The sequence below is a fragment of the Streptomyces hawaiiensis genome (assembly GCF_004803895.1).
In the GTDB taxonomy this organism is placed as follows: Bacteria; Actinomycetota; Actinomycetes; order Streptomycetales; family Streptomycetaceae; genus Streptomyces; species Streptomyces hawaiiensis.
Genome location: NZ_CP021978.1, coordinates 5224253 through 5279311, shown reverse-complemented (window position 1 = coordinate 5279311; position 55059 = coordinate 5224253). Strand labels below are relative to the sequence as shown.

General features: G+C 67.8%; 64 protein-coding genes, 1 tRNA gene and 1 pseudogene (2 of these 66 only partly in view). 10 read left to right on the top strand and 56 right to left on the bottom strand.

Going from position 1 to position 55059, the window contains the following annotated elements; all coding sequences use genetic code 11:
* Together CEB94_RS24530 and CEB94_RS24525 are read right to left on the bottom strand one after the other, a co-directional pair.
* A protein-coding gene (locus CEB94_RS24530; RefSeq protein WP_175434244.1) for a L,D-transpeptidase crosses the window boundary here: on the bottom strand, window positions 1-78 show its 5' end (the start). Its footprint begins 810 nt before the window's first position; the window shows 78 of its 888 coding nt (coding positions 1-78); the start codon lies at window positions 76-78; the stop codon falls past the left edge of the window.
* Between the two features lie 308 nt (window positions 79-386).
* Window positions 387-1817: an NAD(P)H-hydrate dehydratase gene (locus CEB94_RS24525; RefSeq protein WP_175434243.1), complete on the bottom strand. Its 1431-nt coding sequence runs from the start codon at window positions 1815-1817 to the stop codon at window positions 387-389.
* A 176-nt stretch (window positions 1818-1993) separates the two neighbouring features.
* Between CEB94_RS24525 and CEB94_RS24520 the strand changes: the two genes are divergently transcribed.
* The gene (locus tag CEB94_RS24520; RefSeq protein ID WP_175434242.1) at window positions 1994-3148 is read left to right on the top strand and encodes a right-handed parallel beta-helix repeat-containing protein; all 1155 of its coding nucleotides are present in this window, start codon (window positions 1994-1996) and stop codon (window positions 3146-3148) included.
* Between the two features lie 106 nt (window positions 3149-3254).
* Here CEB94_RS24520 and CEB94_RS24515 read toward each other — a convergent pair whose 3' ends face one another.
* Complete coding sequence (locus CEB94_RS24515) at window positions 3255-3626, bottom strand: holo-ACP synthase (RefSeq protein ID WP_175434241.1); 372 nt, start codon at window positions 3624-3626, stop codon at window positions 3255-3257.
* 156 nt (window positions 3627-3782) lie between these two features.
* Here CEB94_RS24515 and CEB94_RS24510 point away from each other — a divergent pair, with 156 nt between their 5' ends.
* On the top strand, window positions 3783-4142 hold the full coding sequence (locus CEB94_RS24510) for a hypothetical protein (RefSeq protein WP_175434240.1): 360 nt from the start codon (window positions 3783-3785) through the stop codon (window positions 4140-4142).
* 134 nt (window positions 4143-4276) lie between these two features.
* Here the strand turns inward: CEB94_RS24510 and glmS are convergent, their stop codons facing one another.
* Window positions 4277-6124: a glutamine--fructose-6-phosphate transaminase (isomerizing) gene (gene glmS, locus CEB94_RS24505; RefSeq protein ID WP_175434239.1), complete on the bottom strand. Its 1848-nt coding sequence runs from the start codon at window positions 6122-6124 to the stop codon at window positions 4277-4279.
* A gap of 210 nt (window positions 6125-6334) precedes the next feature.
* On the opposite strand from glmS, the gene coaA reads away from it, so the two are divergent.
* A complete protein-coding gene (gene coaA / locus CEB94_RS24500) occupies window positions 6335-7303 on the top strand; it encodes a type I pantothenate kinase (protein ID WP_175437140.1) in 969 nt (322 codons plus the stop codon).
* Window positions 7304-7335: 32 nt separating this feature from the next.
* Window positions 7336-8268 (top strand): DUF389 domain-containing protein, encoded by a 933-nt coding sequence (locus tag CEB94_RS24495; RefSeq protein ID WP_175434238.1) that lies wholly within the window; start codon window positions 7336-7338, stop codon window positions 8266-8268.
* Between the two features lie 95 nt (window positions 8269-8363).
* On the opposite strand, the gene glmM is transcribed toward CEB94_RS24495, so the two are convergent.
* From glmM to CEB94_RS24475, 4 genes are all read right to left on the bottom strand, one after another.
* Window positions 8364-9722: a phosphoglucosamine mutase gene (glmM, locus tag CEB94_RS24490; protein WP_175434237.1), complete on the bottom strand. Its 1359-nt coding sequence runs from the start codon at window positions 9720-9722 to the stop codon at window positions 8364-8366.
* Between the two features lie 166 nt (window positions 9723-9888).
* Window positions 9889-10401 carry a 30S ribosomal protein S9 gene (gene rpsI / locus CEB94_RS24485; RefSeq protein WP_175434236.1) on the bottom strand — a complete coding sequence of 171 codons (513 nt, stop codon included), beginning with the start codon at window positions 10399-10401 and terminating at the stop codon, window positions 9889-9891.
* 43 nt (window positions 10402-10444) lie between these two features.
* Window positions 10445-10888 (bottom strand): 50S ribosomal protein L13, encoded by a 444-nt coding sequence (gene rplM, locus CEB94_RS24480; protein ID WP_175434235.1) that lies wholly within the window; start codon window positions 10886-10888, stop codon window positions 10445-10447.
* 217 nt (window positions 10889-11105) lie between these two features.
* A complete protein-coding gene (locus CEB94_RS24475) occupies window positions 11106-11417 on the bottom strand; it encodes a hypothetical protein (protein ID WP_175434234.1) in 312 nt (103 codons plus the stop codon).
* 74 nt (window positions 11418-11491) lie between these two features.
* Between CEB94_RS24475 and CEB94_RS24470 the strand changes: the two genes are divergently transcribed.
* Complete coding sequence (locus CEB94_RS24470) at window positions 11492-12361, top strand: hypothetical protein (RefSeq protein ID WP_175434233.1); 870 nt, start codon at window positions 11492-11494, stop codon at window positions 12359-12361.
* Window positions 12362-12368: 7 nt separating this feature from the next.
* Here CEB94_RS24470 and truA read toward each other — a convergent pair whose 3' ends face one another.
* From truA to rpsJ, 31 genes are all read right to left on the bottom strand, one after another.
* Window positions 12369-13223: a tRNA pseudouridine(38-40) synthase TruA gene (gene truA / locus CEB94_RS24465; protein WP_175434232.1), complete on the bottom strand. Its 855-nt coding sequence runs from the start codon at window positions 13221-13223 to the stop codon at window positions 12369-12371.
* Between the two features lie 142 nt (window positions 13224-13365).
* Entirely contained in the window at window positions 13366-13851 is a 486-nt protein-coding gene (rplQ, locus tag CEB94_RS24460; protein ID WP_175434231.1) for a 50S ribosomal protein L17, read from the bottom strand.
* Window positions 13852-14032: 181 nt separating this feature from the next.
* Entirely contained in the window at window positions 14033-15055 is a 1023-nt protein-coding gene (locus CEB94_RS24455) for a DNA-directed RNA polymerase subunit alpha (RefSeq protein WP_003966937.1), read from the bottom strand.
* Between the two features lie 161 nt (window positions 15056-15216).
* A complete protein-coding gene (gene rpsK / locus CEB94_RS24450; protein WP_003956432.1) occupies window positions 15217-15621 on the bottom strand; it encodes a 30S ribosomal protein S11 in 405 nt (134 codons plus the stop codon).
* Window positions 15622-15685: 64 nt separating this feature from the next.
* The gene (rpsM, locus tag CEB94_RS24445; protein WP_003974244.1) at window positions 15686-16066 is read right to left on the bottom strand and encodes a 30S ribosomal protein S13; all 381 of its coding nucleotides are present in this window, start codon (window positions 16064-16066) and stop codon (window positions 15686-15688) included.
* A 187-nt stretch (window positions 16067-16253) separates the two neighbouring features.
* Window positions 16254-16367 carry a 50S ribosomal protein L36 gene (gene rpmJ, locus CEB94_RS24440; RefSeq protein WP_003974245.1) on the bottom strand — a complete coding sequence of 38 codons (114 nt, stop codon included), beginning with the start codon at window positions 16365-16367 and terminating at the stop codon, window positions 16254-16256.
* A gap of 56 nt (window positions 16368-16423) precedes the next feature.
* Entirely contained in the window at window positions 16424-16645 is a 222-nt protein-coding gene (infA, locus tag CEB94_RS24435; RefSeq protein WP_003948620.1) for a translation initiation factor IF-1, read from the bottom strand.
* A gap of 211 nt (window positions 16646-16856) precedes the next feature.
* On the bottom strand, window positions 16857-17693 hold the full coding sequence (gene map / locus CEB94_RS24430) for a type I methionyl aminopeptidase (protein WP_175434230.1): 837 nt from the start codon (window positions 17691-17693) through the stop codon (window positions 16857-16859).
* 132 nt (window positions 17694-17825) lie between these two features.
* A complete protein-coding gene (locus CEB94_RS24425; protein WP_175434229.1) occupies window positions 17826-18488 on the bottom strand; it encodes an adenylate kinase in 663 nt (220 codons plus the stop codon).
* Complete coding sequence (gene secY / locus CEB94_RS24420; RefSeq protein WP_175434228.1) at window positions 18488-19801, bottom strand: preprotein translocase subunit SecY; 1314 nt, start codon at window positions 19799-19801, stop codon at window positions 18488-18490. The genes CEB94_RS24425 and secY overlap by 1 nt, the downstream gene beginning before the upstream one ends.
* Before the next feature lie 233 nt (window positions 19802-20034).
* A complete protein-coding gene (gene rplO, locus CEB94_RS24415; protein WP_175434227.1) occupies window positions 20035-20490 on the bottom strand; it encodes a 50S ribosomal protein L15 in 456 nt (151 codons plus the stop codon).
* Window positions 20491-20492: 2 nt separating this feature from the next.
* Window positions 20493-20675 carry a 50S ribosomal protein L30 gene (rpmD, locus tag CEB94_RS24410; RefSeq protein ID WP_003974250.1) on the bottom strand — a complete coding sequence of 61 codons (183 nt, stop codon included), beginning with the start codon at window positions 20673-20675 and terminating at the stop codon, window positions 20493-20495.
* A 2-nt stretch (window positions 20676-20677) separates the two neighbouring features.
* Window positions 20678-21283, bottom strand: coding sequence for a 30S ribosomal protein S5 (rpsE, locus tag CEB94_RS24405; RefSeq protein WP_175434226.1), 606 nt, complete (start codon window positions 21281-21283; stop codon window positions 20678-20680).
* 41 nt (window positions 21284-21324) lie between these two features.
* A complete protein-coding gene (rplR, locus tag CEB94_RS24400) occupies window positions 21325-21708 on the bottom strand; it encodes a 50S ribosomal protein L18 (RefSeq protein WP_007494754.1) in 384 nt (127 codons plus the stop codon).
* Window positions 21709-21711: 3 nt separating this feature from the next.
* Entirely contained in the window at window positions 21712-22251 is a 540-nt protein-coding gene (gene rplF, locus CEB94_RS24395; protein ID WP_033308964.1) for a 50S ribosomal protein L6, read from the bottom strand.
* 23 nt (window positions 22252-22274) lie between these two features.
* Window positions 22275-22673, bottom strand: a complete 399-nt coding sequence (rpsH, locus tag CEB94_RS24390; RefSeq protein ID WP_030839654.1) for a 30S ribosomal protein S8 — start codon at window positions 22671-22673, stop codon at window positions 22275-22277.
* Between the two features lie 213 nt (window positions 22674-22886).
* Entirely contained in the window at window positions 22887-23072 is a 186-nt protein-coding gene (locus tag CEB94_RS24385) for a type Z 30S ribosomal protein S14 (RefSeq protein WP_003948630.1), read from the bottom strand.
* Between the two features lie 5 nt (window positions 23073-23077).
* A complete protein-coding gene (rplE, locus tag CEB94_RS24380; RefSeq protein ID WP_030839657.1) occupies window positions 23078-23635 on the bottom strand; it encodes a 50S ribosomal protein L5 in 558 nt (185 codons plus the stop codon).
* Window positions 23635-23958, bottom strand: coding sequence for a 50S ribosomal protein L24 (gene rplX, locus CEB94_RS24375; protein WP_052839850.1), 324 nt, complete (start codon window positions 23956-23958; stop codon window positions 23635-23637). Before rplX ends, rplE begins: the two co-directional genes overlap by 1 nt.
* Window positions 23959-23960: 2 nt before the next feature.
* Entirely contained in the window at window positions 23961-24329 is a 369-nt protein-coding gene (gene rplN, locus CEB94_RS24370; RefSeq protein ID WP_003992364.1) for a 50S ribosomal protein L14, read from the bottom strand.
* 99 nt (window positions 24330-24428) lie between these two features.
* Entirely contained in the window at window positions 24429-24716 is a 288-nt protein-coding gene (gene rpsQ / locus CEB94_RS24365) for a 30S ribosomal protein S17 (protein WP_010036717.1), read from the bottom strand.
* Complete coding sequence (gene rpmC / locus CEB94_RS24360; protein WP_010036720.1) at window positions 24716-24940, bottom strand: 50S ribosomal protein L29; 225 nt, start codon at window positions 24938-24940, stop codon at window positions 24716-24718. Before rpmC ends, rpsQ begins: the two co-directional genes overlap by 1 nt.
* Complete coding sequence (rplP, locus tag CEB94_RS24355; RefSeq protein ID WP_030839663.1) at window positions 24940-25359, bottom strand: 50S ribosomal protein L16; 420 nt, start codon at window positions 25357-25359, stop codon at window positions 24940-24942. The genes rpmC and rplP overlap by 1 nt, the downstream gene beginning before the upstream one ends.
* A gap of 5 nt (window positions 25360-25364) precedes the next feature.
* The gene (gene rpsC, locus CEB94_RS24350; RefSeq protein ID WP_030860973.1) at window positions 25365-26192 is read right to left on the bottom strand and encodes a 30S ribosomal protein S3; all 828 of its coding nucleotides are present in this window, start codon (window positions 26190-26192) and stop codon (window positions 25365-25367) included.
* A complete protein-coding gene (gene rplV, locus CEB94_RS24345; RefSeq protein WP_175434225.1) occupies window positions 26192-26539 on the bottom strand; it encodes a 50S ribosomal protein L22 in 348 nt (115 codons plus the stop codon). Before rplV ends, rpsC begins: the two co-directional genes overlap by 1 nt.
* 41 nt (window positions 26540-26580) lie before the next feature.
* Window positions 26581-26862 (bottom strand): 30S ribosomal protein S19, encoded by a 282-nt coding sequence (rpsS, locus tag CEB94_RS24340; protein WP_003992359.1) that lies wholly within the window; start codon window positions 26860-26862, stop codon window positions 26581-26583.
* Between the two features lie 12 nt (window positions 26863-26874).
* A complete protein-coding gene (gene rplB, locus CEB94_RS24335) occupies window positions 26875-27711 on the bottom strand; it encodes a 50S ribosomal protein L2 (protein ID WP_031141294.1) in 837 nt (278 codons plus the stop codon).
* Window positions 27712-27749: 38 nt separating this feature from the next.
* The gene (rplW, locus tag CEB94_RS24330) at window positions 27750-28169 is read right to left on the bottom strand and encodes a 50S ribosomal protein L23 (protein WP_031141292.1); all 420 of its coding nucleotides are present in this window, start codon (window positions 28167-28169) and stop codon (window positions 27750-27752) included.
* A complete protein-coding gene (rplD, locus tag CEB94_RS24325; RefSeq protein ID WP_175434224.1) occupies window positions 28169-28825 on the bottom strand; it encodes a 50S ribosomal protein L4 in 657 nt (218 codons plus the stop codon). Before rplD ends, rplW begins: the two co-directional genes overlap by 1 nt.
* Window positions 28826-28830: 5 nt before the next feature.
* Complete coding sequence (gene rplC / locus CEB94_RS24320) at window positions 28831-29475, bottom strand: 50S ribosomal protein L3 (protein WP_102909540.1); 645 nt, start codon at window positions 29473-29475, stop codon at window positions 28831-28833.
* A 17-nt stretch (window positions 29476-29492) separates the two neighbouring features.
* A complete protein-coding gene (rpsJ, locus tag CEB94_RS24315) occupies window positions 29493-29801 on the bottom strand; it encodes a 30S ribosomal protein S10 (RefSeq protein WP_003948644.1) in 309 nt (102 codons plus the stop codon).
* A 600-nt stretch (window positions 29802-30401) separates the two neighbouring features.
* Here rpsJ and CEB94_RS24310 point away from each other — a divergent pair.
* The gene (locus tag CEB94_RS24310) at window positions 30402-30596 is read left to right on the top strand and encodes a hypothetical protein (protein ID WP_246111903.1); all 195 of its coding nucleotides are present in this window, start codon (window positions 30402-30404) and stop codon (window positions 30594-30596) included.
* 40 nt (window positions 30597-30636) lie between these two features.
* Here the strand turns inward: CEB94_RS24310 and CEB94_RS24305 are convergent, their stop codons facing one another.
* The gene (locus CEB94_RS24305; RefSeq protein ID WP_175434223.1) at window positions 30637-31020 is read right to left on the bottom strand and encodes a VOC family protein; all 384 of its coding nucleotides are present in this window, start codon (window positions 31018-31020) and stop codon (window positions 30637-30639) included.
* Window positions 31021-31316: 296 nt separating this feature from the next.
* Here CEB94_RS24305 and CEB94_RS24300 point away from each other — a divergent pair.
* Both CEB94_RS24300 and CEB94_RS24295 read left to right on the top strand, forming a co-directional pair.
* Window positions 31317-32113, top strand: a pseudogene (locus CEB94_RS24300) (S41 family peptidase).
* A gap of 36 nt (window positions 32114-32149) precedes the next feature.
* Window positions 32150-33166: a hypothetical protein gene (locus CEB94_RS24295; protein WP_175434222.1), complete on the top strand. Its 1017-nt coding sequence runs from the start codon at window positions 32150-32152 to the stop codon at window positions 33164-33166.
* Between the two features lie 96 nt (window positions 33167-33262).
* Here CEB94_RS24295 and tuf read toward each other — a convergent pair whose 3' ends face one another.
* The 16 genes from tuf to CEB94_RS24215 form a co-directional block, all read right to left on the bottom strand.
* Window positions 33263-34456 (bottom strand): elongation factor Tu, encoded by a 1194-nt coding sequence (gene tuf / locus CEB94_RS24290; RefSeq protein ID WP_030839706.1) that lies wholly within the window; start codon window positions 34454-34456, stop codon window positions 33263-33265.
* Window positions 34457-34612: 156 nt separating this feature from the next.
* Window positions 34613-36739: an elongation factor G gene (gene fusA / locus CEB94_RS24285; RefSeq protein WP_175434221.1), complete on the bottom strand. Its 2127-nt coding sequence runs from the start codon at window positions 36737-36739 to the stop codon at window positions 34613-34615.
* A 39-nt stretch (window positions 36740-36778) separates the two neighbouring features.
* A complete protein-coding gene (gene rpsG / locus CEB94_RS24280; protein ID WP_003992340.1) occupies window positions 36779-37249 on the bottom strand; it encodes a 30S ribosomal protein S7 in 471 nt (156 codons plus the stop codon).
* A 2-nt stretch (window positions 37250-37251) separates the two neighbouring features.
* Entirely contained in the window at window positions 37252-37623 is a 372-nt protein-coding gene (gene rpsL, locus CEB94_RS24275; RefSeq protein ID WP_003948652.1) for a 30S ribosomal protein S12, read from the bottom strand.
* A 320-nt stretch (window positions 37624-37943) separates the two neighbouring features.
* Window positions 37944-38462: a DUF1707 and DUF4190 domain-containing protein gene (locus tag CEB94_RS24270; protein WP_246111902.1), complete on the bottom strand. Its 519-nt coding sequence runs from the start codon at window positions 38460-38462 to the stop codon at window positions 37944-37946.
* Between the two features lie 189 nt (window positions 38463-38651).
* A complete protein-coding gene (locus tag CEB94_RS24265) occupies window positions 38652-42551 on the bottom strand; it encodes a DNA-directed RNA polymerase subunit beta' (RefSeq protein ID WP_175434220.1) in 3900 nt (1299 codons plus the stop codon).
* 94 nt (window positions 42552-42645) lie between these two features.
* Window positions 42646-46131 (bottom strand): DNA-directed RNA polymerase subunit beta, encoded by a 3486-nt coding sequence (gene rpoB / locus CEB94_RS24260; protein ID WP_175434219.1) that lies wholly within the window; start codon window positions 46129-46131, stop codon window positions 42646-42648.
* 570 nt (window positions 46132-46701) lie between these two features.
* Window positions 46702-47085 (bottom strand): 50S ribosomal protein L7/L12, encoded by a 384-nt coding sequence (gene rplL / locus CEB94_RS24255; RefSeq protein ID WP_175434218.1) that lies wholly within the window; start codon window positions 47083-47085, stop codon window positions 46702-46704.
* A 114-nt stretch (window positions 47086-47199) separates the two neighbouring features.
* Window positions 47200-47730, bottom strand: coding sequence for a 50S ribosomal protein L10 (gene rplJ / locus CEB94_RS24250; protein WP_175434217.1), 531 nt, complete (start codon window positions 47728-47730; stop codon window positions 47200-47202).
* Window positions 47731-48038: 308 nt separating this feature from the next.
* Complete coding sequence (locus CEB94_RS24245; RefSeq protein ID WP_175434216.1) at window positions 48039-48866, bottom strand: SCO4651 family lipoprotein; 828 nt, start codon at window positions 48864-48866, stop codon at window positions 48039-48041.
* Window positions 48867-48960: 94 nt separating this feature from the next.
* Window positions 48961-49818, bottom strand: a complete 858-nt coding sequence (locus CEB94_RS24240; RefSeq protein ID WP_175434215.1) for an SCO4651 family lipoprotein — start codon at window positions 49816-49818, stop codon at window positions 48961-48963.
* 128 nt (window positions 49819-49946) lie between these two features.
* Complete coding sequence (gene rplA / locus CEB94_RS24235) at window positions 49947-50672, bottom strand: 50S ribosomal protein L1 (protein ID WP_175434214.1); 726 nt, start codon at window positions 50670-50672, stop codon at window positions 49947-49949.
* A 77-nt stretch (window positions 50673-50749) separates the two neighbouring features.
* Window positions 50750-51184 carry a 50S ribosomal protein L11 gene (gene rplK, locus CEB94_RS24230; RefSeq protein WP_003992325.1) on the bottom strand — a complete coding sequence of 145 codons (435 nt, stop codon included), beginning with the start codon at window positions 51182-51184 and terminating at the stop codon, window positions 50750-50752.
* A gap of 166 nt (window positions 51185-51350) precedes the next feature.
* Window positions 51351-52175: a transcription termination/antitermination protein NusG gene (nusG, locus tag CEB94_RS24225; protein WP_175434213.1), complete on the bottom strand. Its 825-nt coding sequence runs from the start codon at window positions 52173-52175 to the stop codon at window positions 51351-51353.
* A gap of 80 nt (window positions 52176-52255) precedes the next feature.
* Window positions 52256-52540, bottom strand: coding sequence for a preprotein translocase subunit SecE (secE, locus tag CEB94_RS24220; RefSeq protein WP_030233953.1), 285 nt, complete (start codon window positions 52538-52540; stop codon window positions 52256-52258).
* Between the two features lie 108 nt (window positions 52541-52648).
* Window positions 52649-52721, bottom strand: a tRNA-Trp gene (locus tag CEB94_RS24215).
* A gap of 306 nt (window positions 52722-53027) precedes the next feature.
* On the opposite strand from CEB94_RS24215, the gene CEB94_RS24210 reads away from it, so the two are divergent.
* Together CEB94_RS24210 and CEB94_RS24205 are read left to right on the top strand one after the other, a co-directional pair.
* Window positions 53028-54254 (top strand): pyridoxal phosphate-dependent aminotransferase, encoded by a 1227-nt coding sequence (locus CEB94_RS24210; protein ID WP_175434212.1) that lies wholly within the window; start codon window positions 53028-53030, stop codon window positions 54252-54254.
* Window positions 54255-54385: 131 nt separating this feature from the next.
* On the top strand, window positions 54386-55059 hold the 5' portion of the coding sequence (locus tag CEB94_RS24205) for an adenosine deaminase (RefSeq protein WP_175434211.1). 358 nt of this gene lie beyond the right edge of the window; 674 of the gene's 1032 nt are visible here — the first part of the coding sequence; it begins with the start codon at window positions 54386-54388; the stop codon falls past the right edge of the window.

Below are 55059 nucleotides of genomic sequence, written 5' to 3'. Positions count from 1 at the left end.
GGCGACACCCAGGGGCACGGCGGCGACAACGGCGAGCAGAAGGGCGAGGACCCGCCCGGCGGTACGTCTGCGGCTCATGCGCCCAGACAAGCCCGGGGCACGGGCCGGCCCCGGGTTGCCGCGCGGCGGGGGTCACCCGGAGGCATCAGCCACACCGGCGCACCCGACGACACCGCTCAGCCACCCACCAGCCCTACGGGCGCACCCGACGACACCGCTCAGCCACCTATCAGCCCGTCCGGCGTTCGAGGACGAGGCCGTTCAGGCCGAAGCGGGGGCCCGGGGGCGGCAGCCCCCGGACTCGGGACGGGAAGGGGCGGAGGGGGCGACCCACTCCCCCAGCAACCCCCACCGGACCGCACCCGCCATCAGCCCCGCCCCGCCCCTCACCCCAGAACATTCCGCCAAGCATCCGGAACCGCGTCGGCCACGTCATGCGCCCCCACCGGCGCCCCCTCCGCCGCCAACCGCCCGGCCAGCCCATGCACATACGCCCCCACACTCCCCGCATCCACCGCGGACAGCCCCGCCGCCAGCAACGACCCGCCCAGCCCGGACAGCACGTCCCCGCTCCCGGCCGTGGCCAGCCACCCCGTCCCCGTCGGATTCACCCGCACCGCCCCGCCCCCCGAGTCGGCCACCAGCGTCGTGGACCCCTTCAGCAGCACGGTCGCCCCGTACCGCCGCGCCAGCTCCCGCACCGCGGTCAGCCGGCCCCCTTCGACCTCTCCCCGCTCCACACCCAGCAGCGCCGCCGCCTCCCCCGCATGCGGCGTCATCAGCGTCGGCGCCCGCCGCCCCCGCACGACCTCCGCGTCCGCCAGCCGCAGCCCGTCCGCGTCGATCAGCACCGGCACGTCCGCCGCCAGCACCTCCCCCACCGTCGCCGCGTCGTCCCCGGCCCCCGGCCCGACGACCCACGCCTGCACCCGCCCGGCATGCTTCGGCCCCTGATCCGACACGAGCGTCTCGGGAAACCGCGCGATGACCGCGTCCCCGGCCGGCCCGACGTACCGCACGGCCCCGGCCCCGCCCCGCAGCGCCCCCGAGACGGCGAGCACGGCGGCCCCGGGATACCGCGCCGACCCGGCGGCGATCCCGACCACGCCCCGCCGGTACTTGTCGCTCTCCGCCCGCGGCACCGGCAGCATCCGAGCCACATCGTGGTGCTGCAACGCCTCCAGCTCCGGCTCGACCGGCAGCTCCAGTCCGATGTCGACCAGCCGCACCGACCCGGCGTACTCCCGCGCGGGATCGATCAGAAGCCCGGGCTTGTGCGTCCCGAACGTCACGGTCAGATCGGCCCGCACGGCGACCCCGCGCACCTCCCCGGTGTCGGCGTCGACACCGCTCGGCAGATCGACGGCGACGACGGCCCCCCGCGACCGCCCGGCGGCAGCGGCCAGCGGCACCGCCTCCGGCCGCAGCCCGCCCTTCCCGCCGATCCCGACGATCCCGTCGACGACAAGGTCCGCGCCCTCGGCCGACGCCTCGCCCTCACCGGCCCGCGCGACCCGCCCCCCGGCCCGCCGCAGCGCCGCGAGCCCGGCCGCGTGCGCCCGCTCCGGCGCGAGCAGCACCGCCGTGACCCCGGCCCCGCGCCGGGCCAGCCGGGCCCCGGCGTACAGGGCGTCACCGCCGTTGTCGCCGCTGCCGACCAGCAGTACGACCCTGCTCCCGTACACCCTCCCCAGCAGGTCGGCGCAGGCCGCGGCGAGCCCCGCCGCGGCGCGTTGCATCAGCGCCCCCTCCGGCAGCCGCGCCATCAGCTCCCGTTCGGCGTTCCGGACCGTCTCCACGCTGTACGCAGTACGCATGCGGTCGAGTTTCCCGTAGGAGCGCCGGGCCACTCCCCTTCACACGCACCTCCCACATCGCCCTCATCCGCGAACCGTGTCGCATCCATTGACGCTTTGCCGTCCCTTTGCCAGACTCCCGGCCGCGCAGAAAGCGCTTGCACACTCCCCCACGTTCGACGAAACCGAGGCCCCCCATGGGACGCAGAGCCGCACTACTGGCCGCCGCCGGTGCCACTGCCCTCCTCACCGCCGCCGGCACCCTGACCGCCACCGCCACGGCCGCCCCCACGCGAGCACTGGCCTGCGGAGACGGCTCCTACCAGGCCGAGGCCGTGCAGAGCGGCGGCAACTGGACCGCCCGGCGCGGCGGCAGCACGGTGTACACCGGCACCGACATGCGCGCGGCCGTCCAGGCGGCCGTCAACAGTCTCTCCTCCGGGCGCACATCGAAGGAACGGGTCGTGGTCCGCGGCTCGGGTTCGGTGTCGGCGGGCTCCCGCATCTCGCTGCCGAGCTACACCGTCCTCGATATCTGCGGCACGATCAACGTCACCGGCAGCGGCTCGGGCGACCAGGCGCCGGTCTACTCGCGCGGCACCCGCGACGTCGAGGTGCAGAACCTCAAGCTCACCGGCACCCCGCTGTACGGCATCTTCCTGCGCAACGTCCAGAACGTGGTGCTCGGCCAGATCGACATGCGCCTCTCCCGCGGCCTGGGCGTCCGCATCGACAACCGCGGCGACACCAGCCAGTGGACGCGCAACGTCCGCATCGACAACGTCTACGTCTCCGGCGCGTCCAGCCACGCGGTCGAGACCTACGGCGTCGACGGCCTCACCATCGGCACGGTGACGGCCCGCAACGTCGGCGAGTCGGGCCTGCTGCTCAACCAGACCATCAACGCCCGGGTCACCAAGGTGGACGCCGAGAACGCCGGCACGGGCACCGGCTACGCCGCCTTCCGCATGGCCAACCGCAACGGCCGGGTCGGCAGCGGCTACCCCACCAACATCCGCGTCGGCGAGGTCATCGCGCGCGGCGGCGGACGCGGCGTGTTCTGCGTCTCGGAGAGCGGCGGGGCCGTCATCGACAAGGTGACGCTGTCCAGCACCGGCAACAACTCGGTCCTGATCGAGAACTGCTACAACGTCAATCTCGCGGCCCAGAGCGGCACGATCACGGGCGGCGGCGAACTGCGCCTTGCCGCGCGCTCGGAGTTCCCCAACAACAAGGACATCACCATCCAGAACCTGACGGTCACCAACTCCGCCATCAGGGAAAGCCCGTGCGGCGAGAACACCACGTTCCGCAACATCACGCGGGTGAACAGCAGCCAGTCGATCTGCTGACCGCAACCCCCGAGACCCCACGCTCCGAAGCCTCCGGCCCCCGGCCGGGGGCTTCGGGGTTCCGCCCTCGGGCCCGGCGCCCGGGGCGCGTCCGCAGGGGCGCTCCTCACCCCTCCGCGATCACCACGGCCGAGGCCACTCCCGCGTCATGGCTCAGGGACACATGCCACGTCCGCACCCCGAGCTCGGCGGCCCGCGCGGCCACCGTCCCGGTCACCCGCAGCCGGGGCCGCCCACTGCCCTCGACACACACCTCGGCGTCGGTCCACAGCAGCCCGGGCGGCGCACCGAGCGCCTTGGCCAGCGCCTCCTTGGCCGCGAACCGCGCGGCGAGCGAGGCGACCCCCCGCCGCTCCCCGCTGGGCAGCAGCAGCTCCCGCTCCACGAACAGCCGACCGGCCAGCGCGGGCGTACGCTCCAGCGAAGCCGCGAACCGCTCGATCTCGGCAACGTCGATGCCGACCCCGATGATGCTCATGGGCAGCACCCTACGGTGACGGGCGGGATCCGGCGGCAACGGCGTCCGATGCGCCGCCCGAGCGACCCCGTGATCCTCAACTCCACCTCCCCGCTATAGAGTTCGCGCTGACCGCGATGAGCAAACGGCATCGCACCATACGGGAGGACACCGACCATGAAGTTCAAGTCGCTGGGGACCGCGGCCACCGCCATAGCCGTCTTCGCCACGGCCCTCACCGGCACCGTCGCCACCGCCGGCACCGCCGCCGCGGCGTCGAAGCCGGACTGCAGCAGCGCGCTGGTCAACGTGAAGCCGAAGGCGACCGTCAACCTCCGCAGCTCGCCCAAGTCGAGCTCCACGGCTCTCGGCACCTGGGGCAAGGGCCAGAAGGGCGGTGTCTGCTTCGGTGACGGCAAGCCCGCCACGGGCGGCAGCTACACGGCCTGCGGCAAGACGAGCAACAAGTGGTACTTCGGCGGCCCGAACAGCACCAGCAAGGAAGGCTGGGTCCCGGCGACCTGCCTGCCCATCTGAGCCTGAGCATCGGACGGCCTGCCGGCTGACCTGCTGACCGGCCGGCAAGGGGCGAACGGAACACAGCCGTTCGCCCCTTCTCACGCGCCCGGGCAACGCGGCCCGCTCGATCCCCCACCCTCACTTCGCCGCCCTCACTCCACCGTCACCGACTTGGCCAGGTTCCGGGGCTGGTCCACCTCGTTGCCCCGAGCCGTGGCCAGCTCGCACGCGAACACCTGAAGCGGCACCGTCGCGACGAGCGGCTGCAGCAAGGTAGGTGTGGCGGGAATCCGGATGAGGTGATCGGCGTACGGCACGACCGCCTCGTCGCCCTCCTCCGCGATCACGATCGTCCGGGCACCCCGCGCCCGGATCTCCTGGATGTTGGACACGATCTTGTCGTGCAGCACCGACCGCCCACGCGGTGACGGCACCACCACGACCACCGGCAGGTCCTCCTCGATCAGGGCGATCGGCCCGTGCTTCAGCTCCCCGGCCGCGAAACCCTCCGCGTGCATGTAGGCGAGTTCCTTGAGCTTCAGCGCACCTTCCAGCGCCACCGGATACCCCACGTGCCGCCCCAGGAACAGCACCGTCTTCTTCGAGGCCAGCGTGCGTGCCAGCTCCCGCACCGGCTCCATCGTGCCCAGCACCCGGTCCACCGCACCGGCGATCGAGGACAGGTCGCGGATCACCGCCCGGATCTCGTCGCCCCACTTGGTGCCGCGCACCTGGCCGAGGTACAGGGCGACCAGGTAGCACGCCACGAGCTGCGTCAGGAACGCCTTGGTCGAGGCGACGGCCACCTCCGGCCCGGCGTGCGTGTACAGCACCGCGTCCGACTCGCGGGGAATCGTCGAGCCGTTGGTGTTGCAGATCGCCAGCACCCTGGAGCCCTGCTCGCGGGCGTGCCGCAGCGCCATCAGCGTGTCCATGGTCTCGCCGGACTGGGAGATGGCGATGACGAGCGTCTGCGCGTCGAGGATCGGGTCCCGGTAGCGGAACTCGCTCGCCAGCTCCACCTCGCACGGCAGCCGCGTCCAGTGCTCGATCGCGTACTTGGCGATCATCCCGGCGTGGAAGGCCGTGCCGCAGGCGACGATGACGACCTTGTCGATCTCCCGCAGCACCCCCGGAGGGATCCGCACCTCGTCCAGCGTCAGCGAACCGGAACCGTCGATCCGGCCCAGCAGCGTGTCGGCGACCGCCTTGGGCTGCTCGGCGATCTCCTTGAGCATGAAGTAGTCGTAGCCGCCCTTCTCGGCGGCCGACGCGTCCCAGTCGACGTGGTAGGGCCGCACGTCGGCCGGGCGGCCGTCGAAGCCCGTCACCGTCACGCCGTCCCGGCGCAGCTCCACCACCTGGTCCTGCCCGAGCTCGATCGCCGAGCGCGTGTGGGCGATGAACGCGGCGACGTCCGAGGCGAGGAAGGCCTCGCCCTCGCCGACGCCGACCACCAGCGGCGAGTTCCGCCGCGCGCCCACCACCACGTCCGGCTCGTCGGCGTGCACCGCGACCAGCGTGAACGCGCCCTCCAGTCGCCGGCACGCCAGCCGCATCGCCTCGGCGAGATCCGCGCAGGAGGAGAACTCCTCGGCGAGCAGGTGCGCGACGACCTCGGTGTCCGTCTCGGAGGCCAGCTCGTGGCCGCGCTCCGCCAGCTCGGCCCGCAGCAGGGCGAAGTTCTCGATGATGCCGTTGTGCACCACCGCGACCCGTCCCGCGTTGTCGATGTGCGGGTGGGCGTTGGTGTCCGTCGGCCCGCCGTGAGTGGCCCAGCGGGTGTGCCCGATGCCCGTCGCGCCGGCCGGCAGCGGCCTGCCGTCCAGCTCCTTCTCCAGGTTGAGGAGCTTGCCGGCCTTCTTCGCCGTCGCCAGCCCCCCGTCGGCCAGGACGGCGACGCCCGCCGAGTCGTAGCCCCGGTACTCCAGCCGCTTCAGCCCGGCCATCACGACCTCGAGCGCGGACTGCGGCCCCACGTATCCCACGATTCCACACATGAGCGGCAGCTTAGGGTCGATTCCCGCGCCGAACCGGCCGAAGCGTGCCCGGAATCGGAAATTCCCACCGGGATACGAACCCCGGAGGCCGCGAGGTGTTTGGCCGGTTTCCCCCTCCATGGGGCGAGTAAAGAGCCCGCGTGACGGATCCCACCCCACCATCCGTTCGTACGCCCGTAACAATGGACTGTGATCTCTCCGGTCTCCTCGATGCCCCGGAGCGCCCACCGGCCCCGCCCGGAGGCGACTCCCTATCTCGACCTCACCCGAGCCGAGTGGAGCGCGCTGCGCGACAAGACGCCGCTGCCGCTGACGGCCGAGGAGGTCGAGAAGCTGCGCGGTCTCGGCGACGTGATCGACCTCGACGAGGTGCGGGACATCTATCTCCCGCTGTCCCGGCTTCTCAACCTCTACGTCGGCGCCACCGACGGCCTCCGAGGCGCGCTGAACACGTTCCTGGGCGAACAGGGCTCCCAGTCGGGCACCCCGTTCGTCATAGGCGTGGCCGGCTCGGTCGCCGTCGGCAAGTCGACGGTCGCCCGCCTCCTCCAGGCGCTGCTCTCGCGCTGGCCCGAGCACCCGCGTGTCGAGCTGGTCACCACCGACGGCTTCCTGCTCCCCACCCAGGAACTCCAGGCACGCGGCCTGATGTCCCGCAAGGGCTTCCCGGAGTCCTACGACCGCCGTGCCCTGACGCGCTTCGTCGCCGACATCAAGGCCGGCAAGGACGAGGTCACCGCGCCCGTCTACTCCCACCTGATCTACGACATCGTCCCCGACCAGAGGCTGACGGTCCGCCGCCCCGACATCCTGATCGTCGAGGGCCTGAACGTCCTCCAGCCGGCCCTGCCCGGCAAGGACGGCCGCACCCGCGTCGGTCTCGCCGACTACTTCGACTTCAGCGTCTACGTCGACGCCCGCGTCGAGGACATCGAGACCTGGTACCTCAACCGCTTCCGCAAGCTGCGCGCGACCGCCTTCCAGAACCCGTCCTCGTACTTCCGCAAGTACACGCAGGTCTCGGAGGAGGAGGCCCTCGACTACGCCCGGACGATGTGGCGCACGATCAACCGGCCCAACCTGGTCGAGAACATCGCCCCCACCCGCGGCCGCGCCACCCTGGTCGTGCGCAAGGGCCCGGACCACAAGGTGCAGCGGCTCAGTCTGCGCAAGCTGTGACGCCCGGGGGAAGGGCGGGTTAGATGGGCGCCATGCTCCATCTGCGTCTGATCACACCGTCCGACCGGACCGACGAGGTCGTCCTGCTGATCGGGAAGACGGTCGGCACGACCCACCTCGTCGTGCTGCCGGACACCGCCCGCGATCCCGCCGGGGACGTGGTGATGTGCGACGTGGCCCGCGAGGCGGGCGACGAACTGCTCGCCGGGCTGCGGGAACTGGGCATCGACACCACCGGTTCCATCGCCGTCGAGTCCATCGACCTGTCCCTGTCGGAGCGGGCCGACAAGGCCGAGGCGGACGCCCCGGGCGAGGGCGCGGACGCGGTCCTGTGGGAGCAGCTGACCGAGGCGACGCACGAGGAGTCGACCCTCTCCGTCACGTTCCTGGCCTTCATCACGCTCGCCACGATGATCGCGGCCTGCGGTGTGGTCCTGGACAACGCGATCCTGATCGTGGGCGCCATGGCGGTGGGCCCGGAGTTCGGCCCTCTCGCCGGCCTCAGCACCGCGATCGTCCGCCGCCGCCCCCGCCTCGCCCTGCGCTCGCTGATCGCCCTGCTGGTGGGCTTCGCGGCGGCGATGGCGATGACGGTCGCCTTCAGCCTCTTCATGGACGCCGTCGACCTGTTCAGCGAGCAGCAGCTCAGCGCCGACCGCCCGAACACCGGCTTCATCTACGCCCCCGACTGGTTCTCCTTCGTCGTGGCGGTCCTGGCCGGCATCGCCGGCACCCTCTCCCTGACCTCGGCCAAGTCGGGCGCCCTGGTCGGCGTGGCCATCTCGGTCACCACGATCCCGGCCGCCGCGAACGCGGCAGTGGCCCTGAGCTACGGCGACACGAAACAGACCTGGGGCTCCTCGGAACAGCTCCTGCTGAACCTCCTGGGCATCATCGTCGCCGGGACGGCAACACTCGCGGCCCAGAAGTGGCTCTGGTCCAGACAGCCCAAGAACACGCCCTAGGGGCAGCGCCTCCAGGGGTGCGGGGAACTGCGCGACCAGCCACGACGAACCCGCAGCCCGGCCCCCACAGCACCCGCCACCCCCTACCCGGTTCCCTAACCGAGCGCGGACTTCACCGCATCAGCCAGCCGCCCCGCGACAGACCGGGCCTGCTCGATATCGGCGGCCTCCACCATCACCCGGACCAGCGGCTCGGTCCCGGAGGGCCGCAGCAGCACTCGCCCGGTCGCCCCGAGCTCCCGCTCCGCATCCGCAACGGCCGTCGAAAGCTCCGCGGACGTCCCCACCCGCGTCCTGTCGACATCCGGGACGTTGATCAGCACCTGCGGCAACCGCTCCATGACGGCGGCGAGCTCGCGCAGCGTACGCCCGCTCTGAGCCACCCGAGCCGCCAGCAGCAGCCCGGTCAGCGTCCCGTCCCCGGTCGTCGCGTGGTCGAGGATGATCACGTGTCCGGACTGCTCGCCCCCGAGGGCGAACCCGTGCTCCTTCATCTCCTCGAGCACGTACCGGTCACCGACAGCGGTCTGCACCAGGCGGATGCCCTCGCGTTCCATGGCGAGCTTGAACCCGAGGTTCGACATCACCGTGGCCACGACCGTCTCGGACCGCAGCGCGGAACGCTCCCGCATCGCCAGCGCGAGCACCGCGAGGATCTGGTCCCCGTCCACCTCCGCGCCGGTGTGGTCGACGGCGAGGCACCGGTCGGCGTCACCGTCGTGCGCGATGCCGAGATCGGCCCCGTGCTCGACGACCGCGGCCTTGATCTTGTCCAGGTGCGTCGAACCGCACCCGTCGTTGATGTTGAGCCCGTCCGGCTCGGCCCCGATCGTGACGACCTCGGCACCGGCCCGCTGGAACGCCTCGGGCGAGACCCGGGCGGCGGCGCCGTGCGCCTCGTCGAGGACGACCTTCAGCCCGTCGAGCCGGTTCGGCAGGGCACTCAGCAGGTGCGCGACGTACCGGTCGAAGCCCTCTTCGTACGCGCGTACGCGGCCCACCCCGGACCCGGTCGGCCGGTCCCACGGGGCGCCGGTGCGGTGCTCCTCGTAGACGGACTCGATCCGGTCCTCCAGCTCGTCGGCGAGCTTGTGCCCACCGCGGGCGAAGAACTTGATGCCGTTGTCGGGCATGGCGTTGTGGCTCGCGGAGAGCATCACACCGAGGTCGGCGCCGAGCTCTCCGGTGAGGTACGCCACGGCCGGCGTCGGCAGGACGCCGACCAGCAGGACGTCCACGCCCGCGCTGGCCAGGCCGGCGACCACGGCGGCTTCCAGGAACTCCCCGGACGCACGGGGGTCACGCCCGACCACGGCCCTCGGCCGGTGTCCTTCGAACGTGCCCGCCTCGGCCAGTACGTGTGCCGCGGCCACGGAGAGGCCCAGGGCCATCTCCGCCGTCAGATCCGCGTTGGCGACACCGCGCACGCCGTCCGTGCCGAAGAGTCGTCCCACAGTGGTGTCCTCCGAATTGCTGAAGAGAATGCGGCTCACATCCCCGAGCACACCCCCTGAGAGTGTCCGGGAGCTGTAGGGGTTGTGTAAACGAACCGCCCCGGCAGCACAGTCCGTGCCGCCGGGGCGATCGTTGCGAAGCCAGTCGCAAGGACAGGCGACGCGATTAGCGCTTGCTGTACTGCGGAGCCTTGCGGGCCTTCTTCAGACCGGCCTTCTTGCGCTCGACCGCACGGTCGTCGCGCTTGAGGAAGCCGGCCTTCTTCAGCGGGCCGCGGTTGTTGTCGACGTCCGCCTCGTTCAGCGCACGGGCGACACCGAGACGGAGCGCACCGGCCTGACCGGAGACGCCGCCACCGGAGATGCGGGCGATGACGTCGTAGCGGTCGTCGAGCTCGAGCACCTTGAAGGGCTCGTTGACTTCCTGCTGGTGCACCTTGTTCGGGAAGTAGTCCTCGAGGGTGCGACCGTTGATCTTCCACTTGCCGGTGCCCGGGACGATCCGGACGCGGGCGATGGCGTTCTTGCGACGGCCCAGGCCGGCGGCCGGCTGGGGCTCACCGAAGCGGGAGGCCATGGACTCCGAGGTGTACTCACCCTCGACGGGGACCTCGGACTCGGTGGTGTAGCTGTCGATGTCAAGCTCTTCGAGCGGCTGCTCGGCAGTGGTCTCGGCCACGATTCTCCTCAGATTCTGTTCGGTCTAGGGGTGGTGGCCGGACTTACTGCGCGACCTGGGTGATCTCGTACGGCTGCGGCTGCTGCGCGCCGTGCGGGTGCTGGTCACCCTTGTAGACCTTCAGCTTCGAGAGCATCTGACGGCCCAGAGTGTTCTTGGGGAGCATGCCCTTGATGGCCTTCTCGACGGCCTTCTCCGGGTTCTTGTCCAGCAGCTCGTCGTAGCGGACCGAGCGCAGACCGCCCGGGTAACCGGAGTGGCGGTACGCCATCTTCTGGGTCCGCTTGTTGCCGGAGAGGTGCACCTTGTCGGCGTTGATGATGATGACGAAGTCACCAGCGTCGACGTGCGGCGCGTAGATCGGCTTGTGCTTGCCCCGGAGGAGCGTCGCGGCAGTGGTGGCGAGACGGCCCAGGACAACGTCCTGAGCGTCGATGACGTGCCACTGGCGCGTCACATCGCCGGGCTTGGGGCTGTACGTACGCACGGTTCGTAGCCTTCGCTTCGAGTGAATGGTCCTGAACAGGTCACCGAAACGATCACGACAGCCTGGACCGCACTGCGGCGACGCATACCGCGTACGTGGGGTCGCTGGTCATCGGCCCGGTGGACCGGTGTAAGGGCCCGTCCCGTGAGAATGAGCAAGCCAATACACAACGAACAAGCAGAATACCGGGGTACACCACAAGGGTCAAAACGCGGTATCACCGCAGCCGCTCGGTCACCGATACGTACAGGACGGCACAGAGTGTGACGGCCCTCCGCAGCACCCGCCGCCGCAGCGTGCGCGCATACGGAAACACCGACGAGAGAGCCACGTCGACGGCGACCGCGGCGCACCACCGCACCACCGACCGGCCACCGCGCGGACGACGGCACGCCCCCAGCGCCCCCACCACGACCGACGGCCACACCCCGGCCGGGAGGGCCGGCCACGACAGCAGGCACCCCAGCAGGACCACCGCCGGCAGCAGTCGCCCCAACCACCCGGAGATGTCGCCTTTGCCCGTGCGCATGGGAGGAACGCTAGGGGCTGGAGAGCCGATCCGGGCGGACCAGCACGCCCCTTGTCCCGTCTAAGATGCGGCCCATGAGCTTTGGGCAGCAGGGGGGACCTCAGTCCCAGTGGGATCCCTGGAAACCGCAGTCGCAGCAGCCCTGGAACAGCGGGGGCGGCCAGTCCCCGGACTGGGCAGCGCTCGCTGAAGCCTCCGAGGCCCGCAACAAGCGACGCCGGCTGCTGCTGATCGGCGGCGGCGCGTTCGCCACCGTCGCGATCGGCACCGCCGTCGCGGTGGCCGTCGTCTCGGCGGGCGGCGACAGCCAGGGCAACCCGACCTCCCTGCCGTCGGCCGACATCCCGAGCCAGTCCGCCTCGGCCCCGTCGTTCGCCCCGACCAGCGCCCCTCCGCCGCTGGACCCGAAGGACTTCATCGCCAGCGCCAAGAAGGACAAGGCCCCGCTCAGTCCGGCCACCTTCTTCCCCGGCACCCAGCTGACCGAGGCCGGGACGCTGTACAAGAAGGGCCCCACCGCCGACACCCGCAACTGCGCCTCGGCGGTCGGCGGCACGCTCCCCAAGATCCTCACGGCGAACGACTGCACGCGCCTGATACGCGCCACCTACGTCAGGGACGGCATCGCGGTGACGGTCGGCGTGGCCGTGTTCGACACCGAGGCACAGGCCGTCAAGGCCAAGGGCCAGAGCACCAAGAAGAGCTTCGTGAAGTCGCTCTCCGGCGGCGGTGTGAAGCCCTTCTGCGAATCCGGGTTCTGCCGCACGACCAGCAACTCCTACGGCCGCTACGCCTACTTCACCAACGCCGGCTTCACCAACGGCAAGGACGTGACGCCCAAGGACATCCCGGTCTACAAGACCGGGGACGACCTGGCCCAGTTCACGTTCGACCAGATCCGCCGCCGCGGCGAGGTCCAGGCATCGGCCGCGGCCAACGAATGACCGGACGTCAGCAGCAGCCCGCCGACGGCAACGACCGCTTGTTCCGCGCCTCCTTGCTGCGCGCGGCGAGCAGTTCGTCGGCCGGGTAGCCGACCTCCTCCAGCGTCAGCCCGTGCGGCCGTACGACGTGCACGGCCGAGTCCCGTACGCCGGCCGCCAGCACCTTCCCCGGCCAGTCGGCGGGCCGGTGCCCGTCCCCGACGAACAGCAGCGCCCCGATGAGCGAGCGCACCATGTTGTGGCAGAAGGCGTCGGCCCGCACGGCGGCGGTGATGATCCCGTCGTCCCCCCGCACCAGGCTCAGCTCCTGGAGCGTGCGGATGGTGGTCGCGCCCTCCCGCTTCTTGCAGTAGGCGGCGAAGTCGTGCTCGCCCAGCAGCCCCCGGGCAGCCTCGTTCATGGCGTCCACGTCCAAGGGCCAGTCGTGCCACAGCACATGGCTGCGCAGCAGCGGATCGACGCCCCCCGGGTTGTCGGTGACCCGGTACGCGTACCGCCTCCAGACCGCCGAGAAACGGGCGTTGAAGCCACTGGGCGCCTCCCTCAGGGCCCAGACCCGTACGTCCCGGGACAGCCGCCCTGCGAGCCTCTTGAGCAGCTTCTGGTGGTGCTCGGCCCACACCTCGCGCGGCAGATCGACATGAGCGACCTGCCCTCGGGCGTGCACGCCCGCATCGGTACGCCCCGCGACGGTCAGCTCATAGGTGTCCCGCGACCGCGTCACGGTCCGCAGGGCGTCCTCGATCTCCCCCTGCACGGTCCGCCGCCCCCCGGCCTGCTTGGCCCACCCGGAGAACTCGCTCCCGTCGTACGACAGATCGAGCCGGACCCGGACGTGGCCGGCCTCTACTTCGTCACTCACCCCAGGATCCTCTCACCCACACAAAGGCGGGCCCGCTCCCCGCAAAGGGAACGGGCCCGCCAACGCCCTCAGGGGCGCGGGGAACTGCACGACAAGCCACAACCAACCCGCAGCCGCAAACGCACAGCCCCCGGCAGAGCGCTTACGCGTCCTTGGACTCCTCGGCGTCCTCGGCCTTGGTCGTGTCGACCTGAGCCTCGGCAGGCTCGGCGTCCTTCGCGGCACGCTTGGTCGCGGCCTCGGCCTCGCCCGTCGCCTCCTGCGCCACCGTCAGCGCCTCGACCAGCTCGATGACAGCCATGGGCGCGTTGTCGCCACGGCGGTTACCGATCTTGGTGATACGGGTGTAGCCACCCGGACGGTTCTCGTAGCGCGGGCCGATCTCGGTGAAGAGCGTGTGCACGATGCTCTTGTCCGTGATGACCTGGAGCACCTGACGGCGGTTGTGAAGGTCGCCCTTCTTCGCCTTGGTGACCAGACGCTCGGCGTACGGCCGCAGCTTGCGGGCCTTCGCCTCGGTGGTGGTGATACGACCGTGCTCGAAGAGCGACTTCGCGAGGTTCGCGAGGAGCAGCTTCTCGTGCGCGGCGCTGCCGCCCATACGGGCACCCTTGGTGGGCTTCGGCATGGTGTTTCTCCTAGGTGTCTGCCCCGGCCGTATCAGGTACCGGGGTCAGTATCCGAGCGGGCGGTCGCCCGTCGGAGATCCGGACAAGGCCCCGAAGGGGCCTGTCCGGAAGGGGCGCGGGGAACTGCGCGATCAAGCACAGCGCTCCCGCACCCAAGAACGGACCGGATGGCCCGAGCTCTTAGTACTGCTCGGTCTCCACAAAGCCCGCGTCCGCGTCGTCGTCCGCGCCGAACGCGTCCGCGGCGGCGGTCGGGTCGAACCCGGGAGGCGAGTCCTTCAGCGCAAGCCCCATACCCGCGAGCTTGGCCTTGACCTCGTCAATGGACTTCGCACCGAAGTTGCGAATGTCGAGCAGGTCCGCCTCGGAACGCGCGACGAGCTCACCCACGGAGTGGATGCCCTCACGCTTGAGGCAGTTGTACGACCGAACGGTGAGCTCGAGCTCCTCGATCGGCAGCGCCAGATCGGCGGCCAGGGCGGCGTCCGTGGGGGACGGGCCCATGTCGATGCCCTCGGCGTCGATGTTGAGCTCGCGGGCCAGACCGAACAGCTCGACCAGGGTCTTACCGGCCGACGCCATGGCGTCACGCGGACGCATGGCCTGCTTGGTCTCGACGTCGACGATCAGCTTGTCGAAGTCGGTCCGCTGCTCGACACGCGTGGCCTCGACCTTGTACGTGACCTTGAGCACCGGCGAGTAGATCGAGTCGACCGGGATCCGGCCGATCTCCTGGCCGACCTGCTTGTTCTGCACGGCGGAGACGTAACCGCGGCCACGCTCGACCGTCAGCTCCATCTCCAGCTTGCCCTTGCCGTTGAGCGTGGCGAGGACGAGGTCGGGGTTGTGCACCTCGACACCGGCCGGGGGCGCGATGTCGGCGGCGGTGACCAGACCCGGGCCCTGCTTGCGCAGGTACATCACGACCGGCTCGTCGTGCTCCGAGGAGACGACCAGCTGCTTGATGTTGAGGATGAGGTCGGTGACGTCCTCCTTGACGCCCGGCACGGTGGTGAACTCGTGCAGCACGCCGTCGATGCGGATGGACGTGACCGCCGCACCCGGGATCGAGGAGAGGAGGGTCCGGCGCAGGGAGTTGCCGAGGGTGTAACCGAAGCCCGGCTCCAGCGGCTCGATCACGAACCGGGAGCGGAATTCGTCGACGACCTCTTCGGTCAACGAGGGACGCTGAGCGATCAGCATGTGTGGATCAGATCCTTCAGTCGTGGGCGCCCGCTATTTGACGCCCGACTTGATCCGTCCCCGGCACAGAAGGGACGGGTACTGCAAGGGTACGGGCGATACGGCCCTTTTACGGAGCCGTACCGCCCGAAAAACCTCGGTCTGCGCGAAGCAGCCTCGCGTCAGACGCGGCGGCGCTTCGGCGGACGGCAGCCGTTGTGCGGGGTCGGGGTGACGTCCTGGATGGAGCCGACCTCGAGGCCCGTGGCCTGCAGGGAGCGGATCGCGGTCTCACGACCGGAACCCGGGCCCTTCACGAACACGTCGACCTTGCGCATGCCGTGCTCCTGAGCGCGGCGGGCAGCCGACTCGGCGGCCATCTGCGCGGCGAACGGCGTGGACTTCCGGGAGCCCTTGAAGCCGACGTGGCCGGCGGAGGCCCAGGAGATCACGTTGCCGGACGGGTCCGTGATCGAGACGATCGTGTTGTTGAACGTGCTCTTGATGTGCGCGTGGCCGTGAGCGACGTTCTTCTTTTCCTTGCGGCGCACCTTCTTGGCAGCGCCCTGACGACCCTTGGGGGGCATCTATAACTCCTACGGGAGGTGGTCGGTCCTACAGCGAAGACCGTGGACAGGCGTCCGCTGTGGACTACTTCTTGCCCGGCTTCTTCTTGCCGGCGATGGCGCGACGCGGGCCCTTGCGGGTACGGGCGTTCGTGCTGGTGCGCTGACCGCGGACGGGCAGGCCGCGACGGTGACGCAGGCCCTGGTAGGTACCGATCTCGACCTTGCGGCGGATGTCGGCCTGGACCTCGCGACGGAGGTCACCCTCGGTCTTGATGTTGTTGTCGACGTACTCGCGGATCGCGACGAGCTGCTCCTCGGAGAGGTCGCGAACGCGGGTGTTCGGGTCGACGCCGGTGGCGGCCAGCGTCTGCTGCGAGAGGGTCCGGCCGATGCCGAACACATAGGTGAGGGCGATCTCCACGCGCTTTTCGCGCGGGATGTCAACACCGGAAACGCGTGCCATTCAATGGCTCCAGTTACTTGACGGAGGTCTTCCACAGAACCGACTCCCAGTCGCCGTACCAGGTACGAACTGGGTCCCCGGCCTCCGACCGGGGGTGTCAGACCCGGGGGTCTGGGTCCTGCGTATGAACATATTCAGCTTGCGTCGCGCGAATCCCTGCGAGGAATGCAGAGGGATCGGTCGTGCGTCAGCCCTGGCGCTGCTTGTGGCGCGGGTTGTCGCAGATGACCATGACCCGGCCGTGACGGCGGATCACCCTGCACTTGTCGCAGATCTTCTTGACGCTCGGCTTGACCTTCATGGGTGAGGTTCTCCGGGTCAGTGCCACCACCCCGGAAGCCGGGGCGCGGGCAAGATCTACTTGTAGCGGTAGACGATCCGGCCACGCGTCAGGTCGTACGGAGACAGCTCCACCACGACCCGGTCGTCAGGGAGGATGCGGATGTAGTGCATGCGCATCTTGCCGCTGATGTGTGCCAGGACCTGGTGGCCGTTCTGGAGCTCGACCTTGAACATGGCGTTCGGAAGAGACTCGACGACAGTGCCCTCGATCTCGATGGCACCTTGCTTCTTGGCCACGCTTCGCCCTTCGAATCGACTACCTTGATCGACTCTGTGCGAGCGCATGCAGGCATGCGGGTACACAAGAGCCGACGAGTCAGTCTACGACAGGGCCCTCGGAAACACGAATCGAGGGATCCTGCCCCGGCGGGCAGCGCTTTAAGCGCCCCCGAAGGGGCACGGGGAACCGCGCGAACAACCCCCACCGACCGACAGCCGCAGACGGCGCTCAGCCCAGCGGATCCGGCGCGGCCACGATCCCCAGCTCGGCGAGCTTCGCCTTCCCCCCGTCGGGAGACGTCAGCACCAGCGGGCCCTCCTCCGTCAGCGCCACCGAGTGCTCCCAGTGGGACGACCACGTACCGTCCGTCGTGATGACGGTCCAGTCGTCCTGGAGAACCTCCGTCTTCGGCGTCCCCAGGGACACCATCGGCTCGATCGCGAGGCAGAACCCGGGCACCAGCTTCGGGCCCTTGCCGCGCCGCCGGTCGACGTAGTTCAGCAGGTGCGGGTCCATGTGCATCTCGGTGCCGATGCCGTGGCCGCCGTAGTCCTCGATGATCCCGTACTTGCCGCCGCCGGGCTTGGGCTGGCGGCGGATGTACGTCTCGATGGCCCGGGAGACGTCGACCAGGCGGTTGCCCTGCTTCATGGCCGCGATGCCGGCCCACATCGACTCCTCGGTCACCCGGGAGAGCTCGACCAGCTCCGGGGCGTGACCGGAGCCCACGAAGGCCGTGAAGGCGGCGTCGCCGTGCCAGCCGTCGATGATCGCGCCGCAGTCGATGGAGATGACGTCCCCGTCCTTGAGGACGACGTCGTCGGACGGGATGCCGTGGACGACGACCTCGTTCACCGACGTGCAGATCGTCGCCGGGAAGCCGCCGTAGCCGAGGAAGTTCGGCTTGGCGTTGTGCTCGGCGAGGACCTTGCGGGCGACCTCGTCCAGATCCTTCGTCGTGGCCCCGGGTACGGCGGCCTCACGGGTCGCCGCGTGAATGGCGGCGACGACCAGCCCTGCCTCACGCATCTTGGCGATCTGCTCGGGGCTCTTGATCTGCACCATGGGGGCTACGGCCTTTCTGGACCTTCGGCGACAACGAACGTCTTCAACGATACGGGGCCGCACGCCCGACCCCGCCCACACAGCAGCCGCGGCTCCCCGAGGGGAACCGCGGCCGTAGCTGCGTACGGACGACTACTTGTCGCCCTCGCCACGCTTCAGCGCCTCCATGGCGCGCGTCGTGACGTCCTCCACCTTGCCGAGCGCCGAGATCGTGACCACCAGGCCCTGGGCCTTGTAGTAGTCGATGATCGGCTCGGTCTGCGTGTGGTAGACCTCCAACCGCGTGCGGACCGTCTCCTCGGAGTCGTCGTCCCGCTGGTACAGCTCGCCGCCGCAGACGTCGCAGACGCCGTCCTTGGCCGGCTGCTTGTACGTCACGTGGAAGACGTGCGAGGAGTCGTTGCGGCAGATGCGGCGGCCGGCGATGCGCTTGACCACCTCGTCCTCGGGGACCTCCAGGTCCAGCACCGCGTCGAGCTGCATACTCTCGGTCTCGAGCAGCTCGTCGAGCGCCTCGGCCTGCGACACGTTGCGGGGGAAGCCGTCCAGCAGGAAACCGTTCTCGGCGTCCGGCTGCTCCATGCGGTCCTTCGCCATCGCGATCGTGACCTCGTCGGGCACCAGGTTGCCCGCGTCCATGTAGGACTTCGCCAGTTTGCCGAGTTCCGTCTGCCGGCTGATGTTGGCCCGGAACAGGTCGCCCGTGGAGATGTGCGGGATCGACAGGTTCTTGGCCAGGAACGCGGCCTGCGTTCCCTTACCGGCGCCCGGCGGCCCGACGAGGACGATACGCATCAGCGGAGGAACCCTTCGTAATTGCGCTGCTGGAGCTGGCTCTCGATCTGCTTCACCGTCTCGAGACCGACACCCACGATGATCAGGATGCTCGTCCCACCGAACGGGAAGTTCTGATTTGCCCCGAAACCAACCAACGCCATCGTCGGTACGAGAGCGATCAGACCCAGATACAGCGAACCCGGCCAGGTGATCCGGTTGAGCACGTACGACAGGTACTCAGCGGTCGGCCGGCCAGCCCGGATGCCCGGGATGAAGCCACCATACTTCTTCATGTTGTCGGCGACTTCCTCGGGGTTGAACGAGATCGCCACGTAGAAGAACGCGAAGAAAACGATCAGCAGGAAGTACGTGGCGATGTAATACGGGTGGTCGCCCTTGACGAAGTGTTGCTCGATCCAGGTCTTCCAGCCCGAGGTGCCTCCGGCGAACTGAGCGATCAGCGCCGGGATGTAGAGCAGCGACGAGGCGAAGATGACGGGGATCACACCCGCCTGGTTCACCTTCAACGGGATGTACGTGGACGTACCGCCGTACGAGCGGCGGCCGATCATGCGCTTGGCGTACTGCACCGGGACGCGGCGCTGGGCCTGCTCGACGAAGACCACCAGGCCGACCATGACAAGGCCGACCAGGATGACCGTGCCGAACTCGATCCAGCCGCCGGCCAGGGAGCCCTGCGTCTTGATGGCCCACAGGGCGGACGGGAAGGTGGCGGCGATCGAGATGAACATCAGGATCGACATGCCGTTGCCGATGCCGCGGTCGGTGATGAGCTCACCGAGCCACATCACGGCAGCCGTACCGGCGGTCATGGTGATGACCATGGTGATGGTGACGAAGATCGACTGGTCCGGGACGATCTGGCTGGCCACCGGGCAGCCCTGGAAGAGAGCGCCGCTGCGGGCGGTGGCGACGAGGCCGGTGCCCTGAAGGATGGCGAGGGCGATCGTCAGGTAACGGGTGTACTGCGTGATCTTCGCCGTACCGGCCTGGCCCTCCTTCTTCAGGGCTTCCAGACGCGGGATCACCACAGTCAGCAGCTGCAGAATGATGCTCGCCGTGATGTACGGCATGATGCCCAGCGCGAAGATCGTGATCTGCAGCAGCGCGCCACCGCTGAACATGTTGACCAGGCCGAAGATTCCCTGGTTGGCCTGGGCGTTGTCGATACAGGTCTGGACGTTCCGGTAATCGACGCCTGGGATCGGTACGTGCGTACCGACCCGGTAGACCACGATGATGCCGAGCGTGAAGAGCAGCTTCTTGCGCAGGTCGGGCGTCTTGAACGCCCGGGCGAACGCGGTGAGCACGGTGCCTCCTGCGACCCCCGCGCAACTGCGTCAAGGGTGACGGTCTTGAGGTTCGACGAATAGGTAACGGTCAACTGCCGCTCAGAGTGCCCGAAGTGAAGCACCCAGTGAAAAGTGGGCAGTGCAGGCCACCTTACCGGCGAGCTGCCGCCCTAGGAACGACCAACCGGGGATACCCCATTTGTGGGGTATCCCCGGTCGGGATCGCTCAGGTCATCGAGACGCCTGTGGGTTCAGACGAGCTCGGTGACGGAACCGCCGGCGGCGGTGATCTTCTCCTTGGCGGAGCCGGAGACGGCGTCAACCGTCACCTGCAGCGCCACGGTGATCTCGCCCTGGCCGAGGACCTTGACGAGGCTGTTCTTGCGAACGGCCCCCTTGGCCACCAGACCCTCGACGGTGACCTCGCCACCCTCGGGGTAGAGCGCGGCCAGCTTGTCGAGGTTCACGACCTGGAACTCGGTCTTGAACGGGTTCTTGAAGCCCTTCAGCTTCGGGAGGCGCATGTGGAGGGGCATCTGCCCGCCCTCGAAGCGCTCCGGAACCTGGTAACGGGCCTTCGTGCCCTTGGTACCACGACCGGCCGTCTTACCCTTCGACGCCTCACCACGACCGACACGGGTCTTGGCGGTCTTGGCGCCCGGGGCGGGACGGAGGTTGTGGATCTTGAGCGGGTTGTTCTCCGCCATGATCAGTCGACCTCCTCGACCGTCACGAGGTGGCGGACGGTGTGCACCATGCCGCGGAACTCGGGGCGGTCCTCCTTGACGACCTGCGTGTTGATGCCCTTGAGACCAAGGGAACGCAGGGTGTCACGGTGGTTCTGCTTGCTGCCGATGTAGGACTTGACCTGCGTAATCTTGAGCTGCGCCATGATTACGCACCCGCCCCGGCACGCGCACGGAGAAGAGCCGCGGGGGCGACGTCCTCGAGCGGCAGACCACGGCGGGCCGCGACCTCCTCGGGACGCTGCAGGCCCTTGAGGGCCGCCACGGTCGCGTGCACGATGTTGATCGCATTGTCGGAGCCGAGCGACTTCGACAGGATGTCGTGGATACCGGCGCACTCGAGCACGGCACGCACCGGACCACCGGCGATAACACCGGTACCCGGAGACGCGGGCTTGAGCAGCACGACGCCGGCAGCCTTCTCACCCTGGATGGGGTGCGGGATGGTGCCCTGGATGCGGGGGACCTTGAAGAAGTGCTTCTTGGCCTCCTCAACACCCTTGGCGATGGCGGCCGGCACCTCCTTGGCCTTGCCGTATCCGACACCCACGGTGCCGTCACCATCGCCTACCACGACCAGCGCGGTGAAGCTGAAGCGACGACCACCCTTCACAACCTTGGCGACGCGGTTGATCGCGACGACGCGCTCAACGTACGCGGTCTTCTCGGCGGCGGCGTTGCCACCGTCGCGACCCTTCCGGTCCCGCCGCTCGCCGCCACCGGCACCGCCACCGCGGCGCTGGGGTCCAGCCATTGGAATTACCTCTCTCTGTTTCCGCTAGCTACGGAACCGACTCAGAACTTGAGTCCGGCCTCGCGGGCGGCGTCCGCCAGGGCGGCGATGCGCCCCGCGTACTGGTTTCCACCACGGTCGAACACGACGGCCTCGACACCGGCGGCCTTGGCACGCTCGGCGACCAGGGCGCCGACCTGCTTGGCCTGCGCGGACTTGTCGCCCTCGCCACCGCGGATCGAGGTGTCCAGGGTGGACGCCGACGCCAGGGTGTGACCCTTGATGTCGTCGATCACCTGGGCCACGATGTGGCGGTTCGAGCGGGTAACGACCAGACGCGGACGCTCCGCCGTACCGTTGATGTGCTTACGGATCCGGATGTGGCGGCGCTTGATCGCGGCGCGCTTGTAGGCGTCGCCCTTAAGGATCTTCTGTCCGTATGCCATGGCTTACTTACCCGCCTTTCCGACCTTGCGGCGGATGACTTCGCCCTCGTACTTGACGCCCTTGGCCTTGTACGGGTCGGGCTTGCGCAGCTTGCGGATGTTGGCCGCAACCTCGCCGACCTTCTGCTTGTCGATGCCCTCGACCGAGAAACGGGTCGGGGACTCCACCTTGAAGGTGATGCCCGCGGGGGCCTCGACCAGGATCGGGTGGCTGTAGCCCAGGGAGAACTCCAGGTTGGAGCCCTTGGCCACGACGCGGTAACCGACACCGCTGATTTCGAGCTTCTTGACGTATCCCTGGGTCACACCGGTGATCATGTTCGCCACCAGCGTGCGGGACAGGCCGTGCAGGGCCTTGCTCTGCCGCTCGTCGTTGGGCCGGAGCACCTGAAGGGTGCCGTCCTCGGCCTTCGCGATGTCGATCGGCGCGATGACGGTGTGGGTCAGTTCGCCCTTGGGGCCCTTGACCGCGACCGTACGGCCGTCGATGGTGACGTCCACGCCGGCGGGAACCGGGATGGGGAGCTTGCCGATACGCGACATTGTGTCTCTCCTCCGTTCCCGAATTACCAGACGTAGGCGAGGACTTCCCCACCCACGCCCTTCTTCTGCGCCTGCTTGTCGGTCAGGAGACCGTGGGACGTGGAGATGATCGCCACGCCCAGGCCGCCCAGAACCTTCGGCAGGTTGGTGGACTTCGCGTACACCCGGAGACCGGGCTTGGAGATCCGCTTGATGCCCGCGATGGAGCGCTCACGGTTGGGGCCGAACTTCAGCTCCAGGACGAGGTTCTTGCCGACCTCGGCGTCCTCGACCTTCCAGCCCGTGATGAAGCCCTCCTGCTGGAGGATCTCCGCGATGTGCGACTTGATCTTCGATGCCGGCATCGTCACGGAGTCGTGGTATGCCGAGTTCGCGTTCCGCAGACGCGTAAGCATGTCTGCGATCGGATCAGTCATGGTCATGAATTGGCCTTCGGCCTCTCTCGCCGGGGTTTCCTGGTGCGCCATCCCTCTCCCCGATCCGAGACGGGACGGGTGCGGCGCGGTGGACCTACGGCGTAGTAAGTCGTAAGGGCGGCGGCAGACGCCCAACCCCACAAGCCTAAGGCATGTGAGCTGGACGTCCTGCCGCCCCAGATGCTTACCGAGAGCCCTGCGAATCCCCTATTTGGGGGATTACCAGGAGCTCTTGGTCACGCCCGGCAGCTCGCCACGGTGAGCCATCTCACGAAGGCACACGCGGCAGAGGCCGAACTTGCGGTACACGGAGTGCGGGCGGCCACAGCGCTGGCAGCGGGTGTAGCCACGCACACCGAACTTGGGCTTGCGAGCAGCCTTAGCGATCAGAGCCTTCTTCGCCATCTCGCTCACGCCTCCTTGAAGGGGAAGCCGAGGTGACGAAGGAGCGCGCGGCCCTCAGCGTCGTTGGTCGCCGTGGTCACCACGGTGATGTCCATACCCCGGGTGCGGTCGATCTTGTCCTGGTCGATCTCGTGGAACATGACCTGCTCCGTGAGACCGAAGGTGTAGTTGCCACGGCCGTCGAACTGCTTGGGGGACAGGCCGCGGAAGTCGCGGATGCGCGGCAGCGCGAGCGACAGGGTGCGGTCCAGGAACTCCCACATGCGGTCGCCACGGAGCGTGACGTGGGCACCGATCGGCTGGCCCTCACGCAGCTTGAACTGCGCGATGGACTTGCGGGCCTTGGTGACGGCCGGCTTCTGACCGGTGATCGTGGTGAGGTCGCGGATGGCGCCCTCGATCAGCTTGGAGTCGCGGGCGGCGTCGCCCACACCCATGTTGACCACGATCTTGACGAGACCGGGGATCTGCATGACGTTCTCGTACTTGAACTCGTCACGCAGCTTGCCCGTGATCTCCTCACGGTACTTCTGCTTCAGACGCGGGCTGGTGGTGGTCGTCATCAGATGTCCTCACCCGTCCGCTTGGCAACGCGGATCTTGTTGCCTTCGTCGTCGAAGCGGTAACCGACGCGGGTCACGACCTTGTTGCCGTCCTTCTCCACGACCAGCTGGACGTTGGAGACGTGGACCGGCGCCTCGGTGGTGACGATGCCGCCGGCCTGCGAACCGCGAGCCGTCGGACCGGCCTTGGTGTGCTTCTTGACCCGGTTGACACCCTCGACCAGGACACGGTCCTCGCGGGGGAAGGCCGCGATGACCTTGCCCTGCTTGCCCTTGTCCTTACCGGTGATGACCTGGACCAGGTCGCCCTTCTTGATCTTCATGCTTACAGCACCTCCGGCGCGAGCGAGATGATCTTCATGAACTTCTTCTCGCGCAGCTCCCGGCCCACCGGGCCGAAGATACGGGTGCCACGAGGGTCGCCGTCGTTCTTGAGAATGACAGCGGCGTTCTCGTCGAAGCGGATGTACGAGCCGTCCGGACGGCGGCGCTCCTTGACGGTGCGAACGATGACCGCCTTGATGACGTCACCCTTCTTCACGTTGCCGCCGGGGATCGCGTCCTTGACGGTGGCGACGATGACGTCACCGATACCCGCGTAGCGGCGACCGGAGCCACCGAGCACACGGATGCAAAGGATCTCCTTCGCACCAGTGTTGTCGGCGACACGCAGTCGCGACTCCTGCTGGATCACGTCTATCTCCTGAATGTCTGCCGGTTCCCGGGGCGGGTGCGCTCACACACCCGCCCCGAGCCTGGCGGAACGATGCCTAGGGGGTCCCCCTAGGCGGGATTACTTGGCCTTCTCGAGGATCTCGACGACGCGCCAGCGCTTCGTCGCGGACAGCGGCCGGGTCTCCATGAGGAGGACACGGTCGCCGACACCCGCGGCGTTCTGCTCGTCGTGCGCCTTGAGCTTGTTCGTACGGCGGATGACCTTGCCGTACAGCGCGTGCTTGACGCGGTCCTCGACGGCGACGACGACGGTCTTGTCCATCTTGTCGCTGACGACCAGACCCTCACGGGTCTTGCGGAAACCGCGGTCCGTCTTGGTCTCTTCAGTCACGTTGCTCTCGCTCATCAGGCGCTCTCCACCGTCTCGATGCCCAGCTCGCGCTCACGCATCAGGGTGTAGATCCGCGCGATGTCCTTGCGGACGGCCTTGAGCCGACCGTGGTTCTCGAGCTGCCCAGTCGCCGCCTGGAAGCGGAGGTTGAACAGCTCTTCCTTGGCCTCGCGGAGCTTGTTGAGGAGCTCCTCGTTGCCCAGCTCGCGCAGCTCGGACGCCTTGGTACCGGCCGACATCACGCTTCACCTGCCTCGCGCTTGACGATCTTGCACTTCATCGGCAGCTTGTGGGCCGCACGGGTCAGGGCCTCGCGCGCGATCTTCTCGTTGGGGTACGACAGCTCGAACATCACACGTCCGGGCTTGACGTTGGCGATCCACCACTCAGGAGAACCCTTACCGGAACCCATGCGGGTCTCGGCGGGCTTCTTGGTGAGGGGGCGGTCCGGGTAGATGTTGATCCAGACCTTGCCGCCACGCTTGATGTGGCGGGTCATGGCGATACGAGCGGCCTCGATCTGACGGTTCGTCACATACGCCGGGGTCAGCGCCTGGATGCCGTACTCGCCGAACGCGACCTCAGTGCCACCCTTGGCCATACCGCTGCGCTTGGGGTGGTGCTGCTTGCGGTGCTTGACCCTACGGGGGATCAGCATTTCGGTCAGGCCTCCGTTCCGGTGCTCTCAGCCGGAGCGGCGGCGGGAGCGTCGGCCTTGGGGGCCTCGGCAGCCGGAGCCTGCTGCGGCTTACGACCGCGCCCGCCACGCTCGCCACCACGGCCACCACGGGCCGGGCGGTCAGCGCCACCACGGGCCGGGCGGTTACCCGCGCGGGCGGCGGCGTTCTCGGCGCGGACCTCGGCGATGTTCTTGACGTCGCCCTTGTAGATCCAGACCTTCACACCGATGCGGCCGAAGGTCGTCTTGGCCTCGAAGAAGCCGTAGTCCACGTTCGCGCGGAGCGTGTGCAGGGGCACACGGCCCTCGCGGTAGAACTCCGAGCGGGACATCTCGGCACCACCGAGGCGGCCACCGCACTGGATCTTGATGCCCTTGGCGCCGGCCTTCATCGTGCCCTGCATGCTCTTACGCATGGCGCGACGGAAGGAGACGCGGGAGGAGAGCTGCTCGGCGACGGCCTGAGCAACCAGCTGAGCGTCCGTCTCGGGGCTCTTGACCTCGAGGATGTTCAGCTGGACCTGCTTGCCCGTGAGCTTCTCGAGGTCACCGCGGATGCGGTCGGCCTCGGCGCCGCGGCGGCCGATGACGATGCCCGGACGAGCGGTGTGGATGTCCACACGCACGCGGTCACGGGTGCGCTCGATCTCGACCTTGGAGATGCCGGCGCGCTCCATGCCGGACGTCATCATCCGACGGATGGCGACGTCTTCCTTGACGTAGTCCTTGTACAGCTTGTCGGCGTACCAACGCGACTTGAAGTCGGTCGTGACACCGAGCCGGAACCCGTGCGGGTTTACCTTCTGGCCCATTACCGGGTTCCTTCCTTGCTGCTGACGACCACGGTGATGTGGCTGGTCCGCTTGCGGATCCGGTAGGCACGGCCCTGGGCGCGCGGACGGAACCGCTTCAGGGTCGGGCCCTCGTCGACGTAGGCCTCGGAGATGAAGAGGCTGTCGACATCGGTGTGGTCGTAGTTGTGCGCGGCGTTGGCGATGGCGCTGTCCAGCACCTTGCCGACCGGCTGACTCGCGGCCTGCGGGGCGAAACGCAGGACCGCCTGAGCCTCCGTGGCGTCCATGCCACGGATGAGGTCCACCACTCGGCGGGCCTTCATGGGCGTGACGCGGATGTACCGCGCCTGGGCCCTGGCTTCCATGGTTGTCCTTCCAGTGTCTGTCATGGTCATTCCACCCCGCGTTAGCGGCGCTTCGACTTCCGGTCGTCCTTGACGTGACCCCGGAAGGTGCGCGTCGGCGAGAACTCGCCGAGCTTGTGGCCGACCATCGACTCGGTGACGAACACCGGAATGTGGGTCTTGCCGTTGTGCACCGCGAGCGTGTGGCCGAGCATGGCCGGCACGATCATCGAGCGACGGGACCAGGTCTTGATGACGTTCTTGGTGCCGGCTTCGTTCTGGGCGTCCACCTTCTTGATCAGGTGGTCGTCGACGAAGGGCCCCTTCTTCAAGCTACGAGGCATCTCAACCCGTCCTTAGCGCTTCTTGTTCGTCTTGCGGCGGCGGACGATGTACTTGTTCGACGCCTTCTTGGGCGAACGAGTACGGCCTTCCTTCTTGCCCCACGGGGACACCGGGTGGCGACCACCCGAGGTACGGCCTTCGCCACCACCGTGCGGGTGGTCCACCGGGTTCATGACCACACCACGCACGGTCGGGCGGACGCCCAGCCAGCGCTTACGGCCCGCCTTACCCCAGTTGATGTTGCTCTGCTCGGCGTTGCCCACCTCGCCGACCGTGGCGCGGCAGCGCTGGTCGACCAGGCGGATCTCACCGGACGGCATGCGCAGGTGGGCCATGGAGCCCTCCTTCGCGAGCAGCTGCACCGAGGCGCCGGCGGAGCGGGCGAACTTCGCGCCGCCGCCCGGACGCAGCTCGATGGCGTGCAGCGTGGTACCGACCGGGATGTTGCGCAGGGCAAGGTTGTTGCCCGGCTTGATGTCGGCCCCGGGACCGTTCTCGACGCGGTCGCCCTGGCTCAGGCCACGCGGCGCGAGGATGTAGCGCTTCTCGCCGTCCGCGTAGTGCAGGAGCGCGATGCGCGCGGTGCGGTTGGGGTCGTACTCGATGTGCGCGACCTTCGCCGGCACGCCGTCCTTGTCGTGACGACGGAAGTCGATCACGCGGTAGGCGCGCTTGTGGCCACCACCCTGGTGGCGGACGGTCACACGACCGGAGTTGTTACGGCCACCCTTGCTGTGCAGGGGGCGGACCAACGACTTCTCCGGCGTGGACCGCGTGACCTCGACGAAGTCGGCGACGCTGGAGCCACGACGGCCCGGCGTAGTCGGCTTGTACTTGCGGATTCCCATTTCTCAGTCCTCGTCCGATATCGGACGATCCGACCCGCTTACGCGGTCGGACCGCCGAAGATGTCGATACGGTCGCCCTCAGCGAGGGTCACGATCGCGCGCTTGGTGGACGCGCGCTGGCCGAAGCCGGTGCGGGTCCGCTTGCGCTTGCCCTGGCGGTTGATCGTGTTGACCCCGGTGACCTTGACCGAGAAGACCGACTGAACGGCCTGCTTGATCTGGGTCTTGTTGGCGCTCGGGGCGACGATGAACGTGTACTTGCCCTCGTCGAGGAGCGCGTAGCTCTTCTCGGAGACGACCGGCTTGAGCAGCACGTCACGGGGGTCCGTGAAGGACTTGCTCAGCGGGGTCTCGACGGTGTTCTTGCCCTCGGCGGCGTGGCGGCGCGCCTTGGCGACGCGCGCGGCCTTGGCCTTCTTCGCCGCCTTGGAGGCGATTGCGGGGTGACGGATGGCCATCAGACCTCGCTCCCTTCGGTGTCATTGGCCTTCGGGCCGGACACGAAGGACTCGAAGGCGGCCTTGGTGAAGACCACGTCGTCCGAGACGAGAACGTCGTACGTGTTCAGCTGGCCCGGCTCCAGGATGTGGACCTGGGGCAGGTTGCGGGCGGACAGCCACGCGGCCTCGTCGGCACGGTCGATGACGAGCAGCAGGTTCTTGCGCTCGCTGATCTTGCCGAAGAGGGTCTTCGCGGCCTTCGTCGAGGGGCTCTCGCCCTCGATGACGCCGGAGACGACGTGGATGCGGTTGTTGCGGGCCCGGTCGGTGAGGGCGTGGCGCAGGGCCGCGGCCTTCATCTTCTTCGGGGTCCGCTGCGAGTAGTCACGCGGCGTGGGGCCGTGGACGACGCCACCGCCGGCGAACTGCGGCGCACGGGTCGAACCCTGACGGGCGCGGCCGGTGCCCTTCTGGCGGTACGGCTTCTTACCGCCACCGCGGACCTCGCCACGACGCTTGACCTTGTGCGTGCCCTGACGGGCGGCGGCCAGCTGTGCGACGACGACCTGGTGAAGCAGCGGGATGCTGATCTTCTCTACGTCGAAGATCTCGGCCGGGAGCTCAACGGTCCCGGCGTTGTCGCCGGAGGGCGACAGAATGTCAATGGTGCTCATAGTCCTCAGGCCCCCTTGGCCGCGGTGCGGACCAGGACGAGGCCGCCGTTCGGACCAGGTACCGCGCCCTTGATGAGGAGCAGGCCCTTCTCCGCGTCAACGGCGTGAACGGTCAGGTTCTGGGTGGTGACCCGCTCGTTGCCCATGCGACCCGCCATGCGGAGGCCCTTGAACACACGGCCCGGGGTGGCACAGCCACCGATGGAGCCGGGAGAGCGGTGCTTGCGCTGGGTGCCGTGTCCGGCGCCGAGGCCCTTGAAGTTGTGACGCTTCATGACACCGGCGAAACCCTTGCCCTTGCTCTTGCCGGTCACGTCGACCTTGATGCCGGCCTCGAACACCTCAGCGGTGATCTCCTGGCCGAGGGTGTACTCGCTGGCGTCAGCGGTACGGATCTCGACGAGGTGGCGGCGGGGAGTGACGTCGGCCTTGGCGAAGTGGCCCTTGAGGGGCTTGTTCACCTTGCGCGGGTCGATCTCGCCGAACGCGATCTGGACGGACTCGTATCCGTCGGTGTCGTTCGTACGGACCTGGGTGACGACATTGGGGCCGGCCTTGACGACGGTGACCGGAACAACACGGTTGTTCGCGTCCCACACCTGCGTCATGCCGAGCTTCTCGCCCAGGATGCCCTTGATCTGCTTAGCCATTCTCAGATCACCGGCCTTCAGAGCTTGATCTCGATGTCGACACCGGCCGGGAGGTCGAGTCGCATCAGAGAGTCAACGGTCTTGGGGGTCGGGTCGAGGATGTCGATCAGGCGCTTGTGCGTGCGCATCTCGAAGTGCTCGCGCGAGTCCTTGTACTTGTGCGGCGACTTGATGACGCAGTACACGTTCTTCTCAGTGGGCAGCGGCACCGGGCCCGCGACCGACGCACCAGTACGCGTCACCGTCTCGACGATCTTCTTCGCCGAGGAGTCGATGACCTCGTGGTCGTAGGCCTTGAGCCGGATGCGGATCTTCTGTCCCGCCATGGCTACTCAGTAGTCCTGTCTCTCGTAACGCTCTGGAACCCGGTGTTCACTTCGTTCTCTCCGACCCACGCGGTCGGGCGTGTCGCACTCTCGCTGACATGGATGTCCCTTGTCCGAACATCCCTGCGGGATTGCACACGGCCCTTCCGGAACCGCAGGCCAGGGGCGGCTGCATCAATTCACTGACACGCGCCCACCGGGTGCCTGGCCGGTGCCGCACTAACGCTTCCCGAAAGATTCCCGTACGTCCGCCCCAGCGCTACCGTGGTGGCAGTTAGGGCGACGAGTACTGTGGGACTCGCTTCCGGTCCTCCCGGCGGGAGGCGCGCAGCATCAACACTCGACCGAGCAACTCGGACAGTCTGCCATATGGGGCAGGCCCGACGCCAATCGAGCCGAGGAGAATACCCCGAGGGTGACGCAGGTCAAACACAAGCCCGGACGGGCCAGGGCCCGTCCTCCTCGACCAGCCGCTCCAGCCCTGCGTCGTAGGCCCGCTGTCCGGCCTTCCCTCAGTCGGGTGTGTCGGAGGCCGGCCGCCCGTGGCGCGAGCTGCGGAGGCCGCGTCAGGGGCTTGGCTGCACCTGGCCGTCGAACAGGTTGAATCCCCGCAAGGTCGGCTCTCGCGGTGGCCGCCCGCCGACGTTCGACAAGACCGACTACCGCGAGCGCCACGCAGTCGAACGCGGCATCAATCACCTCACCAGGCATCGGGCAGTGGCCACCCGGTACGACGAGCTCGCCGTCCGCTACGAAGCGACCGTTCCGGTCTCGGCGATCAACGAGTGGCTGTGACCAGGTGTCATCCGAACCCGGCCAGGGCGGCGCCTGAGCGTCAGGAATTCATGGTGGCCCGGTCGGACTCGCTGCGCAGAACACAGAATTCGTTGCCTTCGGGATCAGCAAGAATTGCCCAGCCTGAACCGTCGGGATTCCGGTGATCGGCGACAACGGCGGCACCGAGGCCCACCAGCCGTTCCACCTCCTGATCGCGCGAGGTCTCAGGGCGCAGACACAAATGGATCCGGTTCTTGATCGTCTTGGCCTCGGGTACCTGGTTGGAGTGCAGCACTGGGCCCTCCGCCGGCAGCACCTGAGTCTCCCGGTCACCGGGCCTGTCCTCCGGATGCAGCGGACGGCCGGTCACACTGTTCCAGAACCGAGCCAGCTCGTAGGCATTCGCACAGTCAATCGCGACGTTCTGCAATACCGAGACCATGGGCGCGAGCCCTCCTGATCTCCACGCCGGACGCCACCGAGTTGCGCTCATGCTTCGCGCACCAAGATCAGGGCAGCGTGCGGGCTGTCATACGTCTCCTACGTCCAGTACGCGCCCCGTACGTCGCCGTTGGTCCTGGCAACCGCCTCCGCGCGGGAGACGCACCCCCCGGCGGCATGCCCGTGTCCGGGGGCTGCCCCCACTCCGGCCCACCAGCTCACCGGATGGTCCCCCGCCACTCCCCCAGGCACCGTTGGGGCACGCACACGACCGACCACATGACCGGGGGATCCACCATGCGCACCGCCACCGCCCTCACCCTGGCCCTCGCCGCAGCAGCCACAGCGCCCGCCACGGCCGCCTCCACCCCCGGCAAGCCCCCTACCGACGGCCTGTGGCGCATGGACGGCTACGGCACCGTCCTCTCCCTCGACGGCGACACCCTGCAGGAGTTCCAGACGACGTCCGTCAGCTGCCTCAAGGGCGACACGGCCCGCCGGACCGCCCCGGCACGTACGCGACCACCGACGGCACCACACTGGCCGTCCGCCCCGGCCCCGGCCGGAACCGCGCCACCCTCGGCGCCGACGCCTCGGTCGGACACCGCTCACTACGCCGGATCCAGGAACTGCCGGCCGACTGCACCCGCCCCACCCCGGAAGACCCCCGCACCGCCTTCGACGTCTTCTGGCACTCCTTCGCCGAGAACGACCCCTTCTTCGCCCGGGTCGTACCGGCGGACGGGCCCCGCTACACCGGGCCCATCGCCGTACTGACCGGGGGCACGACCGTCAGCGCGGGTGAGACCTTCACGCAGGCCCTGATCGACCGGCCGGGCGGCACCGTCCGCATAGGCCAGGCCACGCAGGGCGTCTTCTCGGACGTCATGGTGCGCAGCCTGCCGGGCGGCATGACGGCGTTCCTCCCGAACGAGGAGTTCCTGAACCGCTCGGGCCGGACCTACGACGGCTCCGGCATCCCGCCCCACCTGACCGAGCCGGTGTTCACCCAGGAGGAGTTCGAGAAGAAGAGGGACTCGGCGTTCGACCGGGCTGTCGGTGTTCTGCGGGGTGGGACCAACGCCGGGCGTTGACGTCGGCACAGTCGGGCCGCCCTAGGCTGCCTGCCCATGGCCCGAACTACCCCGCCCCGCCCTGTCGACGTCACAGCGCTCTTCCCTGAGCTCGCACCCCTGGCCCGGTCCACGGTTCGGCTCCACCCCCGCGCCGGTGAGCCCACGACCGCCGACAGTTCGATCGGCGGGCCCCTGCTCTGGCCGGCCGACGAGCCGTGGCCGAGCTGCCCCGAGCACACCGGCCCCTGGCACCGCGGTCTCGCCCCGGACGACGTCCGGCTCCGGCGGCGCATCCTCGCGGAGGCATGGGCACGTCCCCGGGCGGACGGGGAGGAGTTGCTGACCGACGAGCAGCGGGTGATCGTCGACCGGGCGACGAAGAAGACCCGCATACCGCAGGACGGCCCGGTCCCGTTGGTGCCCGTGGCCCAGCTCTACGCCTCCGACATCCCGGGCCTGCCCTGCCCGGACGGTGCCGATCTGCTGCAGGTGCTGTGGTGTCCGTTCGACCACGCCCCGGGCTACCTGCCGTTCACGCAGCTGCGCTGGCGCACCGCCGCTGACGTGGCCTCGGCTCTCGCCGGCGCCCCGCAGCCGTCCGTCATCGGCAACGACGACTACCTTCCCGAGCCGTGCGTGCTGCATCCCGAGCCGGTCACCGAGTACCCGGCACCGCACGAGCTGCCCGAAGAACTCGCCGAGCGGATCAGCGCCTGGGAGGAGCAGAAGGAGGAGGCCGAAGACGGGGAAGCCGACGTCTACTACCAGTACGACCTCGCGGTCGCCCCCGGCAGCAAGGTCGGCGGCCACGCCCCCTGGAGCTTCTCCGACCCCTTCCCGATGGCCTGTGGCGAGTGCGGCTCGGGCGTCCGCCCGCTGCTCACCGTCGACGGCGTCGAATGGGACGGCGGCAGTGGAAGCTGGCGCCCGCTGGAGGACGCCGGCCACACCGGCCACCACACCGACGGTCCCGCCTGCGCCACGTACCTCAACATCGGACGCGGCTACTGCATGCAGCTGTACGTCTGCACCACCTCGTACGACCACCCGCATGTGCAGAACATGCAGTGACCCACCCCGGGTACGGCAAAGGGGCCCGCACGACCGAAGTCGTACGGGCCCCTTCGAGCCACTCAGGTCAGCAGACCCTCAAGCCAGTCCGAAGACTCACTTGTTGATCTTGGTGACCTGGCCGGCGCCCACGGTCCGGCCACCCTCACGGATGGCGAACTTCAGGCCCTCCTCCATGGCGACGGGCTGGATGAGCTCCACCTTCATCTCGGTGTTGTCACCCGGCATGACCATCTCGGTGCCCTCGGGGAGGGTCACCACGCCGGTCACGTCCGTCGTACGGAAGTAGAACTGCGGGCGGTAGTTGTTGAAGAACGGCGTGTGGCGGCCACCCTCGTCCTTGGACAGGATGTAGGCCTGCGCCTCGAACTCGGTGTGCGGGGTGACCGAGCCCGGCTTGATGATGACCTGGCCGCGCTCGACGTCCTCGCGCTTGATGCCACGAAGCAGCAGACCGACGTTCTCACCGGCCTGGCCCTCGTCGAGGAGCTTCCGGAACATCTCGATGCCGGTGACCGTGGTGGTGGTCTTCTCCTGCTTGATGCCCACGATGTCAACGGTCTCGTTGACCTTGAGGACACCACGCTCGATACGGCCGGTGACGACCGTACCGCGACCGGTGATCGTGAAGACGTCCTCGATCGGCATGAGGAACGGCTTGTCGACGTCACGCTCGGGCTGCGGGATGTTCTCGTCCACGGCCTTCATGAGCTCGAGGACGGAGTTGCCCCACTCCTTGTCGCCCTCGAGGGCCTTGAGCGCCGAGACCTTGACGACCGGCAGGTCGTCGCCCGGGAACTCGTACTCGGAGAGGAGCTCACGGACCTCGAGCTCGACGAGCTCCAGGATCTCCTCGTCGTCCACCATGTCGGCCTTGTTCAGCGCGACGACGATGTACGGAACGCCGACCTGGCGGGCCAGGAGCACGTGCTCCTTGGTCTGCGGCATCGGGCCGTCCGTGGCGGCGACCACGAGGATGGCGCCGTCCATCTGCGCCGCACCCGTGATCATGTTCTTGATGTAGTCCGCGTGACCGGGGCAGTCGACGTGGGCGTAGTGACGCGTCTCGGTCTGGTACTCGACGTGCGCGATGGAGATGGTGATACCGCGCTGGCGCTCTTCAGGAGCCTTGTCGATCTGGTCGAAGGCCGAGGCCTCGTTCAGGTCCGGGTACGCGTCGTGCAGCACCTTGGTAATGGCGGCCGTGAGGGTCGTCTTACCGTGGTCGATGTGACCGATGGTGCCGATGTTGACGTGCGGCTTAGTCCGCTCGAACTTCGCCTTCGCCACTGGGGTCCTCCTGGGGAGTGGTTCTGGTACGCCTTACTCATCGGCGCCAGGTGATCTTTGCTGGAAAGCCCGGGCCCCGGGGCACTCTCACCGCGATTGCGGCGGAATGCCCCTCAAGGCTCCGGAGTCAAGCCTACGGCGTGTAGACGCGGTGCGTTACTCGCCCTTGGCCTTCGCGATGATCTCCTCGGCGACGTTCCGCGGAACCTCGGCGTAGGAGTCGAACTGCATGGAGTAGCTCGCACGGCCGGACGTCTTGCTGCGCAGGTCGCCGACGTAGCCGAACATCTCCGAGAGGGGCACGAGGCCCTTCACGACGCGGGCACCGGCCCGCTCCTCCATGGCCTGGATCTGGCCACGGCGGGAGTTGATGTCACCGATGACCTCGCCCATGTAGTCCTCGGGCGTGGTGACCTCGACGGCCATCATCGGCTCGAGCAGCACGGGGCTGGCCTTGCGTGCGGCCTCCTTGAAGGCCTGCGAACCGGCGATCTTGAACGCGAGCTCGGAGGAGTCGACCTCGTGGTAGCCACCGTCGATCAGGGTGACACGCACGCCGGTCATCTCGTAGCCGGCGAGGATGCCGAACTGCATGGCCTCCTGCGCACCGGCGTCCACCGAAGGGATGTACTCCTTCGGGATACGGCCACCGGTCACCTTGTTCACGAACTCGTACGAGGCGTCGCCGCCCTCGATCGGCTCGATCGCGATCTGCACCTTGGCGAACTGGCCGGTACCACCAGTCTGCTTCTTGTGCGTGTAGTCGACCCGCTCGACCGCCTTGCGGATGGTCTCGCGGTACGCGACCTGCGGCTTGCCGACGTTGGCCTCGACCTTGAACTCACGGCGCATACGGTCGACCAGCACCTCGAGGTGCAGCTCGCCCATACCGCCGATGATGGTCTGGCCGGTCTCCTCGTCCGAGTGGACCTGGAAGGACGGGTCCTCCTCGGCCAGGCGCTGGATCGCGACGCCCAGCTTCTCCTGGTCGCCCTTCGACTTGGGCTCGATGGCGACCTGGATGACCGGCGCCGGGAAGTCCATGGACTCCAGGATGACCGGGTTCTTGTCGTCGGACAGCGTCTCACCGGTGGTGGTCTGCTTCAGGCCCATCACGGCGACGATGTCGCCGGCGCCCACCGCGTCGATCTCCTCACGCTTGTTCGCGTGCATGCGGTAGATCTTGCCGATGCGCTCCTTCTTGCCCTTGACGGAGTTCAGCACCGCGGTGCCGGACTCCAGGCGGCCCGAGTAAACCCGGACGAAGGTGAGCTTGCCGAGGTGCGGGTCGCTCATGATCTTGAACGCGAGCGCGGCGAGGGGCTCGTCCTCCGACGGCTTGCGCACGACGACCTGCTCCGGGTCCTTGACGTCGTGGCCCTCGATGGCCTCGACGTCAAGCGGGGTGGGCAGGTAGCGCACGACCGCGTCGAGCAGGGGCTGAACGCCCTTGTTCTTGAACGCGGTGCCGCAGAACACGGGGGTGACGGTGGTGCCGCCGCTCTTGCCGGACGCGATCGTGATACGGCGGATCGCGGCGTAGAGCTGCTCCACGGTGGGCTCGGTGCCCTCCAGGTACAGCTCCATCAGCTCTTCGTCGTTCTCGGCGACGGCCTCGAGCAGCTTGCCGCGGTACTCCTCGGCAGCCTCGGCGTGGGTGTCCGGGATGTCGACGGTGTCGTACATCTCGCCCTTGGTCGCCTCGGCCGACCAGACCAGGGCCTTCATCGTCACGAGGTCGATGACGCCCTTGAAGTCCGCCTCGGCACCGATCGGCAGCTGCATGACCAGCGGCTGCGCGCCCAGGCGGTCCGAGATCATGTCCACGCAGCGGTGGAACTCGGCGCCGGTACGGTCCAGCTTGTTGACGAAGCAGATACGCGGCACGCCGTAACGGTCGGCCTGACGCCACACCGTCTCGGACTGCGGCTCGACACCGGCGACACCGTCGAACACCGTCACGGCACCGTCGAGCACGCGCAGGGAGCGCTCCACCTCGACGGTGAAGTCGACGTGACCCGGGGTGTCGATGATGTTGATGGTGTAGTCGTTGTCCTCGAGCGGCCAGTGACAGGTGGTCGCAGCAGACGTGATCGTGATGCCACGCTCCTGCTCCTGCTCCATCCAGTCCATGGTGGCAGCGCCGTCGTGGACCTCACCGATCTTGTACGACACGCCGGTGTAGAACAGAATCCGCTCGGTGGTGGTCGTCTTGCCCGCGTCGATGTGGGCCATGATCCCGATGTTGCGGACCTTGGCCAGGTCAAGTGAAGTGGTAGCCATAAGGCTTCAGTCTTCTCTCGGTCTCGATGTGGGTAGCGACTACCAGCGGTAGTGCGCGAAGGCCTTGTTGGACTCGGCCATCTTGTGGGTGTCCTCGCGCTTCTTCACAGCGGCACCGAGGCCGTTGGAGGCGTCGAGAAGCTCGTTGAGCAGACGCTCGGTCATGGTCTTCTCGCGACGGGCGCGGGAGTAACCGACCAGCCAGCGCAGCGCGAGCGTGTTGGCACGACCGGGCTTGACCTCGATCGGAACCTGGTACGTCGCACCACCGACACGGCGGGACTTGACCTCGAGGGTCGGCTTGATGTTCTCCAGCGCGCGCTTCAGCGTGATGATCGGGTCGTTGCCCGTCTTCTCACGCAGACCCTCCATGGCGCCGTAGACGATGCGCTCGGCGGTGGAGCGCTTGCCGTTCAGCAGCACCTTGTTGATGAGGGAGGTCACCAGAGGAGAACCGTAGACCGGGTCGATGATGACCGGGCGCTTCGGGGCGGGGCCCTTACGAGGCATTCTTACTTCTCCTTCTTGGCGCCGTAGCGGCTGCGGGCCTGCTTGCGGTTCTTGACACCCTGGGTGTCGAGCGAGCCGCGGATGATCTTGTAGCGAACACCCGGCAGGTCCTTCACACGGCCGCCGCGCACGAGCACGATGGAGTGCTCCTGCAGGTTGTGTCCCTCACCCGGAATGTAAGCGGTGACCTCGATCCCGCTGGTCAGACGCACACGCGCGACCTTACGCAGGGCCGAGTTCGGCTTCTTCGGGGTGGTCGTGAACACGCGCGTGCAGACGCCGCGTCGCTGGGGCGAACCCTCGAGTGCGGGCGTCTTGTTCTTCTCGACCTTGTCCTGCCGGCCCTTCCGGACCAGCTGCTGGATCGTAGGCACTACTTCTCCGGTTTCTGTGTGCCGAATGGTGAAGCTAACCTGGAACATCTCCGACCCACGCGGTCGGGTGTGTCGAATCCGCGGAATCCCGCCGCCAGGCAGAAACGAGCGCGGATCACGGTGGCCGACATCAGCTCGCCGTGCGGTTCATGGCACACACGCGAGCCAGGGCACACCCCAGGCACAAGGTCTGAGCGTACCTACCGCATTCGCTGCGGTCAAAACAAATGGGCATCGCCCGCATCGCCATGGGGGACATGTCAAGCCCCCGAGCCGTTGTCGATCTTCAATTCGGTGGCGAGTGTCCGATATGCACTCCTTCAGGATGCTACGACGGACACCACCGTGAGCAACACCAGAACGAGTGCCCAGCCTGCCGTGGACAACCACCCGAGCACGAGCCCGGTCAGCGCGAGCCCGTCCCCCAGCTCTCCCCGGCTGCGGATCTCGGCCCGGGCCACATGCCCCAGCACGACCGCCGGAATCCCCGTCAGCCCCATCGTCGGCACGCACAGCAGCCCGCACACCCCGGCCGCGACGGCCTTCCCGTTGGTCCGGGGCCGCGGCACGGGCATGAACGTCGCCGGAACGGGCACGACCGAGGCCGACTGCGGCAGCGGCCCTTGCGGCAGATCCGCGACGAGCAGTGCCAGCTCTCCCACGGTCCGCGCCGCGTACGCCCGCCCTACCCGCCTCTCGAACTCGTCCTGCTCCATCCGCCCCTCGCCGTACCCGGCTCTGAGCACGTCCACGGCCCGCTCCCGGTCCGCATGCGACGCGAGCATCGACGGGGCCCCGGAGCCCTGCCAGGGCTGCCAGGACCGATAGGGCTGCGACACGGAGCACCTCCCCGAGGGCCGGAGTCCTTCCATCATGCGCCGAAGCGGAGGTTCCGGCACCGGTGCGTCCACGACAGGGCACCGCGTGTCGGGCCGGACGGCCGGCGGACACCTGAACGACCGCCCGGTGAAACGCCGAAGGGCGGCCACCCCGCAGGGTGACCGCCCTTCGTGACTCAAGCGACTCGCTTACTGGTTGTACGGACCGTAGTCGTAGTCCTCCAGCGGAACGGCCTGGCCGGAGCCCGTGCCGAACGGCGAGTAGTCGATGTCGTCGTAGCCGACGGCCGAGTACATCGCGGCCTTGGCCTCCTCGGTCGGCTCGACCCGGATGTTGCGGTAGCGGGACAGACCCGTACCGGCCGGGATGAGCTTACCGATGATGACGTTCTCCTTGAGGCCGATGAGGCTGTCGGACTTGGCGTTGATCGCCGCATCCGTCAGGACTCGGGTCGTCTCCTGGAAGGAGGCGGCCGACAGCCAGGATTCCGTCGCCAGCGAGGCCTTGGTGATACCCATCAGCTGCGGACGACCGGAGGCCGGGTGACCGCCCTCCTGGACCACACGACGGTTCTCGGTCTCGAACTTCGAGCGCTCGACCAGCTCACCGGGCAGCAGCTCGGCGTCGCCGGACTCGATGATCGTCACACGGCGGAGCATCTGCCGGATGATGATCTCGATGTGCTTGTCGTGGATCGACACACCCTGCGAGTTGTAGACCTTCTGGACCTCGCCGACCAGGTGGACCTGGACGGCACGCTGGCCCAGGATGCGCAGCACGTCGTGCGGGTTGGTGGCACCCACGGTGAGCTTCTGGCCCACCTCGACGTGCTCGCCCTCGCTGACCAGGAGCCGGGCACGCTTCGAGATCGGGAACGCCGTCTCGTCGCTGCCGTCGTCCGGGGTGACGACGAGCTTCTTGGTCTTCTCGGTCTCCTCGATCCGCACGCGGCCCTGGGCCTCGGAGATCGGGGCGACACCCTTCGGGGTACGGGCCTCGAAGAGCTCGACGACACGCGGCAGACCCTGGGTGATGTCGTCACCGGCCACACCACCGGTGTGGAAGGTACGCATCGTCAGCTGGGTACCGGGCTCACCGATGGACTGGGCGGCGATGATGCCGACCGCCTCACCGATGTCGACCAGCTTGCCGGTGGCGAGCGAACGGCCGTAGCACATCGCGCAGGTGCCGACGGCGGACTCGCAGGTCAGGACCGAGCGGGTCTTGACCTCCTCGACACCGCGCCGGACGAGCTCCTCGATGAGGACGTCGCCCAGGTCGGTACCGGCCGGGGCCAGCACCTGCCCGTCGACCACGATGTCCTCGGCGAGGCAGCGCGCGTACACGGACGTCTCGACGTCCTCGGTCTTGACCAGCCCGCCCTCGGCGTTCCGGTCGGCGATCTTCAGACGCAGACCGCGCTCGGTGCCGCAGTCCTCCTCGCGAATGATGACGTCCTGGGAGACGTCGACCAGACGACGCGTGAGGTAACCCGAGTCGGCGGTACGCAGAGCGGTGTCCGCCAGACCCTTACGGGCACCGTGCGTGGAGATGAAGTACTCCAGCACGGACAGGCCCTCACGGAACGACGCCTTGATCGGACGCGGGATCGTCTCGTTCTTCGCGTTCGACACCAGACCACGCATACCGGCGATCTGACGCATCTGCATCATGTTGCCTCGTGCACCCGAGTTCACCATCATGAAGATCGGGTTGGTCTTCGGGAAGTTGTCGTTCATCGCCTCGGCGACCTCGTTGGTCGCCTTGGTCCAGATCGCGATGAGCTCCTGCGTGCGCTCGTCCTTGGTGATCAGACCACGCTCGTACTGCTTCTGGACCTTCTCGTCCTGCGCCTCGTAGCCCTTGACGATCTCCTTCTTCGCCTCGGGAACGACGACGTCGGAGATGGCCACGGTGACACCGGAGCGGGTCGCCCAGAAGAAGCCGGACGCCTTCAGGTTGTCGAGCGTCGCCGCCACGATGACCTTCGGGTAGCGCTCGGCGAGGTCGTTGACGATCTCGGAGAGCTGCTTCTTGCCGACCTCGTAGTCGACGAACGGGTAGTCCTCGGGCAGCAGCTCGTTGAAGAGCGCACGGCCCAGGGTGGTGTTCAGCCGGAAGGTGTCACCCTGCTGCCACTCGGGCTCACCCTCCTCACGCGCCGGCGGGGTCCAGCCACGCGGCGGGATGGTGCCGACCGGGAAGCGGACGTCGATCCTCGACTGGAGCGAGAGCTCCCCCGCGTCGAAGGCCATGATCGCCTCGGCGACCGAGGCGAAGGAACGGCCCTCGCCCTTGAGGTCGCGCATCTCGCCGTCCGTGGTGAGGAAGAACAGACCGAGGACCATGTCCTGGGTCGGCATCGTCACCGGGCGGCCGTCGGCCGGCTTGAGGATGTTGTTCGAGGACAGCATCAGGATGCGGGCCTCGGCCTGCGCCTCCGCGGACAGCGGCAGGTGCACGGCCATCTGGTCACCGTCGAAGTCCGCGTTGAACGCGGTGCAGACGAGCGGGTGGATCTGGATGGCCTTGCCCTCGACCAGCTGCGGCTCGAAGGCCTGGATGCCGAGGCGGTGCAGCGTGGGCGCACGGTTCAGCAGAACCGGGTGCTCCGCGATGACCTCTTCCAGCACGTCGTACACGACCGTGCGGCCGCGCTCGACCATGCGCTTGGCGCTCTTGATGTTCTGCGCGTGGTTCAGGTCGACCAGGCGCTTCATCACGAACGGCTTGAAGAGCTCCAGCGCCATCGCCTTCGGCAGACCGCACTGGTGCAGCTTCAGCTGCGGACCGACGACGATCACGGAACGCGCGGAGTAGTCCACACGCTTACCGAGCAGGTTCTGACGGAAGCGGCCCTGCTTGCCCTTCAGCATGTCGCTGAGGGACTTCAGCGGGCGGTTACCGGGACCGGTGACCGGGCGACCACGGCGGCCGTTGTCGAACAGCGCGTCGACGGCCTCCTGGAGCATGCGCTTCTCGTTGTTCACGATGATCTCGGGCGCACCGAGGTCGAGAAGGCGCTTCAGGCGGTTGTTCCGGTTGATCACACGGCGGTACAGGTCGTTCAGGTCGGAGGTCGCGAAGCGGCCACCGTCCAGCTGCACCATCGGGCGAAGGTCCGGCGGGATGACCGGCACGCAGTCCAGCACCATGCCCTTGGGGCTGTTGCTGGTCTGCAGGAACGCGGAGACGACCTTCAGGCGCTTGAGCGCACGGGTCTTCTTCTGGCCCTTGCCGGTGCGGATGATCTCGCGAAGGCGCTCGGCCTCCTCGTCGAGGTCGAAGGACTCCAGGCGCTTCTGCAGCGCCGCGGCACCCATCGAGCCGTCGAAGTACGTGCCGAAGCGGTCACGCAGCTCGCGGTAGAGCAGCTCGTCGCCCTCGAGGTCCTGGACCTTGAGGTTCTTGAACCGGGTCCACACCTCGTCGAGACGGTCGATCTCGCGCTGCGCACGGTCGCGCAGCTGCTTCATCTCGCGCTCGGCACCCTCGCGCACCTTGCGGCGTACGTCGGCCTTGGCGCCCTCGGCCTCCAGCTCGGCCAGGTCGGTCTCGAGCTTCTTGGCGCGGGCCTCCAGGTCGGCATCGCGGCGCTGCTCGATCTGCTGGCGCTCGACGGAGACGTGGGCCTCCAGCGAGGGCAGGTCGCGCGTCCGGCGCTCCTCGTCGACGTACGTGATCATGTACGCCGCGAAGTAGATGACCTTCTCGAGGTCCTTGGGGGCCAGGTCGAGCAGGTAGCCCAGACGCGACGGAACACCCTTGAAGTACCAGATGTGCGTGACGGGGGCGGCGAGCTCGATGTGGCCCATCCGCTCACGGCGCACCTTGGCGCGGGTGACCTCGACGCCACACCGCTCACAGATGATGCCCTTGAAGCGGACACGCTTGTACTTGCCGCAGTAGCACTCCCAGTCCCGGGTCGGACCGAAGATCTTCTCGCAGAAGAGTCCGTCCTTTTCGGGCTTGAGCGTGCGGTAGTTGATCGTCTCGGGCTTCTTGACCTCGCCGTGGCTCCACTGACGGATGTCGTCAGCGGTGGCCAGACCGATCCGGAGCTCGTCGAAGAAGTTGACGTCGAGCACTATGCGTCAATCCCTCTCAGGGTTGTAAGTCATGGGGTCTGATACGGGGGTCCTGGGGCCGGCGGCCTTCATCGCGAAGGCCGCCGAACTCCCGTCAGACCTCTTCGACGCTGCTCGGCTCACGCCGGGACAGGTCGATGCCAAGCTCCTCCGCAGCGCGGAAGACGTCCTCGTCGGTGTCGCGCATCTCGATGGACATGCCGTCCGAGGACAGCACCTCCACGTTGAGGCACAGGGACTGCATCTCCTTGATGAGCACCTTGAAGGACTCGGGGATGCCGGGCTCGGGAATGTTCTCGCCCTTGACGATGGCCTCGTAGACCTTCACGCGGCCGGTGACGTCGTCGGACTTGATGGTCAGCAGCTCCTGGAGGGCGTACGCGGCGCCGTAAGCCTCCAGCGCCCACACCTCCATCTCACCGAAGCGCTGGCCACCGAACTGGGCCTTACCACCCAGCGGCTGCTGGGTGATCATCGAGTACGGACCGGTCGACCGGGCGTGCAGCTTGTCGTCGACCAGGTGGTGCAGCTTGAGGATGTACATGTAGCCGACCGAGATCGGCTCGGGGAACGGCTCGCCGGAGCGGCCGTCGAACAGCGGCGCCTTACCGGTCGGGAGCACCATGCGCTCGCCGTCGCGGTTCGGGATGGTGTGGTTCAGCAGACCGGCCAGCTCGTCCTCACGCGCACCGTCGAAGACAGGGGTGGCGACGTTGGTGCCGGGGGCGACCTGGTCGGCCTCGATGGCCTGCAGGCGCTGCGCCCAGTCGTCCGCGAGGCCGGAGACGTCCCAGCCGCGGCTGGCGAGCCAGCCGAGGTGGATCTCCAGGACCTGTCCCGGGTTCATTCGGGACGGCACACCCAGCGGGTTGAGGATGATGTCGACCGGGGTGCCGTCCTCCAGGAACGGCATGTCCTCGATCGGCAGGATCTTCGAGATGACGCCCTTGTTGCCGTGACGGCCGGCGAGCTTGTCACCGTCGGTGATCTTGCGCTTCTGCGCGACGTAGACGCGCACCAGCTGGTTCACACCGGGGGGAAGCTCGTCGCCCTCCTCGCGGTCGAAGACGCGGACGCCGATGACCTTGCCGATCTCGCCGTGCGGCACCTTCAGCGAGGTGTCACGGACCTCACGGGCCTTCTCACCGAAGATCGCGCGCAGCAGGCGCTCCTCGGGCGTCAGCTCGGTCTCGCCCTTGGGCGTGACCTTGCCGACGAGGATGTCGCCGGCGACGACCTCGGCACCGATACGGATGATGCCGCGCTCGTCGAGGTCGGCGAGGACCTCCTCGGAGACGTTCGGGATGTCCCGGGTGATCTCCTCGGGGCCGAGCTTGGTGTCACGGGCGTCGACCTCGTGCTCCTCGATGTGGATCGAGGAGAGGACGTCGTCCTGCACGAGGCGCTGCGACAGGATGATCGCGTCCTCGTAGTTGTGACCCTCCCACGGCATGAACGCCACGAGCAGGTTCTTGCCCAGCGCCATCTCGCCGTTCTGGGTGGCCGGACCGTCGGCCAGGACCTGGCCCTCGATGATCCGGTCGCCCTCGTTGACGATGACCTTCTGGTTGACCGAGGTGCCCTGGTTGGAGCGGGCGAACTTGGCCAGGCGGTACGTGATGTACGTGCCGTCGTCGTTGGCGGTGGTGATGTAGTCCGCGGAGACCTCCTGGACCACACCGGGCTTCTCGGCCTTGACCACGTCGCCGGCGTCGACCGCGGAGCGGTACTCCATGCCGGTGCCGACGAGCGGGGACTCGGACTTAATCAGCGGCACGGCCTGACGCATCATGTTCGCGCCCATGAGGGCACGGTTGGCGTCGTCGTGCTCGAGGAAGGGGATCATGGCGGTCGCGACCGACACCATCTGGCGCGGCGAGACGTCCATGTAGTCCACGTCCTCGCCGGTGACGTAGTCGACCTCGCCGCCCTTACGGCGGACCAGGACTCGTGCCTCGGCGAAGCGGAGGTCGTCCGTCAGCGGCGCGTTGGCCTGCGCGATGACGAAGCGGTCCTCCTCGTCGGCGGTCAGGTAGTCGACCTCGTCGGTGACCTGACCCTCGAAGACCTTGCGGTACGGGGTCTCGACGAAACCGAACGCGTTGACCCGGCCGTAGGAGGCGAGCGAGCCGATCAGACCGATGTTCGGGCCTTCGGGGGTCTCGATCGGGCACATGCGGCCGTAGTGCGAGGGGTGCACGTCACGGACTTCGAAGCCGGCCCGCTCACGGGAGAGACCACCCGGGCCAAGGGCCGACAGACGGCGCTTGTGGGTGAGACCCGAGAGCGGGTTGTTCTGGTCCATGAACTGCGACAGCTGGCTGGTGCCGAAGAACTCCTTGATGGAGGCGACGACCGGCCGGATGTTGATCAGGGTCTGCGGCGTGATCGCCTCGACGTCCTGGGTCGTCATCCGCTCACGGACGACACGCTCCATACGCGCCAGACCCGTACGGACCTGGTTCTGGATGAGCTCGCCGACGCTACGCAGACGACGGTTGCCGAAGTGGTCGATGTCGTCGGTCTCGACGACGATGTTCGTACCGCTGTCGCCGACCGTCTCGGTCTCGCCCGCGTGCAGCTTCACCAGGTACTTGATCGTCGAGATGATGTCCTCGACGGTCAGGATGCCCGCGTCCAGCGGAGCGTCCGCGCCCAGCTTCTTGTTGACCTTGTAACGGCCGACCTTGGCCAGGTCGTAGCGCTTGGGGTTGAAGTAGAGGTTCTCGAGCAGCGTCTGCGCGGCCTCACGCGTGGGGGGCTCACCCGGACGCAGCTTGCGGTAGATGTCGAGCAGCGCGTCGTCCTGGCCCTGGGTGTGGTCCTTCTCCAGGGTGGCGCGCATGGACTCGTACTCGCCGAACTCCTCGAGGATCTGCTCGGTGGTCCAGCCGAGAGCCTTGAGCAGGACGGTGACGGACTGCTTGCGCTTGCGGTCGATGCGGACACCGACCATGTCGCGCTTGTCGATCTCCATCTCCAGCCAGGCACCCCGGGACGGGATGATCTTCGCGGAGAAGATGTCCTTGTCGGACGTCTTGTCGATGGAGGAGTCGAAGTAGACACCGGGCGAACGGACGAGCTGCGACACCACGACACGCTCGGTGCCGTTGATGACGAAGGTGCCCTTACCGGTCATGAGCGGGAAGTCGCCCATGAAGACCGTCTGGGACTTGATCTCGCCGGTCTCGTTGTTGGTGAACTCGGCGGTGACGAAGAGCGGGGCCGCGTACGTGAAGTCGCGGTCCTTGCACTCGTCGATGGAGTTCTTCGGCGGCTCGAAGCGGTGGTCGCGGAAGGTCAGCGACATCGACCCGCTGAAGTCCTCGATCGGGGAGATCTCCTCGAAGATCTCCTCGAGCCCGGACTTGGTGGGGACGTCCTGACCGTTCTCGAGAGCCTCCTCGACCCGACTCTGCCAGGCGGTGTTGCCGAGGAGCCAGTCGAAGCTCTCGGTCTGCAGCGCGAGCAGGTTCGGAACCTCAAGAGGCTCCTTGATCTTTGCAAAAGAGATGCGCAGCGGGGCAGTGCTGGCGGCGTTGTTCGTATTCGCGGTCGAGGCGTTGCGCGAGGCGGCCAAGAGGGGGTCCTTCCGAGGGCTCGGACTCACTACGCGCGTACCGGCCCCTCTCCCGTACACGGAGACAAGCTGCGTCGGTCCGGCCGAAAGGCCAGGTCAACGGATCTTGTCGTCGATGCTCGGGCGAGGGCAGACCCCTGGTGACGGGCAGGGGACAGCTAACAGGCAGCGCAAAGGGTCAGTGTAGCCACTTGGCCCACTGATGTCCAGTGCGGGTCGTGAAACCCGTGTTCACCCTCGTTGTTCCACTCCTGCGACACGGCGCTGCCCTCAACGCACGTTGATACTGCCCTCTTCGTCGCCGATCCATGCCTCGGATTCGGATCCCTTGACGACGCGTCCTGAGAATTGCGCGCTGCGTGCGGTTCGTCAAGGCCCCCCTGCCCGATCCGGAGCCGCCCGGAGACACGACGAAGATCACCATACCCCCCGTCACAAAGGGTTCAAGGCAACCGTGGCCGGCCCCCGAGAACGCCGAAGAGCGACCACCCGGATGGATGATCGCTCTTCCGCGCTTACGCGTTACACGTCCAGCCGGACGTGTCGTGGATCCTGACGGATCCGAGGGTCTTACTTGACCTCGACGGAGGCGCCGGCGCCCTTGAGGGACTCGGCGGCCTTCTCGGCGGCGTCCTTGGCGACCTTCTCGAGAACGGGCTTCGGGGCGCCGTCCACGAGGTCCTTGGCCTCCTTCAGACCCAGGGAGGTCAGCTCACGCACGACCTTGATGACCTGGATCTTCTTGTCGCCGGCACCGGTGAGGATGACGTCGAACTCGTCCTGCTCGGCCTCGGCCTCGACCGGGGCGCCGGGGGCGGCGGGGCCCGCGACGGCGACCGCGGCGGCGGCGGTGACGTCGAACTTGTCCTCGAACGCCTTCACGAACTCGGAGAGCTCGATGAGGGTCATCTCCTCGAACTGCGCGAGCAGGTCTTCCTGGCTGAGCTTCGCCATGATGGCGGTCCTTCCACTAAATCGGCAGGTGCCGGATGTACATGTGAGGCGGGCGTACGTTTGGCCCGCTACGGTCGCCGCGTTCAGGCAGCGGCGGCCGGGATGCGAGCCGAGTTACTCGGCACCGCCCTGCTCGTCCTGCTTGGCACGGAGCGCGTCCACGGTGCGGACGAGCTTCGAGGGAAGCGCCTGGAAGAGCTGAGCAGCCTGGGACTGCTTGCCCTTGAAGGCACCCGCCAGCTTGGAGAGCAGAACCTCGCGGGACTCGAGGTCCGCAAGCTTCTTGATCTCATCGGCGGACATCGCCTTGCCGTCAAGGACGCCGCCCTTGATGACGAGGGCGGGGTTGTCCTTGGCGAAGTCACGGAGACCCTTCGCCGCCTCGACCGGGTCACCGGTCACGAAGGCGACGGCCGACGAACCCGCAAAGAGGTCGTCCAGCGTCGTGATCCCGGCCTCGTTGGCCGCAATCTTGGTCAGCGTGTTCTTCGCCACACGGTACTGAGCGTTCTCACCGAGTGAACGACGCAGCTGCTGGAGCTGCGCAACGGTGAGACCGGTGTACGCGGTAACGACGGCAGCGTTGGAGTTGCGGAACTTGTCCCGCATCTCCTCGACGGCATCGACCTTGTCAGGCCTCGCCATGAGCCTCGGCCTCCTTCCGGGTGATTCGGACCGCGCGGACCCGAAGGAGGACTGGGGAAAACGAAACGCCCCGGCGCAAGCGCACGGGGCGTAGCTCGACCGGTTTCACACACGCACGAGGCGGTGGACTCCGGGAGCTTCTCCAGTGTCACCTGCGCGGGTCGTCCGCCGTTCAGCGGATCCTTCGGCCACCGCGCCCTCTGATGAGCGCGCGGTAACGACCAGCGGTCTTTGGCTTCTTCAGGAGAGTACGGGAACGGATCGCCCTCAAGCAAATCCGCCCGTACGGCTGATCAGAGCGTGGCGGTTCAGCCCTGCTCCAGCTCCTTGAACATCTCACCCAGGTCCGCGACGTCCTTGGCCGGCGGGGCCGTGACGGTGACCGGCTTGTTGTAGTCGAGGAAGGTGATGGTCATGTCGAGCGGGCCCTTGTCGGCCTGGCCCTTCATGCGGAACTGCTTGGTGTGGTCCTCGCCGTCGACCCACATGTCCATCGTGAACTTGTCGACGCCGAGCTTCTCGTACTGCTTGATGCTCTTCTCACGCTGCTTGCGCGTCTCCGCCTTGTCGTCCTTGAGCGAAGCGCGCAGGTCGGCGAGGGTGACCGTGCCCGTGTAGTGGGTGGTCTCGACGCCGTCGACCTTCTCGCTGCCGACCTTCTTCACGTCCTTGGCGCCCGTGAGGAAGGTGGACTCGGCCGCCGGGTTCTGCTCGGCCTGACTCGTGGACCCCATCTGGTCCAGGTCCTTGGCCGCGTCGGACCCGGACAGATCGAACTTCAGCCAGCGCTTGCCGTCCATCTCCTTGGCCATCTCGGCTCCCCCACCGAGGTACATGGCCTTGTCGACGAGACGGATCTCCATGGTCTCGCCGGCGCCCTGGTCGGGCGCCTTCATCTTCATGCTCATGGCGACCGTGGGCTTCAGGCGCATGGACGCCTCGCCCTCGACGCGGCCCGACTCCGGGACCGAGCCCTTCATGCGGTACTGGAGGGACGTGATGTCCTCCGTGTTCTTCGCCGCCTTGGCGACGGCCGCCGCGGGCGTCATCTCCGGCGACTGCTCGGAACCGCAGCCGACCGCACCGGCGGCGAGAAGCAGAGCGCACAGCCCGGCAGCAGGTATGGATGTCTTCATCTGATTCCCCCCAAGGAATACACGCTTGCTTCACAGCAAGGCCGCGAGCCTATCCCAGGGGGGCACAAGTGATCTATCCGAATTGACGGCGGCCTCAGGGCGTACCGGTCTGTTTTCGCATCAGGTCCTCGAAGTCCCCGGTATCGGACCGCGGCGGCCGCTCGGCCCGGACCGCCACGCCGTAGTCGGCGTAGTGGGCGGTCTGGGTCATCAGGCCCGTGGTCATCCGCGCCTTCTCGACCTTCTTGACCAGCAGGTTCCGCTCGTCGATCCAGATGTCGACGGTCTCGGTGGTGACTCCGGCCTCGGTGAGCTGCTTCCTGAGGCCGGCGTCGGCGACGTCGGCCGCCGCCACGGTGCCGGACCAGTGCGTGGCGGTACGGCCGCGGACGGTCTCCTCGCCGACCTTCCTGACGTCGCCGGAGGACAGCAGGAGCTTCACCGACTGGTTGGGCGTGGTGCCGCGCATCTGGTCGCCGAGGGGGGCACCGGAGCCGCCGGTGAGGGCTTCGAGATCCTCGTACGCGTACCGGATCCAGTGCCTGCCGCCGGCCTGCTCGGCGAACGTGTCGCCCATGCGCGCGTAGTACGCGTCGGGCAGGTAGCGGGCCTCCATCGAGGTGCTGCCGAGCCGGCGCATCGTGTCGGCCATGGTGCCGCCGGTGTACGTAATGGTGAGGACGCCGGTGAGGCCGTCGCTCCAGCCGAGAGTGCCGTCAGCGGTCATGGACATCAGGGAGCCCATGGTCGTCGTGGACTCGACCCGGGCGGACTCGGCGTGCTCGGTGGCGCGCTCGGCGGAGCGCAGGGTCGCGAGGGACCGGCGGTGCGCGGCGCGGTCCTCCTGGCCGGGGCCGTCGGAGGGGTCCGGGGAGGTGCAGGCGGCCACTCCCGTCAGCGCGGTCGCCACAGCGAGCACCAGGCCCACGCGGCGCACGGTCGTGCCCTGCATACGTCCCCCCGTTCGTTTCCGGTTCCCGCACGTTAACCCAGGCCACCGGCGTACGTACCGGAAAAGGGAACGGGCCCCGCACCTGTGAGAGGTGCGGGGCCCGTGACCGGTTGGGTGAGCCGTCAGGCTCAGACCGCGGCCGGGTCCTCCTCGACGAGGAGGTTGCGGGTGCGGTTCGGGTCGATCGGAATGCCGGGGCCCATCGTGGTGCTGATGGCGGCCTTCTTGATGTAGCGGCCCTTGGCGGCGGACGGCTTCAGACGGAGGATCTCCTCCAGCGCGGCGCCGTAGTTCTCCACCAGCTTGGTGTCGTCGAAGGACGACTTGCCGATGATGAAGTGCAGGTTCGCGTGCTTGTCGACACGGAACTCGATCTTGCCACCCTTGATCTCGGTGACGGCCTTGGCGACGTCGGGGGTGACGGTGCCGGTCTTCGGGTTCGGCATCAGACCACGCGGACCGAGCACACGGCCGAGGCGGCCGACCTTGCCCATGAGGTCCGGGGTGGCGACGACGGCGTCGAAGTCCAGACGGCCCTTCGAGACCTCGTCGATCAGTTCGTCGGAGCCGACGATGTCGGCGCCCGCGGCCTCCGCGGCCGCAGCACGGTCACCGGTCGCGAAGACCAGGACCCGGGCAGTCTTGCCGGTGCCGTGCGGCAGGTTCACGGTGCCACGGACCATCTGGTCGGCCTTGCGCGGGTCGACACCCAGGCGGAAGGCGACCTCGACGGTGCTGTCGAACTTGGTCGTGGAGGTGTCCTTGGCGAGACGGACGGCCTCGAGCGGGGCGTAGAACTTCTCCCGGTCGACCTTGGCGTCCGCAGCGCGAAGGGACTTGCTGCGCTTGCTCACTACTGCTCCTGTGGATTCTTAGGAGTCGTGGTCCGGGCCGAGCAGGCCCCGCCACTTCTGCTGATGGAGGTTGGGGCTCAGCCCTCGACCGTGACGCCCATGGAGCGGGCGGTGCCGGCGATGATCTTCTCGGCGGCGTCCAGGTCGTTGGCGTTGAGGTCGGGCATCTTGGTCGTGGCGATCTCACGGACCTGGTCACGCGTGATCTTCGCGACCTTGGTCTTGTGCGGCTCGCCGGAGCCCTTCTCGATGCCCGCGGCCTTCAGGATCATCTTCGCGGCCGGCGGCGTCTTGGTGATGAAGGTGAAGGAACGGTCCTCGTAGACCGTGATCTCCACCGGGATCACCCAGCCACGCTGCGACTCGGTCGCGGCGTTGTAGGCCTTGCAGAACTCCATGATGTTCACGCCGTGCTGACCCAGCGCGGGGCCGACCGGCGGGGCCGGGTTGGCGGCACCGGCCTGGATCTGGAGCTTGATGAGCCCCGTGACCTTCTTCTTCTTGGGAGGCATAGCTCTCCGGGTCCTTTCGATTCGGGTCCTGCCTGCGCACGGGGACCACCCGGACGCAGGCATACCGCACAACGATAACGGGTATAGATGCGCGGCTGAAAACCGCGCAGGTCAGGCAAGCGCCGGAGCGATCGCCTGACCTGCGCGGAAGCGGTGAGTCCGGAAGTTAGTTCTTCTGGATCTGGTCGAAGGAGAGCTCGACCGGCGTCTCGCGGCCGAAGATCTCGACGAGGCCCTTGACCTTCTTCGAGTCCGGGTTGATCTCGTTGATGGTCGCCTGCAGCGTGGCGAACGGGCCGTCGGTGACGGTGACCGAGTCGCCGACCTCGAAGTCCAGCACCTGGACCTCGACCTTGCGCTGCGGAGCCGGCTTACCCTCGGCCTCGGCGGCCTCGCGGGCGGCCTTCTCCTCGGCCTCGGGGGCGAGCATCTTGACGATCTCGTCCAGGGTCAACGGGTACGGGTCGTAGGCGTTGCCCACGAAGCCGGTGACACCGGGGGTGTTGCGGACGACACCCCAGGACTCGTTCGTCAGGTCCATGCGGACGAGGACGTAGCCCGGAAGCTTGTTCTGCTTGATCGTCTTGCGGTCGCCGTTCTTGATCTGGACGACCTCTTCCTGCGGCACCTCGGCCTGGAAGATGTAGTCCTCGACGTTCAGCGAGACGGCGCGCTGCTCCAGGTTGGTCTTCACGCGGTTCTCGTAGCCGGCGTACGTGTGGATGACGTACCACTCGCCGGGCAGGACCCGCAGTTCCTCGCGGAGCTTCTCGATCGGGTCGCGGTCGTCCTCGGGCTCTTCCTCGAGTTCTTCCGCGGCCTCTTCGCCGTCCTCGGTCTCCGCCTCGGCGGCGTCGTCCGCGACGGCGTCGGCAGCCTCGACCTCGGCGGAGGCCTCGGTGTCTTCGCTGTCCGCGCCCTCGACGGTGTCGAGCTCGTCCTCGACGGACTCGACCGGCTCGATGGCGTCGTTCACGTTCGGGTCAGACACGGTGGCTGCTTCTTCCTGGATACATGGGGGTGGAACATGCGAAAGGAGCGCCGGGTACCTCGGCGCTCTTCGCGGACTGCTCAGCCGAACACGTACTTGGCGGCGTTGCTGAGCCCATAGTCAATCACGGTGACCAGGCCGATCATGATGACCACGAAGATGATCACCACGGTCGTGTAGGTCGTCAGCTGGTTGCGGCTCGGCCAGACGACCTTGCGCAGCTCCGCGACGATCTGGCGGTAGAAGAGGGCAAGGCGCTTCAGCGGGCCCTTCTTGCCGCGCTTGCCGCCCTTGCGGGTCTTCTTGGACTCCGGCGCTTCGTCCTGGGCATCAGGCATGTCGATGGAGCCCACGGCGTCCGTCACTCGTCCTCACCTGATTCCGGGTCGTGGCCGTGCCGCGCCCGGTCTGAGCCGCACGGCGGTGCATTGCTGTACGTACATGCGCACACATCCTGGCGAAGGTGTGTGTAGCAGGGCCGGAGGGACTTGAACCCCCAACCGCTGGTTTTGGAGACCAGTGCTCTACCAATTGAGCTACGACCCTTTGTGTGCCACCCAACGTACCGCATCCATCCGGATGCTTGGTGTGCACCGAACGGGCGCGGCCTGCTGAAGGCCAACGAGGTGAGAGTGTACGTGCTCTGCGGCCGGTCGTCGAACAGAAAAGGGCCGCGGGAGGGCTCGTTGGCGGAAGATCGCCTCCGGAACAGGAGGCGGACTGACGTGAATCCGCTGAAGATCACCCAGGCCGCGCGGGGGATCCGCACTGTTGTTCAGGGATTTGCCCGAGGTTGTTCAGTCTGTGAAACCCCCGTGCCGCGCGCGTTTCCGGTCTGAAACGATGGGGCCCATGAGCCCTGCAACCCCTCCGACCGAGCGCCGGGTCTCCGCCCGAGTCGGCGCGATCTCCGAGTCCGCCACCCTCGCCGTGGACGCCAAGGCCAAGGCCCTGAAGGCCGCCGGGCGGCCGGTGATCGGCTTCGGCGCCGGTGAGCCCGACTTCCCGACCCCGGACTACATCGTCCAGGCCGCGATCGAGGCCTGCAAGAACCCGAAGTACCACCGCTACACGCCGGCCGGCGGCCTGCCCGAGCTGAAGGCCGCGATCGCCGCGAAGACGCTGCGCGACTCCGGCTACGAGCCCGACGTCTCGGAGATCCTGGTCACCAACGGTGGCAAGCAGGCCATCTACGAGGCCTTCGCCGCGATCCTCGACCCGGGCGACGAGGTCATCGTGCCCGCGCCGTACTGGACGACGTACCCGGAGTCGATCCGGCTGGCCGGGGGCGTCCCGGTGGAGGTCGTCGCCGACGAGACGACCGGCTACCGGGTGACCGTCGAGCAGCTGGAGGCGGCCCGTACGGAGAAGACGAAGGTCGTCCTGTTCGTCTCGCCGTCCAACCCGACCGGCGCGGTCTACAGCGAGCAGGAGACCGAGGCGATCGGCCACTGGGCCGTCGAGCACGGCCTGTGGGTGCTGACCGACGAGATCTACGAGCACCTCGTCTACGGCGACGCCTCCGCCGTGTCGCTGCCGGCGGTGCTGCCCGAGCTGCGCGACAAGTGCGTCGTGGTCAACGGTGTCGCGAAGACGTACGCGATGACCGGCTGGCGGGTCGGGTGGATCATCGGCCCGAAGGACGTCGTCAAGGCCGCGACGAACCTGCAGTCGCACGCCACGTCGAACGTGTCCAACGTCGCCCAGGCCGCCGCGCTGGCCGCGGTCTCCGGTGACCTGGACGCCGTGGCGACGATGCGTGAGGCCTTCGACCGGCGCCGCAAGACCATCGTGCGGATGCTGAACGAGATCGATGGTGTGGTGTGCCCGGAGCCGGAGGGCGCGTTCTACGCGTACCCGTCGGTGAAGGCGCTGGTCGGCAAGGAGATCCGGGGGCGGCGGCCCAAGGACACGGTCGAGCTGGCCGCGCTGATCCTGGAGGAGTCCGAGGTCGCGGTCGTACCCGGTGAGGCCTTCGGCACGCCGGGCTATCTGAGGCTGTCGTACGCGCTGGGGGACGAGGATCTGGTCGAGGGCGTGAGCCGGATCCAGAAGCTGCTGGCGGAGGCGCGGGACTGACGTCCGCTTCGCCGGTTCTGCGGCATGGGGCACATACCGAGTTCGGTATGTGCCCCATTTGTTTGTGCGAGCAAGACCACGAAAGGGGAAACGGCTACCGGGACGGCTGGGACGTACGGCAGGATCCTGGGATGGAGCGTGTACGTGATGTCTCTGAGCTGCCGAAAGCCCATCTGCACCTGCACTTCACCGGGTCGATGCGGCCCTCGACCGTGCTGGAACTGGCCGACAAGTACGGCGTCCGGCTGCCTGACGCGCTGAGTGAGGCGCTGACCAGCGGGGAACCGCCGAGCCTGCGGGCGACGGACGAACGGGGCTGGTTCCGCTTTCAGCGGCTGTACGACGCGGCGCGCTCGTGTCTGCGGGAGCCGGAGGACATCCAGCGGCTGGTGCGGGAGGCCGCGGAGGAGGATCTGCGGGACGGGTCGGGGTGGCTGGAGATCCAGGTCGACCCCACGTCGTACGCGCCGCGGCTGGGCGGGCTGATCCCGGCGCTGGAGATCATCCTGGACGCGGTGGACACGACGTCGCGGGAGACCGGGCTCGGGATGCGGGTGCTGGTCGCGGCGAACCGGATGAAGCACCCGCTGGACGCGCGGACGCTGGCGCGGCTGGCGACGCGGTACGCCGACCGGGGCGTGGTCGGGTTCGGGCTGTCGAACGACGAGCGGCGGGGGATGGCGCGGGACTTCGACCGGGCGTTCGGGATCGCGCGTGAGGCCGGGTTGCTGTCGGCGCCGCACGGGGGTGAGCTGGCGGGGCCCTCGTCGGTGCGGGACTGTCTGGACGACCTGGGGGCGAACCG

Excerpts from the sequence above, each read along its gene's own strand:
- fusA (WP_175434221.1), bottom strand. The coding sequence starts at position 36,739 with ATGGCTACCACTTCACTTGACCTGGCCAAGGTCCGCAACATCGGGATC.
- rplR (WP_007494754.1), bottom strand. The coding sequence starts at position 21,708 with ATGGCATACGGACAGAAGATCCTTAAGGGCGACGCCTACAAGCGCGCC.
- CEB94_RS24245 (WP_175434216.1), bottom strand. The coding sequence starts at position 48,866 with ATGAAGACATCCATACCTGCTGCCGGGCTGTGCGCTCTGCTTCTCGCC.
- rpmC (WP_010036720.1), bottom strand. The coding sequence starts at position 24,940 with ATGTCGGCCGGTACCAAGGCGTCCGAGCTGCGCGAGCTGGGCAACGAG.
- rplK (WP_003992325.1), bottom strand. The coding sequence starts at position 51,184 with ATGCCTCCCAAGAAGAAGAAGGTCACGGGGCTCATCAAGCTCCAGATC.
- rpsQ (WP_010036717.1), bottom strand. The coding sequence starts at position 24,716 with ATGAGCGAGAGCAACGTGACTGAAGAGACCAAGACGGACCGCGGTTTC.
- CEB94_RS24475 (WP_175434234.1), bottom strand. The coding sequence starts at position 11,417 with ATGCGCACGGGCAAAGGCGACATCTCCGGGTGGTTGGGGCGACTGCTG.
- CEB94_RS24470 (WP_175434233.1), top strand. The coding sequence starts at position 11,492 with ATGAGCTTTGGGCAGCAGGGGGGACCTCAGTCCCAGTGGGATCCCTGG.
- rplC (WP_102909540.1), bottom strand. The coding sequence starts at position 29,475 with ATGGCTAAGCAGATCAAGGGCATCCTGGGCGAGAAGCTCGGCATGACG.
- rpsG (WP_003992340.1), bottom strand. The coding sequence starts at position 37,249 with ATGCCTCGTAAGGGCCCCGCCCCGAAGCGCCCGGTCATCATCGACCCG.
- CEB94_RS24525 (WP_175434243.1), bottom strand. The coding sequence starts at position 1,817 with ATGCGTACTGCGTACAGCGTGGAGACGGTCCGGAACGCCGAACGGGAG.
- map (WP_175434230.1), bottom strand. The coding sequence starts at position 17,693 with ATGGTGCAGATCAAGAGCCCCGAGCAGATCGCCAAGATGCGTGAGGCA.
- CEB94_RS24520 (WP_175434242.1), top strand. The coding sequence starts at position 1,994 with ATGGGACGCAGAGCCGCACTACTGGCCGCCGCCGGTGCCACTGCCCTC.
- CEB94_RS24385 (WP_003948630.1), bottom strand. The coding sequence starts at position 23,072 with ATGGCGAAGAAGGCTCTGATCGCTAAGGCTGCTCGCAAGCCCAAGTTC.
- rpsJ (WP_003948644.1), bottom strand. The coding sequence starts at position 29,801 with ATGGCGGGACAGAAGATCCGCATCCGGCTCAAGGCCTACGACCACGAG.
- glmS (WP_175434239.1), bottom strand. The coding sequence starts at position 6,124 with ATGTGTGGAATCGTGGGATACGTGGGGCCGCAGTCCGCGCTCGAGGTC.
- rplV (WP_175434225.1), bottom strand. The coding sequence starts at position 26,539 with ATGGAAGCCAGGGCCCAGGCGCGGTACATCCGCGTCACGCCCATGAAG.
- rpsK (WP_003956432.1), bottom strand. The coding sequence starts at position 15,621 with ATGCCCCCCAAGGGTCGTCAGGGCGCTGCCAAGAAGGTGCGCCGCAAG.
- rpmD (WP_003974250.1), bottom strand. The coding sequence starts at position 20,675 with ATGGCGCAGCTCAAGATTACGCAGGTCAAGTCCTACATCGGCAGCAAG.
- rplP (WP_030839663.1), bottom strand. The coding sequence starts at position 25,359 with ATGCTGATCCCCCGTAGGGTCAAGCACCGCAAGCAGCACCACCCCAAG.
- CEB94_RS24515 (WP_175434241.1), bottom strand. The coding sequence starts at position 3,626 with ATGAGCATCATCGGGGTCGGCATCGACGTTGCCGAGATCGAGCGGTTC.
- rpsM (WP_003974244.1), bottom strand. The coding sequence starts at position 16,066 with ATGGCACGCGTTTCCGGTGTTGACATCCCGCGCGAAAAGCGCGTGGAG.
- rplJ (WP_175434217.1), bottom strand. The coding sequence starts at position 47,730 with ATGGCGAGGCCTGACAAGGTCGATGCCGTCGAGGAGATGCGGGACAAG.
- CEB94_RS24240 (WP_175434215.1), bottom strand. The coding sequence starts at position 49,818 with ATGCAGGGCACGACCGTGCGCCGCGTGGGCCTGGTGCTCGCTGTGGCG.
- rplX (WP_052839850.1), bottom strand. The coding sequence starts at position 23,958 with ATGAAGATCAAGAAGGGCGACCTGGTCCAGGTCATCACCGGTAAGGAC.
- rpsE (WP_175434226.1), bottom strand. The coding sequence starts at position 21,283 with ATGGCTGGACCCCAGCGCCGCGGTGGCGGTGCCGGTGGCGGCGAGCGG.
- rpmJ (WP_003974245.1), bottom strand. The coding sequence starts at position 16,367 with ATGAAGGTCAAGCCGAGCGTCAAGAAGATCTGCGACAAGTGCAGGGTG.
- CEB94_RS24305 (WP_175434223.1), bottom strand. The coding sequence starts at position 31,020 with ATGGTCTCGGTATTGCAGAACGTCGCGATTGACTGTGCGAATGCCTAC.
- CEB94_RS24510 (WP_175434240.1), top strand. The coding sequence starts at position 3,783 with ATGAAGTTCAAGTCGCTGGGGACCGCGGCCACCGCCATAGCCGTCTTC.
- CEB94_RS24455 (WP_003966937.1), bottom strand. The coding sequence starts at position 15,055 with ATGCTGATCGCTCAGCGTCCCTCGTTGACCGAAGAGGTCGTCGACGAA.
- coaA (WP_175437140.1), top strand. The coding sequence starts at position 6,335 with ATGCCCCGGAGCGCCCACCGGCCCCGCCCGGAGGCGACTCCCTATCTC.
- CEB94_RS24495 (WP_175434238.1), top strand. The coding sequence starts at position 7,336 with ATGCTCCATCTGCGTCTGATCACACCGTCCGACCGGACCGACGAGGTC.
- rplF (WP_033308964.1), bottom strand. The coding sequence starts at position 22,251 with ATGTCGCGTATCGGCAAGCTCCCCATCCCGGTTCCCGCCGGCGTGGAC.
- CEB94_RS24210 (WP_175434212.1), top strand. The coding sequence starts at position 53,028 with ATGAGCCCTGCAACCCCTCCGACCGAGCGCCGGGTCTCCGCCCGAGTC.
- rplE (WP_030839657.1), bottom strand. The coding sequence starts at position 23,635 with ATGACGACCACCACCAGCCCGCGTCTGAAGCAGAAGTACCGTGAGGAG.
- rplW (WP_031141292.1), bottom strand. The coding sequence starts at position 28,169 with ATGGCCATCCGTCACCCCGCAATCGCCTCCAAGGCGGCGAAGAAGGCC.
- rplB (WP_031141294.1), bottom strand. The coding sequence starts at position 27,711 with ATGGGAATCCGCAAGTACAAGCCGACTACGCCGGGCCGTCGTGGCTCC.
- rpsC (WP_030860973.1), bottom strand. The coding sequence starts at position 26,192 with ATGGGCCAGAAGGTAAACCCGCACGGGTTCCGGCTCGGTGTCACGACC.
- rplO (WP_175434227.1), bottom strand. The coding sequence starts at position 20,490 with ATGGCGGAGAACAACCCGCTCAAGATCCACAACCTCCGTCCCGCCCCG.
- rplQ (WP_175434231.1), bottom strand. The coding sequence starts at position 13,851 with ATGCCGAAGCCCACCAAGGGTGCCCGTATGGGCGGCAGCGCCGCGCAC.
- rpsH (WP_030839654.1), bottom strand. The coding sequence starts at position 22,673 with ATGACCATGACTGATCCGATCGCAGACATGCTTACGCGTCTGCGGAAC.
- rplL (WP_175434218.1), bottom strand. The coding sequence starts at position 47,085 with ATGGCGAAGCTCAGCCAGGAAGACCTGCTCGCGCAGTTCGAGGAGATG.
- CEB94_RS24295 (WP_175434222.1), top strand. The coding sequence starts at position 32,150 with ATGGCCCGAACTACCCCGCCCCGCCCTGTCGACGTCACAGCGCTCTTC.
- rpsS (WP_003992359.1), bottom strand. The coding sequence starts at position 26,862 with ATGCCTCGTAGCTTGAAGAAGGGGCCCTTCGTCGACGACCACCTGATC.
- rplD (WP_175434224.1), bottom strand. The coding sequence starts at position 28,825 with ATGAGCACCATTGACATTCTGTCGCCCTCCGGCGACAACGCCGGGACC.
- CEB94_RS24425 (WP_175434229.1), bottom strand. The coding sequence starts at position 18,488 with ATGCGTATCGTCCTCGTCGGGCCGCCGGGCGCCGGTAAGGGAACGCAG.